The 57,671-nt window shown below is 46.5% G+C and carries 53 protein-coding genes (1 of these 53 running past the window's edge); 5 read left to right on the forward strand and 48 right to left on the reverse strand.

All coding sequences use genetic code 11. The annotated features are described in order from the left end of the window. Nucleotides 1-126, forward strand: a 126-nt coding sequence (locus tag G7Y37_RS09260) for a type II toxin-antitoxin system YafQ family toxin (RefSeq protein WP_206214062.1), incomplete at its 5' end; no start/stop codon positions are given. Between the two features lie 110 nt (nt 127-236). Here the strand turns inward: G7Y37_RS09260 and G7Y37_RS01180 are convergent. The 12 genes from G7Y37_RS01180 to glmS all read right to left on the reverse strand — a co-directional run bounded on the left by G7Y37_RS01180 (nt 237) and on the right by glmS (nt 13,797). Continuing rightward, nucleotides 237-956 (reverse strand): EcsC family protein, encoded by a 720-nt coding sequence (locus G7Y37_RS01180; RefSeq protein ID WP_165060507.1) that lies wholly within the window; start codon nt 954-956, stop codon nt 237-239. A gap of 302 nt (nt 957-1,258) precedes the next feature. Further along, nucleotides 1,259-3,142 carry a 1-deoxy-D-xylulose-5-phosphate synthase gene (gene dxs / locus G7Y37_RS01185; protein WP_165060510.1) on the reverse strand — a complete coding sequence of 628 codons (1,884 nt, stop codon included), beginning with the start codon at nt 3,140-3,142 and terminating at the stop codon, nt 1,259-1,261. Continuing rightward, nucleotides 3,135-3,407 carry an exodeoxyribonuclease VII small subunit gene (locus G7Y37_RS01190; protein WP_165060513.1) on the reverse strand — a complete coding sequence of 91 codons (273 nt, stop codon included), beginning with the start codon at nt 3,405-3,407 and terminating at the stop codon, nt 3,135-3,137. Before G7Y37_RS01190 ends, dxs begins: the two co-directional genes overlap by 8 nt. Next, nucleotides 3,397-3,849 (reverse strand): transcription antitermination factor NusB, encoded by a 453-nt coding sequence (gene nusB, locus G7Y37_RS01195; protein WP_241155952.1) that lies wholly within the window; start codon nt 3,847-3,849, stop codon nt 3,397-3,399. Before nusB ends, G7Y37_RS01190 begins: the two co-directional genes overlap by 11 nt. Before the next feature lie 3 nt (nt 3,850-3,852). After that, nucleotides 3,853-4,206 (reverse strand): Asp23/Gls24 family envelope stress response protein, encoded by a 354-nt coding sequence (locus tag G7Y37_RS01200; protein WP_165060516.1) that lies wholly within the window; start codon nt 4,204-4,206, stop codon nt 3,853-3,855. Further along, entirely contained in the window at nt 4,203-5,555 is a 1,353-nt protein-coding gene (accC, locus tag G7Y37_RS01205; protein WP_165060518.1) for an acetyl-CoA carboxylase biotin carboxylase subunit, read from the reverse strand. The genes G7Y37_RS01200 and accC overlap by 4 nt, the downstream gene beginning before the upstream one ends. Next, entirely contained in the window at nt 5,556-7,442 is a 1,887-nt protein-coding gene (gene accB / locus G7Y37_RS01210; RefSeq protein ID WP_165060521.1) for an acetyl-CoA carboxylase biotin carboxyl carrier protein, read from the reverse strand. 175 nt (nt 7,443-7,617) lie between these two features. Beyond that, nucleotides 7,618-8,181 carry an elongation factor P gene (gene efp / locus G7Y37_RS01215; RefSeq protein ID WP_165060523.1) on the reverse strand — a complete coding sequence of 188 codons (564 nt, stop codon included), beginning with the start codon at nt 8,179-8,181 and terminating at the stop codon, nt 7,618-7,620. Nucleotides 8,182-8,244: 63 nt separating this feature from the next. Next, nucleotides 8,245-10,254, reverse strand: a complete 2,010-nt coding sequence (locus G7Y37_RS01220; protein ID WP_165060526.1) for a hypothetical protein — start codon at nt 10,252-10,254, stop codon at nt 8,245-8,247. A 160-nt stretch (nt 10,255-10,414) separates the two neighbouring features. Then, a complete protein-coding gene (locus G7Y37_RS01225) occupies nt 10,415-11,320 on the reverse strand; it encodes an NAD(P)H-hydrate dehydratase (protein ID WP_165060529.1) in 906 nt (301 codons plus the stop codon). 15 nt (nt 11,321-11,335) lie between these two features. Beyond that, nucleotides 11,336-11,932, reverse strand: coding sequence for a holo-ACP synthase (acpS, locus tag G7Y37_RS01230; protein WP_165060532.1), 597 nt, complete (start codon nt 11,930-11,932; stop codon nt 11,336-11,338). Continuing rightward, entirely contained in the window at nt 11,932-13,797 is a 1,866-nt protein-coding gene (glmS, locus tag G7Y37_RS01235) for a glutamine--fructose-6-phosphate transaminase (isomerizing) (protein WP_165060535.1), read from the reverse strand. The genes acpS and glmS overlap by 1 nt, the downstream gene beginning before the upstream one ends. 219 nt (nt 13,798-14,016) lie before the next feature. Between glmS and G7Y37_RS01240 the strand changes: the two genes are divergently transcribed. Next, on the forward strand, nt 14,017-14,463 hold the full coding sequence (locus tag G7Y37_RS01240; protein WP_165060538.1) for a PadR family transcriptional regulator: 447 nt from the start codon (nt 14,017-14,019) through the stop codon (nt 14,461-14,463). Nucleotides 14,464-14,506: 43 nt separating this feature from the next. Here the strand turns inward: G7Y37_RS01240 and G7Y37_RS01245 are convergent, their stop codons facing one another. The 9 genes from G7Y37_RS01245 to G7Y37_RS01285 all read right to left on the reverse strand — a co-directional run bounded on the left by G7Y37_RS01245 (nt 14,507) and on the right by G7Y37_RS01285 (nt 26,042). Continuing rightward, nucleotides 14,507-14,935 (reverse strand): GNAT family N-acetyltransferase, encoded by a 429-nt coding sequence (locus G7Y37_RS01245; protein ID WP_165060541.1) that lies wholly within the window; start codon nt 14,933-14,935, stop codon nt 14,507-14,509. 9 nt (nt 14,936-14,944) lie between these two features. Continuing rightward, nucleotides 14,945-15,919, reverse strand: a complete 975-nt coding sequence (locus G7Y37_RS01250) for a DUF169 domain-containing protein (RefSeq protein WP_165060544.1) — start codon at nt 15,917-15,919, stop codon at nt 14,945-14,947. Further along, the gene (locus G7Y37_RS01255; protein ID WP_206214056.1) at nt 15,912-17,222 is read right to left on the reverse strand and encodes a radical SAM protein; all 1,311 of its coding nucleotides are present in this window, start codon (nt 17,220-17,222) and stop codon (nt 15,912-15,914) included. The genes G7Y37_RS01250 and G7Y37_RS01255 overlap by 8 nt, the downstream gene beginning before the upstream one ends. Before the next feature lie 53 nt (nt 17,223-17,275). Continuing rightward, on the reverse strand, nt 17,276-18,145 hold the full coding sequence (locus G7Y37_RS01260; protein WP_165060546.1) for a DUF2064 domain-containing protein: 870 nt from the start codon (nt 18,143-18,145) through the stop codon (nt 17,276-17,278). A gap of 9 nt (nt 18,146-18,154) precedes the next feature. Further along, nucleotides 18,155-20,404, reverse strand: a complete 2,250-nt coding sequence (locus G7Y37_RS01265; RefSeq protein WP_165060549.1) for a molybdopterin-dependent oxidoreductase — start codon at nt 20,402-20,404, stop codon at nt 18,155-18,157. 12 nt (nt 20,405-20,416) lie between these two features. Continuing rightward, nucleotides 20,417-21,388 (reverse strand): heterodisulfide reductase-related iron-sulfur binding cluster, encoded by a 972-nt coding sequence (locus tag G7Y37_RS01270; protein ID WP_165060552.1) that lies wholly within the window; start codon nt 21,386-21,388, stop codon nt 20,417-20,419. Between the two features lie 90 nt (nt 21,389-21,478). Continuing rightward, nucleotides 21,479-22,480: an NrfD/PsrC family molybdoenzyme membrane anchor subunit gene (gene nrfD / locus G7Y37_RS01275; protein WP_165060555.1), complete on the reverse strand. Its 1,002-nt coding sequence runs from the start codon at nt 22,478-22,480 to the stop codon at nt 21,479-21,481. Next, nucleotides 22,477-23,058 (reverse strand): 4Fe-4S dicluster domain-containing protein, encoded by a 582-nt coding sequence (locus G7Y37_RS01280; protein ID WP_165060558.1) that lies wholly within the window; start codon nt 23,056-23,058, stop codon nt 22,477-22,479. Before G7Y37_RS01280 ends, nrfD begins: the two co-directional genes overlap by 4 nt. Then, nucleotides 23,058-26,042: a molybdopterin-dependent oxidoreductase gene (locus tag G7Y37_RS01285; RefSeq protein WP_165060561.1), complete on the reverse strand. Its 2,985-nt coding sequence runs from the start codon at nt 26,040-26,042 to the stop codon at nt 23,058-23,060. The genes G7Y37_RS01280 and G7Y37_RS01285 overlap by 1 nt, the downstream gene beginning before the upstream one ends. A gap of 159 nt (nt 26,043-26,201) precedes the next feature. On the opposite strand from G7Y37_RS01285, the gene G7Y37_RS01290 reads away from it, so the two are divergent. Then, nucleotides 26,202-27,014 (forward strand): MBL fold metallo-hydrolase, encoded by an 813-nt coding sequence (locus tag G7Y37_RS01290; RefSeq protein WP_165060564.1) that lies wholly within the window; start codon nt 26,202-26,204, stop codon nt 27,012-27,014. 11 nt (nt 27,015-27,025) lie between these two features. On the opposite strand, the gene pheT is transcribed toward G7Y37_RS01290, so the two are convergent. From pheT to G7Y37_RS01325, 7 genes are all read right to left on the reverse strand, one after another. After that, nucleotides 27,026-29,512, reverse strand: coding sequence for a phenylalanine--tRNA ligase subunit beta (gene pheT / locus G7Y37_RS01295; RefSeq protein WP_165060567.1), 2,487 nt, complete (start codon nt 29,510-29,512; stop codon nt 27,026-27,028). 9 nt (nt 29,513-29,521) lie between these two features. Beyond that, entirely contained in the window at nt 29,522-30,583 is a 1,062-nt protein-coding gene (gene pheS, locus G7Y37_RS01300) for a phenylalanine--tRNA ligase subunit alpha (protein ID WP_165060585.1), read from the reverse strand. Nucleotides 30,584-30,714: 131 nt separating this feature from the next. Next, nucleotides 30,715-31,800 (reverse strand): hypothetical protein, encoded by a 1,086-nt coding sequence (locus G7Y37_RS01305; RefSeq protein WP_165060588.1) that lies wholly within the window; start codon nt 31,798-31,800, stop codon nt 30,715-30,717. A 149-nt stretch (nt 31,801-31,949) separates the two neighbouring features. Then, entirely contained in the window at nt 31,950-32,543 is a 594-nt protein-coding gene (rsmD, locus tag G7Y37_RS01310) for a 16S rRNA (guanine(966)-N(2))-methyltransferase RsmD (protein WP_165060604.1), read from the reverse strand. 22 nt (nt 32,544-32,565) lie between these two features. Further along, nucleotides 32,566-34,767 (reverse strand): ATP-dependent DNA helicase RecG, encoded by a 2,202-nt coding sequence (locus G7Y37_RS01315; protein WP_241155953.1) that lies wholly within the window; start codon nt 34,765-34,767, stop codon nt 32,566-32,568. Then, nucleotides 34,760-36,391, reverse strand: coding sequence for a DAK2 domain-containing protein (locus G7Y37_RS01320; RefSeq protein WP_165060611.1), 1,632 nt, complete (start codon nt 36,389-36,391; stop codon nt 34,760-34,762). Before G7Y37_RS01320 ends, G7Y37_RS01315 begins: the two co-directional genes overlap by 8 nt. Nucleotides 36,392-36,430: 39 nt before the next feature. Continuing rightward, nucleotides 36,431-36,778, reverse strand: coding sequence for an Asp23/Gls24 family envelope stress response protein (locus G7Y37_RS01325; RefSeq protein WP_165060615.1), 348 nt, complete (start codon nt 36,776-36,778; stop codon nt 36,431-36,433). Between the two features lie 159 nt (nt 36,779-36,937). Here G7Y37_RS01325 and rpmB point away from each other — a divergent pair, with 159 nt between their 5' ends. Next, nucleotides 36,938-37,129 carry a 50S ribosomal protein L28 gene (rpmB, locus tag G7Y37_RS01330; RefSeq protein ID WP_165060618.1) on the forward strand — a complete coding sequence of 64 codons (192 nt, stop codon included), beginning with the start codon at nt 36,938-36,940 and terminating at the stop codon, nt 37,127-37,129. 846 nt (nt 37,130-37,975) lie between these two features. Here the strand turns inward: rpmB and G7Y37_RS01335 are convergent. From G7Y37_RS01335 to rpe, 5 genes are all read right to left on the reverse strand, one after another. After that, nucleotides 37,976-38,695 (reverse strand): zinc ribbon domain-containing protein, encoded by a 720-nt coding sequence (locus G7Y37_RS01335; RefSeq protein ID WP_165060621.1) that lies wholly within the window; start codon nt 38,693-38,695, stop codon nt 37,976-37,978. A gap of 72 nt (nt 38,696-38,767) precedes the next feature. Continuing rightward, nucleotides 38,768-39,661: a Nif3-like dinuclear metal center hexameric protein gene (locus tag G7Y37_RS01340; RefSeq protein WP_165060624.1), complete on the reverse strand. Its 894-nt coding sequence runs from the start codon at nt 39,659-39,661 to the stop codon at nt 38,768-38,770. A gap of 34 nt (nt 39,662-39,695) precedes the next feature. Then, entirely contained in the window at nt 39,696-40,511 is an 816-nt protein-coding gene (locus G7Y37_RS01345) for a histidinol-phosphatase HisJ family protein (RefSeq protein WP_165060627.1), read from the reverse strand. A gap of 11 nt (nt 40,512-40,522) precedes the next feature. Beyond that, the gene (locus tag G7Y37_RS01350) at nt 40,523-41,728 is read right to left on the reverse strand and encodes a cysteine desulfurase family protein (protein WP_165060630.1); all 1,206 of its coding nucleotides are present in this window, start codon (nt 41,726-41,728) and stop codon (nt 40,523-40,525) included. Beyond that, complete coding sequence (gene rpe, locus G7Y37_RS01355; protein WP_165060633.1) at nt 41,725-42,420, reverse strand: ribulose-phosphate 3-epimerase; 696 nt, start codon at nt 42,418-42,420, stop codon at nt 41,725-41,727. Before rpe ends, G7Y37_RS01350 begins: the two co-directional genes overlap by 4 nt. Nucleotides 42,421-42,530: 110 nt before the next feature. On the opposite strand from rpe, the gene G7Y37_RS01360 reads away from it, so the two are divergent. Beyond that, nucleotides 42,531-43,007, forward strand: coding sequence for a methylated-DNA--[protein]-cysteine S-methyltransferase (locus tag G7Y37_RS01360; protein WP_165060636.1), 477 nt, complete (start codon nt 42,531-42,533; stop codon nt 43,005-43,007). A gap of 271 nt (nt 43,008-43,278) precedes the next feature. Here G7Y37_RS01360 and G7Y37_RS01365 read toward each other — a convergent pair whose 3' ends face one another. The 15 genes from G7Y37_RS01365 to G7Y37_RS01435 all read right to left on the reverse strand — a co-directional run. Next, entirely contained in the window at nt 43,279-44,283 is a 1,005-nt protein-coding gene (locus tag G7Y37_RS01365) for an NAD(P)H-dependent glycerol-3-phosphate dehydrogenase (protein WP_165060638.1), read from the reverse strand. Next, complete coding sequence (plsY, locus tag G7Y37_RS01370) at nt 44,283-45,134, reverse strand: glycerol-3-phosphate 1-O-acyltransferase PlsY (protein ID WP_241155954.1); 852 nt, start codon at nt 45,132-45,134, stop codon at nt 44,283-44,285. The genes G7Y37_RS01365 and plsY overlap by 1 nt, the downstream gene beginning before the upstream one ends. Nucleotides 45,135-45,137: 3 nt before the next feature. Continuing rightward, entirely contained in the window at nt 45,138-46,457 is a 1,320-nt protein-coding gene (der, locus tag G7Y37_RS01375; protein ID WP_165060641.1) for a ribosome biogenesis GTPase Der, read from the reverse strand. 74 nt (nt 46,458-46,531) lie between these two features. Continuing rightward, nucleotides 46,532-47,368: a 4-hydroxy-3-methylbut-2-enyl diphosphate reductase gene (ispH, locus tag G7Y37_RS01380; RefSeq protein ID WP_165060644.1), complete on the reverse strand. Its 837-nt coding sequence runs from the start codon at nt 47,366-47,368 to the stop codon at nt 46,532-46,534. Beyond that, a complete protein-coding gene (locus tag G7Y37_RS01385) occupies nt 47,365-48,240 on the reverse strand; it encodes a 1-acyl-sn-glycerol-3-phosphate acyltransferase (RefSeq protein ID WP_165060647.1) in 876 nt (291 codons plus the stop codon). Before G7Y37_RS01385 ends, ispH begins: the two co-directional genes overlap by 4 nt. Continuing rightward, complete coding sequence (gene cmk, locus G7Y37_RS01390) at nt 48,241-48,933, reverse strand: (d)CMP kinase (RefSeq protein WP_165060650.1); 693 nt, start codon at nt 48,931-48,933, stop codon at nt 48,241-48,243. It lies immediately after the preceding gene. After that, on the reverse strand, nt 48,933-50,255 hold the full coding sequence (gene aroA, locus G7Y37_RS01395) for a 3-phosphoshikimate 1-carboxyvinyltransferase (protein WP_165060653.1): 1,323 nt from the start codon (nt 50,253-50,255) through the stop codon (nt 48,933-48,935). The genes cmk and aroA overlap by 1 nt, the downstream gene beginning before the upstream one ends. Then, nucleotides 50,245-51,420, reverse strand: coding sequence for a prephenate dehydrogenase/arogenate dehydrogenase family protein (locus G7Y37_RS01400; protein ID WP_241155955.1), 1,176 nt, complete (start codon nt 51,418-51,420; stop codon nt 50,245-50,247). Before G7Y37_RS01400 ends, aroA begins: the two co-directional genes overlap by 11 nt. Before the next feature lie 92 nt (nt 51,421-51,512). Beyond that, nucleotides 51,513-52,229, reverse strand: a complete 717-nt coding sequence (locus tag G7Y37_RS01405; RefSeq protein ID WP_165060659.1) for a pseudouridine synthase — start codon at nt 52,227-52,229, stop codon at nt 51,513-51,515. After that, nucleotides 52,226-52,960: an SMC-Scp complex subunit ScpB gene (gene scpB, locus G7Y37_RS01410; RefSeq protein ID WP_165060662.1), complete on the reverse strand. Its 735-nt coding sequence runs from the start codon at nt 52,958-52,960 to the stop codon at nt 52,226-52,228. The genes G7Y37_RS01405 and scpB overlap by 4 nt, the downstream gene beginning before the upstream one ends. Continuing rightward, nucleotides 52,960-53,751 (reverse strand): ScpA family protein, encoded by a 792-nt coding sequence (locus G7Y37_RS01415; protein ID WP_165060665.1) that lies wholly within the window; start codon nt 53,749-53,751, stop codon nt 52,960-52,962. The genes scpB and G7Y37_RS01415 overlap by 1 nt, the downstream gene beginning before the upstream one ends. 3 nt (nt 53,752-53,754) lie before the next feature. After that, the gene (locus G7Y37_RS01420; protein ID WP_165060668.1) at nt 53,755-54,435 is read right to left on the reverse strand and encodes a site-2 protease family protein; all 681 of its coding nucleotides are present in this window, start codon (nt 54,433-54,435) and stop codon (nt 53,755-53,757) included. 58 nt (nt 54,436-54,493) lie between these two features. Continuing rightward, on the reverse strand, nt 54,494-56,518 hold the full coding sequence (locus tag G7Y37_RS01425) for an ABC-F family ATP-binding cassette domain-containing protein (RefSeq protein ID WP_165060671.1): 2,025 nt from the start codon (nt 56,516-56,518) through the stop codon (nt 54,494-54,496). A 6-nt stretch (nt 56,519-56,524) separates the two neighbouring features. Further along, on the reverse strand, nt 56,525-57,073 hold the full coding sequence (locus tag G7Y37_RS01430; protein ID WP_165060674.1) for a FumA C-terminus/TtdB family hydratase beta subunit: 549 nt from the start codon (nt 57,071-57,073) through the stop codon (nt 56,525-56,527). After that, nucleotides 57,070-57,671, reverse strand: partial view of a fumarate hydratase gene (locus G7Y37_RS01435; RefSeq protein ID WP_165060676.1) — the 3' portion only. The gene runs 289 nt beyond the window's last position; 602 of the gene's 891 nt are visible here — the last part of the coding sequence; its start codon lies beyond the right edge, outside the window — the gene reads right to left on this strand; the stop codon is at nt 57,070-57,072. Before G7Y37_RS01435 ends, G7Y37_RS01430 begins: the two co-directional genes overlap by 4 nt.

Raw genomic sequence — 57,671 nt, forward strand, 5'->3', positions numbered from 1 at the left:
GGCTTATGGAAAGGGCATCGTGAATGTCACGTATGCAATGCCGGCGACTGGCTGCTTATATGGATAGTGGACAATGGCGTTGCATACTTGGAACGAACAGGCACGCATAACGAGTTATTCCGCTGATATACCCAAAACGACGACCTCGTTCGATATCAATTTTGGCAGCAAGGCATGAGGCTGCGATCCTACATCTGTCCTGTAGAATCCTAGTTACGTTAACCAAAAGTCGTTCCTCAAATTAAACCGCTGTCATCTGCTATGTCTATTTCTTCCAACCTAGTAACATCATCTTCACTTGGCAAATCTCCAAGTGGCGTCTCATTGTCAATGAACATCTTTATCGCATTGCGCCCTATAACTATGGTTGTTGCAACATCCATACCGCCGCCTATTACGCCACCAACCAGCGGCACAAGCTTACCAAGGTTGATAATACCCTTTTCACCAAATTTCGTTATGAACCTGAAACCGATCTTTTGGTTAATCTTTACCAACGCTTCGCCGGGAATTTTCTTAATTGCTGCTTCAAGGGTCTTCTCGCCAACTTTAATCCCAGCTTCCTTAACAACATCGGTAATAGCAGCACCAGTCAAACACATATAGATCATTGTCTGTATCTGATCTGAATAGATGTCATATCCGCCTATCTTTGCAATAGCCGCAATCATACGGAGCTGGACATACATAACGCTACTTATGTTCGCCGGTATCGCAACGGGTATCGTAATTAGTCCACCCAAACCAGTAATAAATCCAGATGTACCACACTTCGTCACTTGATTTTTAACAAGCGCTTTTGCTGCTGTTTCCGGTGATACATGCTTGCTAAGATAATCGTCGGCAAGCTCATCAACCGAACGGCTTACCTTCGGAATGCCATCCAAAGCCTTTTGATAAACAGTATTGAGTATTTGCCCCGCTTTTAACTCGGTTAGTTTTTCTTCTTCTGCCATTTTTTTTTGTTCCTAAAAGCTATTGACTACTGTAATACACCTGAAAAGTATTATACCTCGCTGAATCATTGCATCATTAGGTATCATCTGACTACCCACGCCAAGTTAGCTAACCCAGCATAAGAACCTGTCGCAAAACCCTACAACATTTCGCAAAGCTCGCCTGTATAAAGTCACAGCATAAAATAATTTGCTCTGTGTAAAAAGGCTAGATACGAACCTCGCCGCTCTGAAACCGTTAAGGTTATTACCCTATCGGTATTCGCATTGCCTTATATTTGGTTCTGAAAATTCAAGAGCCGCTACAGACGTGCCAGCTTTGCCTTTATAGCAGAAGACACACCTTCAGCATCTAAACCAATTTCTGACAGCAACAATTCTGCATTGCCCTGCATAACGAAACTATCAGGAATGCCCATTACAAGCGCAGGCGCGTACAACTCTAATGCAGAAAGCTCATCTAAAACAGCTTCACCTGCGCCGCCGTTTATAACACCCTCTTCAATTGTTACTATCAGTTTAGTTTTAGCTGCCTTAGCTATTGCGTCTGCATCAAGCGGCTTCGCCCAACGCATATCAACAACTCGCGCAGATATACCCGCCTTCTCAAGTAAATCTGCTGCCGAAATTCCCACTTCCACCATACGTCCAAATGCAAGTATTGCTATATCGCTACCCTCACGACGCACAATAGCTTTGCCTACATCCAACAATTCTGGCTTATCGGGCTTGGTACAAGACGCATCTTTTCCCCGTGGATAACGAATTGCAACAGGTCCACCTATCGCCAGCGCCGTATGCACAGCACTAGCCAATTCATTTGCACCAGACGGAACAAGCACGCGCATATTTGGCACCATGCGCGCATACACAATATCAAAAACCCCATGATGCGTAGGTCCATCGCTTCCGACTACACCCGCGCGATCAAGCGCAAAAACAACATCCAATTCGGGAAGTGCTACATCTACTATCATCTGGTCTATAGCGCGCTGCATAAATGTTGAATAGACTGCAACAACCGGTTTCATTCCCGCAGCAGCCATACCACTTGCCATGCCAATTGCCTGCTCTTCAGCAATGCCTACATCTATAAATCTATCAGGAAATTCGCGGTGAAATTCTTTAAGACCAGTACCGCCTTCCATAGCTGCAGTTATAGCTACCACGCGGTTATCACATTTAGCTTCTTGCACCAAAGCATCGCCAAAAGCCTGAGTATAACTAATACCCGATGCAGTAGAAGCAACACTCTTACCAGTCTTCGGATCGTATGGTCCTACCCCGTGGAATCGTTCTGGATCTGCCATAGCCGGTTCGTAACCTGCGCCTTTCTTGGTTACGACGTGCATCAGTACAGGACCGTCCGTCTCTAATACCAGCTTTAGCATGGCACGCAATTCGTGAATGTTGTGCCCATCTAAAGGCGGTGTGCAAACTATACCTAGCTGTTCATAAATCATAGATTCAGGCAGAAACATATGCTTCATTGAATCTTTTGTGCGCTTACCAAATTCCGCAAACGCATTACTAAACCAACCGCCCGATTCAAGCTTTTCCTGCATAATTTCGCGTGTATTGCGGTATGCATTATTGGCGCGAATATTACCGAAATGCTTCATTAAGGCACCCACGTTGCGCGAAATAGACATTTCATTATCGTTTAGGATGATTACCATAGGCAACTGCTCTGTGCCAATATAATTTAGCGCCTCAAAAGCCATACCGCCCGCAAGCGACGCATCTCCTATTATTGCCACAATTTTTTCATCTGTTTTGCGCATCAGTTTCGCTTTCGCAAAACCCGAAGCTACAGAAAGAGAATCAGACGCATGACCTGATGGATGCGCATCGTAAGGGCTCTCGCTTGGACGCGGGAATCCTGACAAGCCATGATAAGTTCGAAGCGTATCGAACTTATCAAGCCGACCCGTTACAAGTTTATGAGCATACGATTGATGACCTACATCAAAAATAAGCTTATCATTCGGCTCGTCAAGCAAGCTATGGCATGCCAGTATTATTTCTACCGCGCCTAACGACGACGCAACATGACCACCGGTCTTCGATGTGGTATCAATTATCTGCTGACGAATTTCGTCGGCTAAAATACCTAGCTCACTTTCGGTGAGCAAATGAAGATCGGCTGGAGTTTTAATACAATCAAGTATGCGCTGTTCAGCCAAGTTCTACTCCAGTGTAGGGAACATCATCTGTTACAGGCTCACGGACAGGCTCTGGTGAAACTGCATCATTTAGAGCCTCATCAGTGTTCTCCACTTCACTTAAATCAGCTTCGCTTAAATCGCATGCAGCCAATCCAAGTTTCACAGCTTCCTCATACAACGTTAATGCATCATCCAACGAAATGTCTTCACTTGAAATTTCGTCAACTATCTCGTTTAATCGCTCCTTTACAGATGAAAACGAACCAGCATCTTCAGGCATCATGCACCTCCGCATCCGCCTTTTCGTTTTCAGCTTCCATCTGACGAGCAATACGCCCTAACATTCCATTCACAAATCGCGGACTATCGTCTTCGCCGCCAAATTCTTTTGCAAGCTCTACAGCTTCATTTATAGAAACCGATGTAGGCACATCATCAACATACAGCATTTCATACATTGCAAGCCGCAAGATATTCCTATCCATAATAGGCATGCGCTCAACTGACCAGTTTTCTGAAATGCTAGCTAGTCTTCCATCTATCTCTTTTATATGTTCTTCCACGCCTTGTACGAGCATAACCGAATAATCGGATAACGGGCGCTCTAAGCATAGGATATCTCCATCTGCAAGAAGCTGAGATGCCAACTTATCCCTGATTACTCCAGTATAAAGTACCTGAAGCGCACCCTTACGCGAAAGGGTTCTTTCATGTTGTCGCGCCATAATCTATTGCTGATCGAACGAGATGCCGTCCACATATATATCTATGTTAGCTGCCTCGGCACCCACTTGCATCGACAACGCATCGCTAACCGACTGACGCACTTTAGCGGCTAAATCTGGCAACACATAACCATATTTAACATCTAAATGAAGCGTTATATTTAGCTTGCCGTCTTCAAGTATTTGCGTTTCTATGCCCGAATGCATTTGCTTGCCAAACATAGCCGAGCGCAAAGACGAACCGCCATTTTGTCCAAGCGACGCTACCCCATCAACTTCTTCAACAGCAATAGCAATAATAGTGTCAACGACACCCGGTGCTATTGTCATCCCGTTGGAGTTCAGCCTTTCAGTCATAGTAAATCCCCCATTTCGGTAGGTATGAACGACGTAGTCGCGCCACCAGAAATAAATGTGGCATTATCCATAACCCGCTTATGGAATGGAATAGTGGTAGCTATTCCTTCTATCTGGAATTCATCCAAAGCGCGCTTAGCGCGAGCTATAGCTTCAGACCTATCTTGACCATGTACAATCAGCTTCGCGACCATAGAATCATAGTAAGGCGATATTCGCGACCCCTCGCCAACATATGTCTCAACCCGTACACCCGGACCACCGGGTATGGCGAACTTCGTTATAGTTCCCGGGTTCGGACGGAAGCTATGGTCGGGATCTTCTGCATTTATGCGCATCTCTATAGCATGCCCAATAGGCGAAAACGGAGCGCGTTCTGCACAGCTAATAGGCTCACCTGCTGCAATACGAATCTGTTCTTTAATGATGTCAGCACCAGTAATCATTTCAGTAACAGGGTGTTCAACCTGTACGCGCGTATTCATCTCCATGAAATAGAATTCGCCGCGTTCGTCCAGCAAAAACTCTATCGTGCCAGCATTGCGATAATCCACCGCACGCATTGCTTTTACCGCAGCAACACCCATCGCTCTACGTATTTCTTCTGTTAAAGCCGGAGACGGAGCTTCTTCCACAAGCTTTTGATGCCGGCGCTGGATAGAGCAGTCGCGTTCACACAAAGCAATATTGTTGCCATAGTTGTCAGCCAAAACCTGTATTTCTACATGCCTCGGATTCAAAACCAACTTCTCAAGATAAACACCGTCGTTGCCAAACGCCGCGCCCGCCTCAGTACGTGCAGCCTTATACTGCGCTTCTAAATCAGCCGGATCGTGTACTTCCCGCATACCTTTGCCACCACCACCAGCTGTAGCTTTTATAAGCACTGGATAGCCAACGCTATCAGCAAAGCGCTTTGCCTCTTCCACGCTGTCGCAAACACCTTCAGAGCCGGGCACCGTTGGCACACCACACATCATCATGGTTTCTCTGGCTGTAGCCTTATCGCCCATGCGCTCTATACATTCTGCAGATGGTCCAATAAATACCAATTCATTATCAACACATGCCCGTGCAAAATCGGCATTTTCAGCTAGAAAACCATAGCCGGGATGTATTGCCTGCGCCCCAGTGTTTTTAGCTGCAGCAATAATGTTGGAAATGACCAGATAACTCTGATTGGCAGGAGCCGGACCCACGCATACTGCTTCATCAGCATATCTAACTGGAAGCGTGTCAGCATCTTCAGTAGAGTAAACTGCTACAGTCTTCACACCGAGTTCTTTCGCGGCACGCATTACGCGCAAAGCCACTTCACCGCGATTAGCTATAAGAATCTTCTCAAACATTTATGCCTGCTCCGGAACAGCTGTCATAACTTCATGTGGCTCTATATAAAATAGAACAGTGCCAAATTCGACAGGAGTAGCATCATCCAAACAAACTTCGCGTACAGTACCCATCTCTTCGGCAGTAATTTCATTCATTAGCTTCATTGCCTCTACAATACAAAGCGTTTCACCAGCAGCCACTTCATCGCCCACTTTTACAAACGGCGGTTCCCCCGGAGCTGGAGCTTCATAATACGTTCCCACCATAGGAGCACTAACCGCATACCACGTAGAAGGACGCTGCTGTTCTGCTGCTTTTGTCTGTGCAGGTGCCTCGGGCGCAGCAGCAACTGTAGGAGTTGCCAACACAGGAGCCGCCACCGGAACAGACGCGCCACCCTCACCGGGCATACGTACTGCAATACGCACACCTTCTTCTTCAACAACTATTTCGCCAACTCCGCTTTCTTCGGCAACTTTTACCAGTTCGCGAATTTGATTTATGTCCACGTAATCGTCCTCCTTGGTACCGCTAGATTCCTGCTCTAGCAAGAAATCAACTTTCTCAGATGTACGATGCTTGCTTAAATAAGTACGTGCTTCGTTCGGGAAAAGAGCATACATAAGCACATCTTCTTCGCTATGAGCTAAATCCCCTATTTCTTCTGCTACTTGATCATATGTTGTAGTAACCAAACTGCCCGGTGCAACATCTGGATCAAGCATGTCGGCGCTGCCTGCAACCTTTGACACGATACTTTGATCCATACGACCCGGCGCCTTGCCATAGTAACCACAAATGTAGTCTTTCATTTCCTTTGAAACAACCGACCAGCGCTTACCGGTAAGCACGTTAAAAACAGCTTGTGTGCCAACTATTTGAGAAAGCGGCGTTACCAAAGGCGGATAACCCACTTCAGCGCGTACTTTTGGAATCTCAGCCATAACTTCCGGCAGGCGCTCAGTGGCTTTTTGCACCTCTAGCTGGCTCATAAGGTTACTCATCATGCCGCCGGGAACTTGATGGCTATATACCTTCATATGCGTAAGCGAAGAAACACCGCGCTTGTAGTGATTACGTTTGCGAATTTCTTCCCAATACTCAGATATCTCAAAAAGTAGCCCTAGGTCTAGCCCAGTGTCGTAGCGGCTCTCTTGGAAAGCGGCTACAATCATTTCAACCGCAGGGTGACTATTACCAAAAGCAAGTGGAGCATGAGCTGTATCGGCTATAGCCGCACCAGCCTCTGCCGCTTTAATGATATTCGCTGGAGCCATACCGCCTACATAGTGACAATGAATGTGCACCGGCAGTCCGATTTCGGCATTAAATGCTTTCACCATGCGCTCGGTGCGATACGGCGTAAGCATACCAGCCATATCTTTGATGGCAATAGAATCGGCTCCAAGCTCTTTTAGCTGCTGGCCGTATTCCAAAAAGCTATCAAGCGTGTGTACTGGGCTAATTGTATAGCTTATCGCGCCTTCAAAATGCGCACCGCACTCTTTTATAGCTTCAGCATTATCAACCACATTGCGTATATCGTTCAACGCATCAAACACGCGAAATACTTCAACGCCATTTCTGTGAGCGCATTGTATGAAATGAAAAACGATATCACGTGAATAATGCTTATATCCGACCAAATTCTGACCGCGAGAAAGCATTGAAAGCGGAGTATTGGGTGTGTTGGCCTTAATTGAGCGCAGACGCTCCCATGGGTTTTCATCTAAGAAGCGCAAGCATGTATCGAAAGTGGCGCCGCCCCAAGCTTCGATGGCCCAATAGCCCACCTTATCCATCTTGGGAAGAATGGGTAGCATATCACCTAACTGCATGCGCGTAGCCCAGAGGCTCTGCTGGCCGTCGCGGATCGTGGTGTCCATGATCTGTAATCTGGCCAAGTTGCGCACCTCCTTCTACAAAGTCAAAGTTCGAACTTCATATTATAGTGCAAAGACAAGACCCGTAGCCTACATCAGCCAGAAAAACAGAGCGGCGCACCGAATAACGCCTAAATAAACATAAGACCCGAGCAATGTCGGGTCTTATCGATTTTAATACATAACAAATTGGGCATTAAACACGCTTTATGAAACGCCCATCACGTGTATCTATTTGCAGCACATCGCCTATTTCGATGAACGTGGGAACCTGAAGTTCTATACCAGTTTCCAGTGTTGCAGGTTTTGTGGTATTCGTTGCAGTATCGCCCTTAAAACCCGGCTCTGTATGCGTAACTTCAAGTTCAACAAACATAGGAGGCTCAACAGAAATCAGTTCGTCGCCCGCATACAAAAGCGATGCTTCGTCATTTTCTTTCAGCCATTTAGCCGCATCTCCCACATCGGTGGCAGGCATGCTCATTTGCTCATAAGTATCATTATCCATAAAATGATAATCGGTACCATCGTTATAAAGATACTGAAGTTTCTTTGTTTCTAGGCGCACATTTTCCAATTTAACGCCAGCGTTGAACGTATTATCTATGACGCGCCCCGATTTGATATCTTTCAACTTTGTACGAACAAATGCAGAGCCTTTACCGGGCTTTACATGTTGAAATTCTACTATGGTGTACATCTTTCCGTTGAAAATAATGCACATGCCGTTTCTAAAATCGGCTGTAGATATTGTTGCCATCTTCCCTCCGTTAATTACTTTTAAGCATATTTGCAAGATTATACAGCAAGCATAATCAATAGCTTATTTCTTAAGCACGGTAAGATCTTCAACGCTATAGCGCAAAGCATCTTCGTATTCCTCGCGATCGAATTTAAGCGAACTAATATCAATAGTAACTGTAGCATTGGCGCCATTCTGGCTATCAAGGCTATAGGCGCTACCATAATCGCGCTGTAAGTTACTAAGAAAATCGCTGCATGATGCTTCGTCGGGAAAACCAAGTACCATTTTTGTAGTTTGACACTTTCCTTCTGCGTTAAAAGTTACTGTGTCGTTTACCGTGTAAGATATTCCATCAGATGTGGTAGCAGTATATTCATAAATAACTGTACCCGACTGATCGGCATTGCTAGAAGACTTCGACGAACTTAATCCCGATGAAGCCGCTCCATTAGAATTTTGCGAAGATGAAATTTGCGCAGAAGATTGCTGGGATGATGACGCTGTCGGCACAATAGCGTCAAGCTTTAAAGTGCCGCTATAAATTAGGAATGCAACAACAGCAGCTGCCAAAACAAGCACAGCAACAACAGCAATTATGATGCTGCGTCTGCGTTTTCTCTTTTTATCAGCTTTTTTCATGCCATCGGCAATAGACACAGGTGCTTCGTCAAACAAAGACGAGTCTCCAATGGAGTCATCTATGCGCGAGGTATCATAGGTTTGCCCCTTCGCAGGCACCTTGGCATCTACATTGTTAAGAGATTCACGACCTGCATTCAGATTTCCTGTGCTGGCATTGTTATTAGCAGGCGTAGGTGCCATTTTTATACTTACGGTACTTGCCTGCGTATTGATACGAGGATTGTTCGGCATATCACGCGGAACCGCAGCAGCGCTACGTTTCCAAGAACCCATACCCCGAGGAACAGTATATGAATCGGCAGCAGAGGCAGACGGGAATGGTCGGCTTTCTGTTCTAGATGCACCGGATACAGACCCGCCAGATAACGCTGAAGATGGAATACTTATGCTAGGCGATTTTGCTGCAGAAGCTGTCTTAGCTACCTGCGGCTGGGTACTACCAATAGCCTCGCGAGGATTGTTAACAGCCTTCTTTGTTGCAGAAGCAGCAGGCGCTGATGCAACAGAAGAAGCCGATGCCATTGCAGTATGCGCATTGAAAGCCGATTCAGACCAAGGACGCTTTATAAATCCGCTAGATGTATCTGAGTGATTTGTACGCCTTCCTCCGTCAGCCTTACTAACTTTGTTAGCGCTATCAACAGATATAGAAGGCTCAGAAGATACAGGGATAGTATCGCCGCGCCCAGAAACCGGTTGAGATACATATCCATTATCGTAACCATAAGGTTCTTGTCCTACACCATAGGAAGAAGGATATGCGCCATGTGGTGAATAGGCAGATTGCATTTGAGCATTCCATCCACCATTTGGCAACACGACTGAAGCCGGCGCAGATGGCTCAGGCTCGTCTACCCCATACATAAGATTATTAGGTATAGACGGAAACTTCGACGCGAATTGCTCTAATGCACCAACATTGTGACTGTAGCTTTTATTCCAAGTACGCTCTTGGCGATTCACGCGATCGTAGGCAATGCGTTGCTCTGGGCGATTTTCGCGAAGATCTTGCGTATCCCTATAATCGCGAGTCAGCTGAGGTCTACGAGTTTGATCCCGCGTGTCGCGACCGTGAGCAGCTGCACGCACTGGCTGCTGATCGTAGTCTTGATTGTAATCCTGCTCATAATCGTAATCATCAAAGAAATCGTCTTCGGAAACCTCAGGGATTGCTTTTTCAATTATGACGTGCAACGAAGGTTCGGCAGGCTTCTGTCGCACTTCTTGCGGCTTGTGTTTTTTTGTTTTCTTCTGACGCTCAATTTCCGCACGGCGTTCAGCTTCATGCTGACGCTTGCGCTGTTCTTTTTCGGCAGCAGAAGGAGATCCTGTTAGCATGTCTAAAGATAAGTGCACATAAGGGTTGGAGTTCATTGGCTCCAACTCGCGCAGCGTAATGCTATCCGGATCGCCGTTAATATTTGGGTTGTCTTGATAATTAGCCATTTGTGCTTATTATACACGCGACTAAACCATTAGACACCTAATCAAATAAAGGAAAAGCCTACGTTACACAACGTTTACAAATATCGAGTGTTTAGCAAAAGCGTTCATTAAGAGAATTACGCTACATTAGTCGAAACAAAACTACTTGCAGAAAATAGAATTAGCTGCAGCAAAGTATAGCGTCAGGTATATTAAACGCCACATCTTCTGCACATACCGAAATGTCTCCCAATTTTGCCTGAGCTGCCCTGCCGGCTTCCGCGTGAAGCGTAGCACCCAAAACGCAAGCATCTATGTCTTCTAAACCTTGCGCTAGAAGCGATCCTACCATGCCAGCCAATACATCACCGCTGCCCGCTTTCGCAAGAGATGATATACCTTGCTTCATACAAAACACCAAAGGTGTACAGCTTGGCGTGCTAGGTGAGCCTATGAAAGAAACAGGGCCTTTCAGCAGAACAACAGCATTAAAAGCATCGGATAACTTGGCACTAAACGAAGCGTATTTATCCATGCCAGAATCGGTGTCTGGCACACAAATGCCTGCAGCATCTGCCATATAGGTTGCCTCGCCTAAATGCGGAGTTATCACAAGAGGAACGCTGTGTATGTTTCGCTGACTCACAAGCTTAATACCCGCAACAGTGGATAGAGCAGATATCGCCCCTCCATCTACAATAAGCGGCACTTGCGCCTTTTCAACAATGGAAAGCACAGTTGACAATTGCCACACATCGCCTGCATCTATTCCGGGTCCCACTAAGCAAGCGCCAAAATGATGCGACGCGCTCAATTTTGACACATCAAAAGTTTCCCAATCCCTAGCTACAACTGAGGGTCGCCAAGATTGAACGATTGGCACCGATTCCGAAGAACAAAATACCTCAACATATCCCGCTCCCATAAGCTGCGCCGCCACTGACGACAAACATACAGCACCGGGATACACACTAGCGCCGCCCACTATTGTTAATTTGCCGCGTGAATACTTATTAGCATCAACTTTAGGATGAGGAAGAAGCGAACTAAGCTTTTCAGCTGTGTATTGTTCTATACGCACGTTCATTCATAATTCCTAATACTATAAGTTAGCAAATTTAGCATCCGGAATAGCCACTGACGAATTTACACATTCAGACTTTTGTGCAGGAATTTCATCTAGCATGCCCCGCGCTTCCTTAAACTGACGCGAAAGTTCTTCTGTCATATCAACTCGCTTCTCGCCGGCACGTATGGAAGCCTCGGTTATTGCTATAGCGCAAGCAATAGCATCGGTTGCTGTATGCGACAAAGATATCGGAATTTCCCTAACACCCATATCAACTGCTTTTCGCTTGGCGTTTCCTGTAAGCACCGCAAATGGTCTTCCGTTTTTGGATCTTCTAACCTCAATATCGCGAACTCCAATACCTTCAGCAAAACCCGTGCCAAGAGCTTTCACTACAGCTTCCTTAGCAGCAAATCGAGTAGCGTAGTGTAGCGCCGGATCGGCTGTAGCATTACAGTAGTTTTGCTCTTCTTGCGAAAAAGCTCTTCGCGAAAACGCCGGAGAGCGCTTCAATATTTCGCGAATGCGGGAAACCTCCACTATATCGACGCCTAATCCAACCTGACCTTCTACAACATGCATCGACATTGCATCGTCTATAGCAGCTTGTACTTTTTTCGATCTAGCCATTATTCCACCGTCACAGATTTAGCAAGATTGCGCGGCTGGTCTACATCGCATCCGCGCGATAAAGCAATAGAACGCGCGAAAAGCTGCAGCGGAACACTTGCAAGAATGGGACTTAATGCATCACGAACATGCGGAATATATATTACGTAGTCGGCATGAGATTTTATATCCTCGTCACCTTCCGTAGCGATTGCCACCACCATGGCACCACGCGCACGGCTCTCCTGCAAATTCGACAAAACTTTATCGTATGTAGGAGAATTCGTTGCTATGGCTATTACAGGAAAACCCTCGTCAATAAGCGCAATAGGTCCGTGCTTCATTTCACCTGCCGCATACGATTCAGCATGTAAATAGCTTATTTCTTTCAGCTTCAAAGCACCCTCATGAGCTACAGCAGCACCCATTCCGCGCCCTATGAATAGTGCGCTTGTCGCATCTTTACAAGCTTGTGCAGCCTTATCTATATCAGTCGTGTCAGAAAGAATGCGCTCTACCATTTCAGCAGTATCGGCTAACTCGCTATAAAGCTGACGAATATGAGCGCTTGTTAGTTTTCCTCTTGTTTGCGCTAACAGCATAGCCAAAAGCGTCAACGACACCACTTGTCCAAGAAAACTTTTTGTAGACGCAACAGCTATCTCTTTGTTCGCCTTTGTGTAAATAACGCCATCAGACTCGCGCGCCACAGGGCTGCCCACAACATTCGTTATGCCAAAAACACGAGCACCTTTCACTCGTGCATCGCGAATAGCAGCCAATGTATCAGCTGTTTCACCTGATTGCGAAACCGCAACAACAAGTGTAGTAGGCGTGATTATTGGATTTCTGTAGCGAAATTCGCTAGCAACTTCAACTTCGCATGGAATGCGCGCCCAACCCTCTATCAAGTTTTTTGCTATAAGACCAGCATGGTAACTGGTGCCACACGCTATAACGTATACGCGATCTATCAGATTTAACTCTTCAGGACTCAAGGTAAGTTCATCTATAGAAACGCTATTGCCTACCAATCTGCCTGCCAGAGTATCGCGTATTACTCTAGGCTGCTCATAAATTTCTTTCAGCATAAAATCGGGATATCCGGTTTTTTCCGCCAAATCAATATCCCAATCTATATAAGTAATTGGCACATCAATTTCATTCAAGCCCGCGCTACCCTGTTCAAAACACGTTATAGAACTAGGGGTAAGCAGAGCTAGTTGATAATCTGAAAGTACTTGAATATTGCGCGTGGAATCAAGCATGGCTATAACATCGGATGCAACATATGCCCCCGTTTCACCCATGCCTACTACAAGCGGAGAATCTCTCCTAGTAGCCACAATAGCAGAAGGAAAATCATCATTCATAACAGCAAGCGCATAAGAACCGACCAAGTGCGATGTAGCCTCTGAAACAGCATCAACAAAAGCAAGTAACTTGTTGCCATACTCTCTTTGCAGCGATTTCTTGTATGCGTCTTCAATAAGATGCGCTACCACCTCAGAATCTGTATCGCTTCTAAAGTGATGCCCCGCACCTTCAAGACTCTCGCGTAATTCCCCAAAATTTTCAATTATGCCATTATGAACAATAGATATGCGACCATCGCATGAAGTATGCGGGTGCGCATTAGCCTCTGATGGTCTACCATGCGTCGCCCATCTGGTGTGTCCAATGCCACAAAACCCCTGTATATCTAAAGAATTAAGCGAAGCCTGAAGTTCTGACACTCTGCCTCGCCTGCAGACCACATTAGTAGAATCTTCATCTTGAACAGCCACACCAGCTGAATCGTATCCGCGATATTCTAGACGGCTAAGCCCCTCAAGAAGTATGTTACACGCAGGTTTATTTCCTGTATAACCGACTATCCCACACATATTCCACCGACTTTCAAATAGGTATGCAAGCATTGTAATAGAATCACTTAGTACCGCACAATCAATGTCAAAAGTGTTAATAGTACATATTTTCATAATGTGCATTTTTGAAATATCGCACTATTCAAACCCTTCAGAAATAAAATATTGGCTCTCTGATAATATTTATGATTTAATTTATATGTTACTGACCAAATCACTTTAGAAGAGGCATCCATTATGTGGGGCAACTGTCATCCAAGATCCGACGAAGATCTTAAAGAATGCGCCGAATTAGGTAAGTCGCTCAATAGATTGTCGCAACCGACCATACTTATAATAATGGCACAGTATCAAAAGCCTATGCATGGCTATATTATTGTGCAAAAAGCTGCCGGCTCTCCAATGTTTGGCGGCAAGAAGCCAGATGCAACAGGAATTTATCGTGCCCTTAAACGTATGGAAGAATCTGGACTTGTTACATCGGAATGGGAAATGCCGGCAGAAGGTTCAGCAAAACGCATGTTTTCCCTTACAGATAAAGGCTATAAGTGCCTGCGGCGCTGGATAGATGCATTGGCTTGCTATACGTTAACGCTTCAAGAATTGCGTGCTCAAGCAGCTACCGCACTGGGAATAGATCTTCCACCTACACCTGAATGTTCGCACCCAATGTATGAAGAGTAAAAAAGCCCGCATACGGGCTTTTTTATTATCGAGAAATTCAGTTTTACAACATACGCCTCATCGGCTGTGGTCTGCATTCTTCGCGCCAGCTACAATTATCGCAGTCCTCAGAAACCCCATGCACAATTAAACTCCAATCGCAGCACTGAAAGCCCATCTTGTCGTAAAACGGCTTCGAAGCACCGCGAGAAACCAAACGAAGCTCACCGTATTGTGCCAAAGCCGCATCGGTTAAAGAACTTCCTACGCCATACCCGCGCCAAGTCGGAAAAACTACTACAGGGTTTACATATGCTTTGCCGTTTTCCCCTATTGCAATGCGAATGAAGCCTACCACTTCATCGGTTTCATTAACTGCAACCGTAACACCTTCTAAGCTATCAAATGTATCCATACCTTCCATGCCAAGCATCAGTTCAAGCGCTTGACGATCGGGTTCAGCTGCAGGACGTAAAGTAAATAGTGCAGTCATAGGACACCACTACATAATAGGCGGGACATATATCTTGTTTCGCGAATCCGGAATGGCTTTCTTAGCCAATTCAGTTAATCCGCGAACGACTGTAGGCATAGCAGATGTAGGCACACCCATAAACATCATATCTTCACCTATATCACTTGCCGCGCGACACCCATAACAACCAAATGTAATGTTAGGCTGGTCTTCCATCATGGGGTACAAAACCGCCTCTACGCACATAGAGTTATAACCACTTGCATGAAAATCAAAACGATGCCCAGTGTAGTAGCTCATAGACATACATAGCCACATCATCTGTTCAGGGGTACCCGTAAACACAACCACTTCGGGCTTGCGCAGCGTTTTTGCAAGCGGCGCAACATATGTAGCTCGGCGACTATGCGGTGGCAGAGTAGGTCGCTCGGCTACCATTTGGGCTGCAGCTTCAGCGTTTACAAGCTTGTGAAAAAGCACATATATCTCGCCTGTTGCCAGCTTTTCAGGCACACCGGTCATCCCAAAAATGGATGTGCCATCCGGACAAGAATGACGGAAAGGTGGCATCAAAATACTAGCACCCCTCCTAGCTGCCATCATCGCTTGGCAGAAGCGCAAATTCTCGGTAGGCATAGGCACGTCTGGCAGTAATTCATCTTTTTCTATAAGACTAACCGCAACAGGTTGCCAACGTAAACCAAGTTTTTCCATTGATATATCTTGCCATTGTTCGTAAAGCTGCTGCGTCTCTAAAGATATCGGTTTAGCGCGCGGCTCGTCCTTGAATGGGTCGAATAAAGAATCTCCTGTAGCCTCTACGGACAAAGCACGCTTAGGGCAATTCCCCGAACAAGTCATACATCCGACGCATTCATCTATATTTAAAACTGTAGGATACCCGTCGCTTCCTATACCCAACATCTCGCATGGGCAAAATGCCACACACAGCCCACACTTCACACAAACGTCAGGATTATGCTTAATACGATAATCAGCCATTTATATCCTCCTTGCACCACGGCGGATATATTCGCCGACCCGCCGTATCGGTAAGATGATACGAACAGAACGGAATAGCGCGCCCATCGGGCATCGACACCATCATTGAACATTCACGAAGACGCTGCGTATCCATACTAAATGCGTCCATATAGTTCATTATGATAATTGATATACCATCTTCTACTTGAACACCCTTTTTATAAAGTATGTCTAAAAATACCGATCCTTGCGGCGAATCTGGGCTGTAGCCTTGCTCATACTCGGTCTGAGTCATTCTGCGCGTAGCGGGATAAAAGCCGCTTTCATGTTCGGCATCTTCGCTTTTCACCAAGAATACGCCTGTGTCGCAAAGCGGATTAGAACAACCTAGCGGCCATATATCGTGAACATCTAAGAGTCCATCAGACTGCTCCGCCAAAGCAAAAATTACATCACCCGAACTCATAGGCATAACGCGATGCGCATCAAAACGTCCAGATGTAAACGCAGGCTGCAACGCAATGCCAGCTACTACATCAGAGTTTTCCATAGCGAAGCGAAGAATGTCGCCCAATTGACCATCGTTCAAACCGGCAACTACGGCAACTGACAGCACAACTTGAATACCCACTTCGCGGCATCGCTTAATAGCGCGCAACTTTACATCTAGTATGTCGCGCCCACATGTAGCCTCATAAACATTACCCGTAAGCCCGTCGAATGATAAATAAACCCCAGTAAGACCGGCAGCCACTAAGTCTTCCAAATACCCAGATCGCTGCGCTATAACAAGTCCGTTTGTGTTTACTTCTATACCCCAAAATCCTTTACTGCGACCCATGAATATAATCTCGTGTAAGTCTTTACGAGTAGTGGGCTCACCACCGGTTAACTGCACAGCTCCGTCCAGACCGACCGCGCTTTCTATCGCATCATACATCGCGCTTATTTCTTCTAAAGTAGGATCGTATTCCCCACTTTCCGAACTGGCGAAACATACCGGACAATGCAAATTACAGTTGCGGGTAACTTCTATTTCAAGCAGCGTGCCGCGCCGTTGGTGACGTGCGCATGTACCGCACCCAAACGGACACGCATCAACTATAGGCTCGGGGTTTGCAGGACGAACTTTTGGAAATGCATGCGTTCGCAGCCATTCATAGTGTTGTGCGTCGGGCCACATCCTAGTTTCTAAGTAACCATGCTCAGGGCATGTGCGACCCATCCATACAACGCCGTCATCATCGGCAAACACTTCAGCTGGATATTCCTTCAAACACGTCGGACAAAGAGCCCCTGTTTTGTGAAGTTCTCTTCTCAAGTTTCCCCTACTTCAATAGCTAATTTGTAATGTTAAAGTTTCTAGGTAAATTCCTAATTTTCAGAGTCGATATACTGACGCGGATCATGCTCTTCATTAGGCGGCGTGCTTACAGTAATTCCCATAAAGTCAACCCAGCGAAGCACGCGACTTGGAATAAACAGCTCATGTTGATATTGCGCAGCTTGCTCTATTGCTCTCATGCAAGATATGGCGTGTGCTAAATCTACCTTTTCATCAATGTCGGCAATTGGCGAAAAATAAGAAACAGGGATGTTCATTTTTGCCGTTTTCGCCATATAGGCATCTAAGGCAGCTACGCCATTTTTGTTGTAATAAACTCCTTGATGATTTATCGGAGTATCGCTCGAAAAGCCTACAAGAGAGGTGCCGCACTCTTGACACGGCGCGCACACAAAACCGGGTGTTCCTTGTGCATGATAGTAATCAAGCCACTGAAATGCCTGAGTAACGTGCGATTTTGGCATAGTGGGAATATCGCCACCAACAGATACTATATGCTCATATCCCATTTCAAATATTTGGTGAAATGCATCATCAAAATGGTCATCGAACGTTGCACCAGAATCTGTTATGTAGTGTATCTCCATCGGCCAAGGACCTATAGCATCAAACGTATCACGCATTATAGGTAAGTTAGATTCAGGTGTTGTAGATATAAAGAAATCGTAGGTTATACGATCAGCTGTTGGATCAGATTCAACTAGCGCATCATTTTCAGCTTGCAGTTCCATCAAAGCCTGCATGCTTGCTTCGCACACATCGTATAAGCATAATTTGAAAAATTGCGCAGCTTGTTCATCGGTTAAAAATCCGCCGTTTTTTTTAGTCATGCGAGTTTTAACCATTCCGGGAATTGGAGGTTTGCTAAAAACCAGAAGCGCCTGCTTTCTATCCGCCACGTTATCTCCTTACATATCGGTACTTGGCTCATCCCAGCTAAGTACTTTATCTACTTTCTTTGCCATACAATCCAGCGCATTGTACGACCATGTACCAATAAGAGCCTCCGATTGATCAAGCGAACACGATGTCAAGCAGTTTATATTGCTCTCCCACATTCCACCCAATCGACCATCATCTCCCCATTCGGGGTGCCACCAACCGTAATCGGCATGAATTAAATCGTCTGCCATAGAAGTAATTACTACTTTGAAAGCGGCTTGCCCATTGTCAGTTGCCAATATTACACTATCACCAAGTTTAACCCCAAGCCTATTCGCCGTAACTTCATTCATTTCTACTTCAGGATAAGGACGCATCTTTCTAAAAGATGGAATATTCATATACATAGAAGCGTTATAGGGTTGTTTTCTGCCACCCGTAATTAGATATAGATGCAACCAGCTATCGCATTCCTTTTCAGCAATGAACTCCGATGAACAAAGTTGTCTGGCATGCCCGGGCTCAGGCAATCTCTGTCCACCCAATTTTGGTAATAGTTCGCTTGCAAGCTCTATTTTGCCAGTAGTAGTAGCAAAACCAAATGGACGCATTTCATCATCGGTCATTAAATGCTTCATATAACCCGGTGGTCTAAAATACAACCCCTGTTCGCAGTATTCTTCCCACGACATTCCAGCAGGAGCCAAAGTTTGACTGCACGCTTGCTCAAATGTAGCGCTACGCCAATTTTCCTTTTGACCTAATCTAATACCCAAGGCACGGAATATGTCGTAGTCAGTTTTTCTTTCATAGTAAGGCTTTACAGCTGCCGCCCCACCATAAGCAATATTTCCCACTCCTCCATGTGCCTGAAATGTAGGACGCTCAATAGCAGCAGCTGAAGGAAGCACGTAGTCAGCAATTTGAGCGGTAGGAGTCATGTAATAATCGAGCACCACAATTAAGTCGAGTCCCATAAGGGCATTGTATACACGATGCGTATCAGCATATGTGAGTAGTGGATTTGTAGCCTCTACTATCAAAGCACGAACCGCATACGGCTCAGATGTTTCCATAGCGCGCAAAACCAAATCGGGATGGGCTGATGTAAGATATCGAACCGGCAGCTTTCGTCCTGCTTTCTCAGTCAGCGCTTCCACCTGCTTATAGCCCTCATAACATTGCAGAGGCGTATACTTTGTATTCAGGCACAACTTGGATAACTCATCCATGTGTTGAAGCGTTAGCTCAAGATCGGCTTCGCTTACAAAATCGCTCCCCTCGGCTATAACGCAAGAACCCGGAACATCTATATTGCCAGTTATAGCCCGTAAACAACAAATTGCTCTGTGTGTTGGCGCTACAGATTGACCCACCTGATCTATACCTCTGCCAGATATTAAAGCGCTAGGAGCAAGGCTTGCGAACCAAGATGCCGCCTTGCATATATCTTCAGCCGCGATGCCGCAGATATTTTCAGCGTATTCTGGCGTATAAGGCTTAACATGCTCAACCAGCTCATCGAAACCATGACACCATTCATCAACAAACTGCTTATCGTATAGTTCGTGCTCTATTATCACGTTCAGCATCGATAGAGCCAGTGTGCAGTCGGTTCCCGGTTTAGGCGACAACCATAAGTCAGCAGCTTTCGCAGTACGTGTAAAACGAGGATCGATTACCACCAGCTTCGTGTCCGCCGATTTCCCAACTTTTAAAAGGGTGCGCCAAAATACTGAATTGTCAGATTCGGCAGGATTCGTTCCCCAAATAAACACACACCCGGTTTCTGGGCGTATGTCAGCTTCCACCGTCCATCCAAATGTTATTACATCCATCCAGATACGAGGATTCCAACAAATTTGCCCTATCCCCATATTGTTCGGCGAACCAAACAAAGTCATGAATCTATGCAGTGGCCAAAACGATGTATGCGGTCCTCCTATCATAGAAGCTAAAACGCCTGCACCATATTCTTGCTTCAAAGCACTAAGACGATTTGCGATATCATCTAGCGCTTCATCCCAAGATACGCGCATCCACTGACCAGATCCTCGCTCCCCTGTTCGCTTCAAGGGATAATTCACCCGATCAGCACCATCTAAAATGTCCAGATTCTTTTTCCAGCGATGACAACCAGCCAAAATGCGTTCGTCATAAGGATAGCGACTTGGATCGGGCTCAAGATTAATTACTCGACCGTCCTTAACAGTTGCCAACAATCCGCAAAGGTATCCACAGAAATGACAATTTGTCTTCAGTATATTCTCAGACATTCGCCGCTCTATCTAATCGATTCTACACTCATCACAATCGTCCTCAACATTATCGAGAACAGACGAACTCATGCCCTCAAACAAGCGCTGAGTATTAGAGCTATCTATGACTCCTAATGTATCATTAAACAAAAAGCGTAGTTTCATCATGTCGCCTACTTGCGACCAATTTATGCGCCAATCATATAGCATTTCCAAATAGTGAACACATTGAATATAAGGCTGTGCCATATTTAGTTGGAAATTACAGCTCATACATGCCGTAATAATTGCGTCAGAGCCTACTTCTAGCGCTTCGCGACCATTAATGTCGGCACACTTATCAGCCTGCTTAAATTTTCCTGCAGCGCGCGGCAATGACCCACAACAAACAGATCGTCTCCAAGCATGTTTAGGATCGGTCCACATACCATCTGGTATAAGAGCCCGCAATCCACGTGCAAAATCACCGGACTCTCTATCTGGGCAAGAATCGTGCGGACAGAATAGCACCTCCGCATTTTCATCCCCTTTAATCAGTCGAGCACATGTTTTGGGATTTAGCTTATAGCCGATATCAGCAAGTGTCTGCGGTAAAACATCTATTGCGATATCTTTCGTGCGAATATCTTTAGAAAATGCATCGCGAAGTGCCTTCACGCAATTTGGACAAGCACAAACAAACCGCTTTATGCTTGTTGCGGCAACAACATTGCGCAGTTCATCCTCAAAACTTGCACGCAACACATCGCCATTAGGTTCATAACTTAGTATTTTGCCGCAGCACAAAACCGATAATCCATCAACTTCCCCAGCATCTAGCAAGGTGTTATAAATTGCCGGAACTAACGGCATAGCATAATTCAAAAGCGAACAACCGGGGAAAAATATAGATTTACAATTTGGCACATTGCCATCTACTTTTGCGAGAGCAGCTTGCCCTTGCGTGTAAATAAGACCAACTTTATCGCCGGTCAATGCATCAATGAATTCAAAATCTACCACAGAAGCCCCCCATAAACGAGGAAAGGACCTTTTGGTCCCCTCCTCGTTACAACTCAACCTATTAAGGCTGCAACATACGAAATGTTTATCTTAGTAGATATTTTCTCCGTAAGTCCATTTTGTAACAAACTCAGCATCGCGCTTAGCAACCTTGTTGAAGTATTCATTCTCACCCGGAAGCGGTGCACGCTCGTCGCTGTTGACCACCATAAAGCGAAGCAGGCAGCCGCCAAAAAGCACAAACACAGGAGCAATAACACTTGATGCAATGGTGCCATCAAGGAATATGTACATTAGCTCAGGCAAAACCAAGCCAACCGCTATCATGCCGCCCCAGAAAGCAAGCGCATAAGAACCGTGTACCCACTTGTGAGCAACCTTATTTGCAGTCTTGTTGCCAGCACCCAAGAAAGAAAGCACCATAACAAGTAATACCACTATTTCACAAACAACCAAAACAACATCTACAGTATGCAGAATGTGCTTGCACTCTTGAGATGCAAGAATGTTCATTACTCCAGACTCTGTAAATATAGAAGTGGTTGCGGGCCACCATCCAATAGACAGTGCTATGGCTGCGCATGCGGTAGAAAGAGCAGAGATGGTGAACAACACTGGCAATGCCGGAGTAGCCCAAAATGCATGAGATTTCAAGGTAGACAGGAAAATGCCAGTGTATAGCATGATACAAGTGCCTGCGATACCAGCAATAGCAAGGTTCAATCCGCGGAAGAAGACGAACAGGTCAGCGACTGGTCTAAACCAATCCCAAGGCACATAGCTTACAAACCAAAGCAGACCAAAAATCATGCATACAGTCAGCAATCTAGCACCCCAAGCAAGAACACTTGTACTCTTCACGAACGCGCGATAAAAAACCATTGGTTGCCCAAGGTCGGCTACCAACATCAAGCAGCCAAAGCCAAGGCAGCAGATACCGATGAAGCACGGCCATGCCAAAGCCGTAGGAACCGCCTCAATTCCCGGGAACAAGATGAGAGATAGAACAGCTGAGAGGCAGAAGATGCCGCCGCCCAAGCCTCCGAGGAACAGATAAACGGGTATCGGCCATTTCCAAAAGTGATGTCTCATTTTGCCGTACCTCCAAGGTCAGGAATGTAGTAAATTTGCGGACCAGTACCCATATCTTCAAGAAGACGGAATGTCTCTACAGAGCCGATAAGTTTCGATACTTCTGATTCGGGATCATCCAAGTCACCAAAGATACGAGCCTTCTGATGGCAAGTCTGTACACAATACGGATCGCGACCGGGTTCATTCTGGCGACGATCGCGGCAGAAAGTGCACTTGCGCACAAAGCGATGCAATGCAGGTTGCAGCTTCGACTGATCACGCATGCCGTAAGGACACGCATTAACACATGCAAGACAAGCCATGCATTTGTCGTAATCAATCCAGACAGTGCCGTCGTCGTCTTGCTGGCTAGCTCCAGTAGGACAACAAGGAACACAAGCTGGCTTCTCGCAATGCATGCACAGCGTAGGAATCCAGTTACGATGAACGTTAGGCCATTCGCCTTTAACGCCTTCAGTTAGAACCGGATTATAGATGATATCGAGCGGAAGCTCGTTCCATGTGCGGCAAGCAACGGTGCAGGATTGGCACCCAATGCAGCGCCGCTGATCTATGACCATGACGTATCTTGTCATTATTCCTCCTCCTGCGCCGCAGCTATTTCATCAGATGCCTCAGCCGCAGCTTGCGCATCCGCATAATCGCCCGCGTCTGCCATTGCAGCTGCCGCAGCATCAGCCTCAACATGAGCTTCAGCCACACCTGCATTAATTGGCTCATAAGACATGGTGTAGCGTGCACCGGTTTCCATATCTACAAGATTGTTCTCATTAGGATCGTATGCATAACCCATATGCTGGTCATAATAGACATTGTCTTCTATTCCCATAACCCACTGAGTATCGGGGTTAAAAATCTTGCCTTCGCCCTTAGCACCAGCAAACGTTGCGTAGCCCTTTTCGGCATCCCAAATAAGAGCTTGGCTAGTAATCTCAAACGGAGCCTCAGCTGTGCCGGGATACAGACGCACTCCAGCCAATTCTTGAATCTCTTGACGATCCATCGTGTATTTCTTACCGGTTGACGTATCAACTAGGCACTGTTGGTTAGCATCGTAGTGCCATCCGGTGTATGCATCTACATAAGACTTATCTTTCGGGTCGATTAGCCAACCAGATTCATCCAGTTTGAAACCGGTACCCTTCTGATAAAGCTGATCATCTTGCCAAGTCCAAACATAGCCCTCGGGCACTTCTTTAGTAGGCGCAGGCTTCTCAAACGGAATAGGCTCACGGCAAGTCTTCATCTCCGAATAAGTCATATGAATGCCGGGTTCTTTAGCCGAGCCCGGAATGGAGAACTGTGCGTCTTCTGAACGGAATACATTATCCAGATCGCCGCACTTGTACACCTTGCACATCAAACCACGGTTGTTCCAAGAACCGCCCATAGGATCGCAATCCCAATCGTCAACAGACGTTAAAGTGTTTACGTTCGACTCTAGGCAACCAAACGGATTGTCGGGATCAGCCGCACCATCGCGCTCGGGGAACCACCAACCACGCGGGCACATAACGACACGCGGGTCAACAATAGGCTCTACACCAGCACGCATCTTAATACGACCGCGGCGTGTTTCGATCCAACACCAATCGCCCTGCTTGATATCTAGCTTATCTGCAAGGTCGGGGTTGATGCAGAAATACGGATCGGGATAGAGATAACGAATCCCCTGCATCTGGAAGTGCTCGGAATGGTGATATGGCATAAAACCACCACCGGTGGTTAGAACAATAGGATATTCTTCAGCAACTTCAGGTGTTGTCAGTTCGCTTTCAGCCATACCTGTGTAAATTGGCATACCGGAATATCCTAGTTCGCGCAGGATAGAAGAGTTGCACTCTACCTTGCCAGAAGGAGTCCAGAAACCACCATTTTGAACGTACTTTGTCTGATGCAGCGGCGGGAAGTACATACGTACATTGTCAACAAACTCGTTGTAATTATTGATTGGAAGTCCCATAGGCTCGATAACAGCCCAATACGCTTCTTCTTCAGTCTCCCATGGCCAATTTGCTGGATCTTGACCGCAGGCAAGACCAAGTTTGCGCCAGAACACCATATCGGTATGGCGATCATACTTAGGCTGTATGGCACGACGACCACCCATCAAAGAGTCGGTTGCACCATAGTGTGTAATGATAGTAGGACGCTCAAGCGCACCAGCAGCCGGAAATATATAGTCGGCTTGCAGAGCAGTAGGAGTCATCCAATAATCAACAACTACCAAAAACTCTACTTTCTTCAAAGCAGCCAGCGTCATCTTCGCATCGCCGTAAGAGTTAATGGGGTTTGTAGCGTTACAAATTAGAGCGCGCACCTGATACGGATCGCCCGTAAGTATCGCCTTAAAGATGCTTGGACCATGAGCCTCGCAGAACCACTCGGTTGGAAGCGTCTTGCCCCATTTACGCACCGCATTGTCAGATATCATCTGATATCCGGGCCAGCTAGTCAGCTTAAACTTGTCAGAACCAATCTGCTTGCTCTTCACTTCCTCGGGAAGCAGTTCATTAAGCTCTAGCTCTTCGTCAGTTAGGAAATTAAGCGCAGGACCGGGCATACCGTCGCCGCCGGGAATATCTAAGTTACCGCAAATTGCGCGGATAAGCGCAAGAGCATGGCTTGCAGTAGTGGAAGTGGAACCGTTTTGATCCCACGTGCAACCCCATTGAATGCAGCCCGGACGATTCATTGCATACATGCGCGCAGCTTCACGGATTTTCTCCGCCGGCAGCCATGTGATAGGCTCAGCCCATTCAGGCGAGTAATCGATCATGTGATCTTGCAGCTCGTCAAAACCTTCGCACCATTCGGTAACAAAGTTGATGTCATACATTCCCTCAAAAATGATGGTATGTAGCATAGCTAAAGCAAGTGCAGCGTCAGAACCGGGACGCAGCGGCAGCCACAAATCGGCTTTAGATGCAGTCTCAGAATAACGCGGATCAACCACGATCATCTTCATGCCGTTTAGCTTCAGATCTGTATATCCGTGCATGCCGCCCAAAGTGGAAGCAGCCGGATTCATGCCCCATAAAATGAGAGAACGCGCAGCACCCAAATCAGTCTCAAACGGCGACCAACCAGCAACGCAAGTTTCAGCCATGAAGGTTGGAATCCAGCACAGCAGCGCGTTATGGAAGCCATTAGGTGTACCGAACTGGTTAAGGAAGCGCCTACGCGCCCAGTCGTCGGTACGCGTGGTGCCACCCGCAGATGCCACAGCTTCGGCTCCAGATTCAGCTTTGATCTGATTTAGCTTATCGGCAACCTCTTGAATCGCCTGATCGTAGGGTATCTGCTCCCATTTCCCCTCACCTTTCTCGCCCACACGCTTTAATGCATGGTTTATACGGGCAGGATGGTTTACATGAAGCAGAGCACTTGTTCCGCGGCAGCACAGACCGCCTTGGCTTGAGTAATTAGGATCACCCTCGATCTTAATTACATCGCCATCTTTGACGTAAGCGAGCACGCCGCAGTTCGCATGGCAGAAATAGCAAAGCGACTTTATGCATTGCACGTCTTCGTCGAAAATGCTTGGATTCTCGGCCATCTACCTTCCTCTTCTCCTCGTTTCTTATGGCACGACAACAAACGCACGTGTTGTGTGCATGCTTCGATTATTATAGCGACCACAGTGACCTATGTACTAGATTAGCACCAATTCTTTTCCTATATGCGGCTATAATCGGGCATAAAAGGAGGGTCTTTTATGACAGATTACACTTTTACATTTATGGGAACCGCTGCAGGATGCGGAGTACCGTCTTTTTTCTGTGATTGTCCGGCATGCGAAGAAGCAAGAAACAATCCAAAGCTTGCGCGCGGAGACTGCGGGGCTATGGTGCGCAAAATAAGCAACAACGGTGTGCAATCCAGCCTAGCCATCGACACTCCACCCGATGCCCGCCACCAACTTCTGCGAGAAGGCATAAAGCAAGTTGACGAAATCTTATTTACTCATTGCCATTTCGACCATATAGGCGGACTTGGTGAATATGAATATCTCGTACAGCTGAAACGTGCAGGCGAAAAATTGCCAATTTATGCATCACCTGAAGCACTACAAGGCATAGTTGGCGAATTCCACTACATGGATTATTGCTTAGATTTTCACTCTTTAGAACCGTTTGATTCGCACATATTCGATGGCGTGAAATATACAGCGCTTCCGGTAACGCATGCCCCGGGCACATACGGATACCTTATAGAAACAAACAATACCCGCCTGTTTTACGCATCGGACACAGGACCTCTTCCGCCTGAAACCGCTGAGCGTATTCACGGCGTAGATATATTGGCTATGGATGCCACGTTTTGGAAACGAAATTGGAACCCGAACGATCACCACTCCATACAAGAATGCATAGCTGAGGGCTTCAGTCTTGACGCAAAAAAGATATATCTAACCCATATGTGCATGCACTACGACGAGCCAATAACCTATGCGCAACTAATCGAATATCTAAAACAATACGATGGTCGCGTAGAGCCAGCAATGGACGGGCTAACAATATCTATATAGAAAGATGTGCGCTATCCTCTTACTTCACCGCCAGTTGCGCCGACAACCTTATTCACTAGACGCTCGTGTGCGCGCTCTACTTCTTCACTTGTTAGCGTTCGATCGGCGGCGCGATACGTAAGCGTATAAGCCATCGATTTCTTCCCAACACCAACACGCTCATCATCGCGATACACATCAAACAGGCGCACATCTTCTAGCAGCTTACCGCCAGCAGAATTCATAACCTGTACAAGTTTCTCGTGTGTAACATCTTCGCCTACTACAAAATTCTGGTCTACCTCAATAGGCGGAAATGCTGGCACATCCACATATGGACGCGCCGATTGTGTAGATTTTTCCAGCGCATTCATGTCTAGTTCAAATGCAACCACAACAGTATCTATATCAAATTCTTTGCAGACAAGAGGATGAATTTCTCCAACCCACCCGACAACATTGCCCCCCGATAGCATCTCGGCAGCACGCCCGGGCTGCAAATACGGCGCACTTTCGCAATCAAGCGCACGGAAACGCACTTTTGGCAATGCTAATTCATACGCAATACTTTCAAGCACGCCTTTTCCATCAAAGAAATTGAAAGAAGCGTATTCCATATTCCATGATTTATTTCCCATGGCACCCGCCATAACGCCTACTACTTTTGTGCGTTCCTTTGGCTTTTTGCGTCCTTCAGACGTAGAAAAAACAGTACCAATTTCATATAACTGCACATTATGAACGCCTCGGCTTAAGTTATACGATAGAGAGCGCATCAGACCCGGCAAAATAGTCTGGCGCATTATCGACTGATCGGAATTCAGTGGATTAAGCAGCTGAACTGCCATGCCAAGCGCATCTTCAGGTAAACGCAGACGCGCCATATCGCCAGGTTCAGCAAACGAATACGTCATAGTTTCATTCATGCCGCTAGCGCGCAGCACTTCATTCACTTTTGCACTTATCTCCTGAGATTTGGTACGCATACCAACACGCTTAGCACTAGCAGGCAAAGTAGGAGTCACTCGATCCATTCCCCAAAGACGCAAAACCTCTTCGTAAAGATCGATCTCGCGTTCGAGATCGGGGCGGAAAGTAGGTGAAACCACATCCAAAACATCATCGGTTGAATTTTCCACAGCACAGCCTAAACGACGAAGAGCGTCTACAGCAAAGTCTTGCGAAATATCGGCACCAACAAACTCTTTGAAGCGCTGCATGCGGAATTTCAAATTCTTTGGCTGACTGACCTGCGGCCATTCATCAATATATCCGCATCCGTCTTTACCTAGCGGCACAACACTACCGCCTGCAACTTCAACCATTAGTGCAGCGGCGGCGGCAGAGCGCTCAATCATTTCGTGATCGTCTACGCCGCGCTCATAGCGCATCGAGCTTTCAGATATTAGCCCTAGATTGCGACTTGTACGGCTTGTACGCCCAGCCTCAAATGTAGCTGCTTCTAGGAATATATCCACCGTATCGTCGGTAACTTCACTACTAAGACCACCCATTACACCCGCCAAAGCAACGGCACCGGCGCTAGGTGTTGCTATTACAGTCATATCGCTTGTAAGCGTGCGCTCCTGCCCATCAAGCGTCGTTAATTTTTCGCCTTCCTTAGCTGCGCGCACAACCACATTTACGTCTCCGTTTACATCAGCTAACTTGGCACAGTCGAATGCGTGTAGCGGCTGACCATACAAAAACAAGATATAGTTCGTTACGTCCACTATATTGTTGATAGAGCGCTGCCCTATGGCAGCCAGACGCTCAACCATCCAATCGGGTGACGGACCTATTTTGACACCCTTTATCAAGCGTGCAGTATAACGAGGGCAACGCTTTGCATCTTCAATAGATACAGTTACAGCATTTGCAGGTGCTTCGCCTTCTATAACAATCTTTGATGCCGCATCCGGCAGCGGATTTTTCCAATCAGTAGAATACATTGCGCCAACCTCGCGCGCCATACCGCATATAGACAGACAATCCGGACGATTTGGCGTTATCTCAAGGTCTAAGACAGTATCGCTTTTACCCATATATTCTGCGAAGGGAACACCTACAGGGGCATCTTGAGGAAGAATCATTATTCCATCATGATTATTGCCAAGACCAAGTTCGCGCTCGGAGCAATTCATTCCCATAGAAACAACACCGCGAAGTTTGCTCTTTTTTATCTTGATGTCACCGGGAAGCTCAGCGCCTACCAACGCGCATACAATGTGATCGCCCTCGTTGAAATTTTGAGCCCCACACACAATTTGCAGCGGTTGCGGATTGCCAGAATCGTCTGTGTTATTTTGACCTACATCTACAAGACATACCCACATATGGTCTGAATCGGGGTGCTTTTGCTTGCTAACAATACGCGCAGTAACGATATTTGCAAAAGCATCGCCTACATGTTCAACACCCTCAACGCCCGTACCCGTAAGATCGAGCCTATCGCAAAAAGCTTGCAAATCTTGTGGTACGTTAACGTATTCGCTAAGCCATTTTAATGATACAAGCATATTTAACCCCTAAAACTGACGCAGGAAACGCATATCGCCTTCTAGCAGCATGCGCAAATCAGGTACGTTGTATTTCAAGCAGGCAATGCGCTCAACCCCTACGCCAAACGCAAAGCCCGAATATATTTCAGGATCTATACCGCTCATTTGTAATACATTGGGATCTACCATGCCGCATCCCAATATTTCAAGCCAACCGGTGCCCTTGCACATGCGGCACCCTTCGCCTCCGCATACACCACAGCTTACATCCACCTCGGCAGATGGCTCGGTAAACGGAAAATAATGCGCCCGAAAGCGTGTTTTACGATTGCTACCAAATATTTGTTTGCACATGTGGTCAAGCGTACCTTTTAAGTCGCCGAAAGTAATACCTTTATCGACCACCAAACCTTCTATCTGGTGGAATTGAGGTAAATGACTAGGGTCAGCTACATCTCGACGATATACCTTACCGGGCGCAATCATATATATAGGAAGGGGCTTATCTTCCATTGCATGCACCTGCGCTCCAGAAGTTTGCGTGCGCAACAACACATCGCTTTCTCCGCGTACTGCCGCCGAATCTCCAGACATATCGCGCACGTAAAACGTGTCTTGCATACTGCGACTTGGATGATCGGCCGGAGCGTTCAGCGCGGTAAAGTTGTAATAATCGGTTTCTACTTCTGGTCCAACACCTACGGTATATCCAAGACCTAAGAATATGTCTGACACCTCATCGATAATGCGATTTATAAGATGGCGCGAACCTATTTGCTGAGAGCGTCCGGGAAGCGTTATATCAACAGCACCCGCTTCTATACGTGCATCCATCTCTGCGGCTTCTAAAACAGCCCTACGCGCATCTATTGCCTCTTCAACAGCCTGACGCGCAGCATTAACCGCTTTACCAACCTCGGCTCTTTCCTCTTTAGCAACATTACCCATGTTGCGAAGATAACCGGTCAAAGAACCCGATTTGCCCAGCACCGCAACGCGCACAGTTTCTAAATCTTGTAAGGTTGATGCATTTTCAACACTGGAAAGAGTGTCCTGTTCAAGTTTGCGCAGTTCATCTTTTAACGCCATGTAACAACCCAGCCTTCCGCAATATATGACAAACGAACCCAATGGCGCAAAGACGCGCAGGTCCGAAATGTTTATGGATTCCTGTTTGGATAACTATAACGCAAGTGTGCGCCTGTAGCAGAATTTATCCGCTAAAGAATACGATACTTAACTTTTCTGTGCCCCCACTGAGCACATGTTGTGCAGTTAGGATCAAGCGCTTTCCATACTCCGGGTTGCAGATCTATCTCGCAACCATATTTATCCATATTGCCGCAATCGTTCACTGTGGCATACACAACGCGCCCGTTCCATACTATCTCGGCAGTACGACCATAATACTTCCCGCGATTGCTCCAAGACATAGGAATAGCTATACCCATAGAATTATCGTCGCAAATAGAACCATTAGCTGTAGTGCCGGGGTTTGGCGTATTTTTATCAGACCACCCGCCATATGCAGACGATACAACGGTGCGGTAATTTGCAACATCGCTAGGAGCAGTCTGTGTATTAGCATTATTATTATTATTGTTGTTGTTCGGTTGGGTTTCGGTTTTTTCTTCATTTGAAAGAGTGTTTTGCTCGGGCACATCTGCTTGTGGTGCCTTATTGTCTTCCTGCACGCCACCCCATATAAACTGATCTGCCTGTTTGCGCATTTGTTCAATGCGCGCATTGTTCTCTTCCACGCGCGCGCTAGCTTCCTCAACCACCTTAGTAGCTTCTTCGCGTTTTGTAGCCAACTCTTCTAGTTTCAAATTTTGTTCGTCTTTTTGCACGGTAAGTTCGTTGGAAATTTTTGTGAAACGCTCTTTCAGGTCTTTTTGAACCTCTATTTCTTCAGCCTGATGATCCATAATCTGGCTAATATAATTCATATTGCGCGTAAGCTCTGAAATGTCGGATGAGCCCATTAATACGTTTAACAAAGCAGATACAGAGCCACCGCGATATTCGTAAAGCACTGTTGTGCCTAGCGCTTTGCGACCCTCAATCATTTCCTGTTGAGCAGCAAGCACCTGATCGGCTAATTCGTCAATTTGCGACTGCAAAGCATTAACTTCAGAACTTAATTCATTGTATTCATTAGATATTTCATCGAGTTTAGCCTGTGCTGCATCAAGCACAGCATTAGGATCCTCGTCGGCAAATGCTATCGGAGCAGGAGCGACACTCGCAGAAAACGCAAAGGCAACTGCGATTAGAATGCACATGCTTTTTTTAGCGAATGTCAAAGACAACCCTCTTCGCGTTCCCTTCCACTAGGTTGCATTTACATTGTGCACAAGTACAATACAGATAGTTGTCCATATTATCGTATTACGCAATATATTGTATCGAAAAAACACGGTTTAACTTTGATGAAGGCATTTCTGCTGTTCATTTATACGTATTCCAAGATATCTACTGCTATTTTTCCAAACTTTTTTCGCTTTATAGAAACTAGCGGAATGTTTAGCATCTGCAAAACGGTTTCTAAATTCACAGATGCATCGTGTTCGTAAGTTATCAGAGCATCCTTAGCAATAATACCCCGATTAACAAGAGTAACTATAGGCTCTAACACATCGTGTGCATTGTAGGCATATGGCGGATCTAGAAACACCACATCAAATAAACCGAGTCCTGATAATTTCGACTCTAAATTGGCAGCGTTTAGAGAATTTGCTTGTACAGTACATACATCAGAAGCGCCATATCCCAACGATTCGGCGTTTCCCTGTACTATTTTTATGGCTTTAAAGTCTTGCTCCACAAAACAGGCAAAAGCCGCGCCGCGCGACATTGCCTCTAAACCTAGCGCGCCCGACCCTGCATAAGCATCTAGCACACGCACCCCATCTAAACCATCGCGTAAACTGACAATGCTGCTAAAAAGCGATTCGCGAACACGATCGGTTGTTGGACGAGCAACCGAATCGGGTGCCTTTATACGGCGAGAGCCATGGATTCCCGCTATGATACGTATATCACCCATTTTGCACCTTCTCTGAGATAAACTAGCCACCTATTACTGCGTATTCGTATTGTTCTCCAGTGAAAATAGATCGCATTTCGCGCGCTAGAGCCGCATTTTCGCTATCCTGCAAATACGGATCAGCTTGCAAAATAGCCGCAGCACTATTATGCGCTTCTTCTATCATAGCCGCATCGCGTATTACATTCACAAGTTTAAGCGCAGATGCACCAGATTGTCTGTTGCCTAAAATATCACCTTCGCGGCGCATAGCTAAATCTTCTTCAGCAAGTTCAAAACCATCATCGGTGCGCTGCAAAGCCGATAAACGCGCAATTGCCCCTTCCTTCTTAGAGGCGGAAACCAAAAACACCTGACCGGGCTTATCGCCACGACCAACACGCCCACGCAATTGATGAAGCTGCGACAACCCGAATCTATCGGCATCCTCAATTATCATAACCGTTGCATTGGGAACATCTATACCCACCTCTACTACCGTAGTGGTAACTAAAACATTGACCTCGCCATTCGCAAAGCGCTGCATAACTGCACGCTTTTCATCTGAGGGCATACCACCATACATTAACTCTACACGGTAATCAGGAAATACGTTTCTGCTAAGAAAAGATGCTTCCTCAACAGCCGCTGTAAGAGACGCATCTGGATCACCGTGTGCGCCTTCGATAGTAACTTGTGGGTAAAAATCGCAATCGTCTTCATCGTAGGAATGCCGCTGCGCCGCCTCGTTGCGCTCTTGTGCGTTCAATCCGACCAGTGGACACACCACATACACCTGCTGACCTTGTGCTAGCGCCTCTTTAGCCGCATCGTATGCTTTACCCCTGTCGCTTCGAGAAAGCACGTAAGTCTGCCTACCTGAACCTGTTTTTGGTCTATCTTTTATATAAGATAAAGTCATATTGCCGAAAAGCGCAAGCGCCATAGTACGCGGAATAGGTGTAGCTGTAAGATAAAGAGCATCGGGCGCTGCACCTTTCGACAATAAACTAGCACGCTGATCTACACCAAAGCGCTGCTGCTCATCAATAACCACCAATGTACAATTTGCAGGCACTACATCATCTTCCATAAGTGCATGCGTTCCTATAAGCACATCTAAATTTCCCGACGATAAGTCGTTCAAAATACGCATGCGATCATTTGATGAAGTAGAGCCAGTTAGCAAACCTACACGTATACCCACACATGCAAACAGATCTCCCAAAGTGCGCGCATGCTGCTCTGCCAAAACCTCGGTAGGAGCCAACATAAGCACCTGACCACCAGAATCTACCGCGGCAGCCATACCAAATGCAGCCACTACCGTTTTGCCTGTTCCAACATCGCCTAAAATCATGTGGTTTGCCAAGCTAGGCTTCGACATAACATGCAGCAAATCGCGCTTTGCCTTCTCCTGTCCTGCACTCAGCTCAAACGGCAACGCATCCGAAAGCTGCAACACGCGCTTACCATTAATTGTGTGCGAACACGGCACTAGCCCCTCTACCCTCTTCGCGCTTTCAGTCATCATTAATAATTGCACATACAGCAACTCTTCAAACGCTAATCTACGCCGCGCCTGCGCAGCTTCTTGCATTGTATGGGGAAAATGTACACAGCGAAGCGCCGTTTGTCGCGACATAAGACGATACTTCTGGCGAAGTTCGAGCGGAAGCGGGTCTAGCGCACCTGAGGTAATTTGCAAAGCTGAACGTATTAAAGAGCGCATTTGTTTTTGACTTATACCGCCACCAGTAGGATGAACAGAAAGTATAAGCCCACTAACTTCTCCTTGCACATGCTCAATTATTGGATTTGTCATACGCTTGAAACCGTAATCAAATTCCACTTTCCCCGATAAAGCCACACGCTCTCCTGCATGCAGCTTATCTTTCAACCAAGGCTGATTGAATGCAGTAACGATTATTACACCGGTTTCATCAATGACAGAAATTTCAACTAACTTCAACCGAGGCTTCGGCTTTTTTAGCTTTACTTCATGCACAACACCCGCAATGGTAGCCATGCGCCCAATAGGTGCTTCAGCCACTTTACAGACACAGCTCATATCTATGTAGCGCCGTGGAAAATTCTGCAACAAATCGCGCACGCGCCGCATACCCATACGCTGTAATTCACAAGCACGTTTAGAACTAACCCCCGCTACCGAAGTTATCGACTCATCGAAAGCAAGCGTTGCTCTAAGACGGATATCGGACGGTCTTGCAGAGGTGTTACTCAAGCGAAAGAACCATCGGGTAAAGCGGTTGATCGCCGCGCTGAGCATCTACTTCTAATTCGCAGTAAGCATCTTCTATGCGCTTAGCTATGCTGTGTAATTCGTTATCGGTCATAGCATCGCCCGCAAGCAATGTGCACGTATCGTAATCATCGGCATTCATTTTTGCCAAAAGATCCATTATGACATTTGCTACATCGCTACCAACGGCACAAATAGAGCCATCGGATATGCCGATAACATCACCTGTTTTTATGGGGTTGCCATCGGCATCTTTTGAATCTTTCACAGCGGTAGTTACCTCACCGGTTAGCACATCTGCCGCGGCTTCGCTCATAGCTTCTATGTTTTCCTCTAGCCCAACTTCAGAATCTAGCGCAAACATAGCACCAAACGCTTGCGGAACACTCTTAGTGGGAACAACGCCGCAAGACTTATCGGACAGCTCGCAGGCACTATGAGCTGCCATTATTATGTTTGAATTGTTAGGCAGAAAAACAACAGCATTCGCATTTACTGAATTTGCAGCATCCAGCAAATCTTTTGTAGATGGATTCATGGTCTGTCCGCCGGACACCACTTTATCCACACCTAAGCTTTTAAGTATTTCTACATTACCGCTGCCGTTCGCAACAGCCACAACACCAATAGGTTTGCGCTCTGTCACCTCTTCATTAGCAATCTTTTTCGCGCGATCCGCCGACTGCAATTCCATATTGTGAATATGCACTTCAGATATCTGACCGCAATTTAAGAAATACTCAAGAACTTTATTCGGCTCGTTAGAATGCACATGAACCTTGAATTTCGGCGTAGAGCCTACGCACAATTCACAATCGCCCATAGTTGCCAAGAAATCTAAAGCATCAGAGATATCTAGCGTATCAGAATCGACCAAAAATTCGTTGCAATAGCGGAAGTTGGCATCTTCCCAATCGTTAATTTGCTCTATCTCAACTTTAGGAGCTGCATCTGACTGAATACCAAACGCAATACCTACAGGCTCACCCTTTCCAAGCAAAGATGCCGTAAAAGCGTCAAACAGAATTGCAAGCCCAAACCCACCGGCATCCACTACACCATTCTCTTTCAAAACTGGAAGAAAATCGGGTGTGCGCTGCACAGATGCATACGCTTCAGCCACTATAGCCTCTAGCGCATCATCTATTGTAAGGCGGTCTTCATGTGCCTTTGCAGCAGCTGCGGCACTATCGCGAAGAACTGTAAGGATAGTACCCTCAACTGGTTTACGGACAGCTTGAAAGGCAACCTCTTCAGCCTTCGCAAAAGCATTGTGCAAAACTTCAGTAGAAAGCTTAGTGTGACCCACAGTGCCTTCGCAAAAGCCGCGCAATATTTGCGACGTTATAACGCCAGAATTACCGCGCGCACCCATAAGAGCACCAGTTGTTATAGCCTTCAATACTTCAAGATTATTAGCATCGGCGGAAAGTGACTGTATATTATCAACTACGCTTTTTATGGTAAGCGACATGTTTGTGCCCGTATCTCCATCGGGCACAGGAAACACATTTAGCCTATTAACTTCTTCTTTGCGTTCCTCTAGCACGCGACTAGCGAAAGCAATAGCGGAAAGCATCTGCTGCGGTGAATATGTGGTGGGCATCTGTATGAAGCTCCTTTTTATTGTATTACAGTAGACGGATTAACCTCGCACTTTAACATCTTGTACGTGCACTTCTACATCTTTCATGGGCACGCGAGCATATTCCTTCAATGCAAAAGCTACCTGATCGCGTAGGTTTTGAGAAACCGTCTGGATGTTGGTGCCGTATTCAATAACAACGTAAAGATCTACTTTCACGCCATCATCTTCTGGTGTTACTACAACCCCACGGCGTAAACGCGATTTTGGAAGTATCTTAGCAATGCCGTCTACAGCATTAGGTGCCGTCATACCAACAACACCATAGCATTCCATAGCAGCGTTTCCAACTATATCTGCCAACACGTCGTTCGCAACGTGCAGATTCCCTTGAATAACCTCAGCCATTAGGCTCCTTCCTATAGGATGCGCAACAATATGGCGCTGGCATGTCGCTTTTCAGATAAGTATAGCGGAAAATCTTACACTGTTGGGCGTTATGCTGTGCTATAGTTGTACAGCTATCGACAAGACGGCTTAAATGCCATGCGCTTATAGGAGAAGAACATGTCACAGGTTTGCGAAGTTTGCGGTAAGCACCCAGTTGCAGGTCGCAGCATTAGCCACTCGCATAGGGTAAGCAATCGCGTTTTCCGTCCGAATGTACAAAAAATTACTATTCGTGATGCTAAAGGCAAAGTGCGCAAAGCACATGTCTGCACCAGCTGCATGAAGGCAGGAAAAGTAGAGCGCGCATAGCTCCCGCGTAAATACAGCATTAAAAAAGGACCCGCAGGTCCTTTTTTATTTGCAAATAGTAATCAGCAGGCATATAGACAGAAAAGTGTGTAAAAATTCATGCTGTTTTCCCCGTTCAGATACCAAATAGATGCCTCTGAAGTCGATGCCACTCGACTTTCATATAGGCAAAAAAGCGTGTAGGATTCTCACTTGACATCCCTATTCAGGCAAGCTTTTTCTAAGAAAAAGTCAGTTATGAACAGGGATGAGCAGTGTTTACTAGAAAATGTGCAATCTGTGGCGGCAAGATGAAGAAAAATGGATTCACTAAAGCTGGAAGGCAGAGGTGGAGATGCACCTTGTGCGGAGGCTCTAGTGTTAGGAAAAACGACACCACCGCAAGATGGCTTAAAGTGTTTGTTGGATGGCTTTTGGGTAAACTCTCAACACCTTGACGCTAGATTACGATTCAACTCATCCGCATACTAGTTCAAAAAAGTTAGAAAAATGGTCAAAACTTCCAGCTTTCCATGGTCATAGCGCCACATAGCTAACTTGAATTGTGGAGAACACTGGGCAAACAGGGTTCTTCAATTCTATTTTGATTCGTAATTGACGCAATTTGGCATTGTAGACTGTGGAAAGTCGGAAGTTTTGACCATTTTTCGCCTAAAAAGTGACGAAGGCAACACACGGTCTGGTTTGATCAGAGTTCCACAACAGCACTTCTTGCCCCTTTGCGATGGACTGAGCCTTACACACTTTTCTGCCCATATGCCAATCCGCAAAACCAGAAAGGCGAAGTGAGAACTGCACAGCTTCTAAACGTAGCCTCTTTCAATTTTGATACATTAGATGCATGTTCTAGCGAATAATAAGCAAGCGACTACACGATGGGCAAACTCCAAGCGGCGCTTGATTTCGCAAATCAATCAAACGACCACCCTCTATCGCAGAGCGGCACACGCCACAACGATTCTCTTGCAATTCGCCTATTGCAATACCCTTGAGCCTCTCGGCAATTTTGCGATATTTCTCCACTAGAGAACCATCTATGCTTGTAAAAAGCAAATCGCGCTGCCGCTCTAAGTCTATTGCTTTTTGCTGAATAGCCCCACCTTCACGTCTATATTCCTCAACAGTTTGAGCCTCTATACGCTCTACGCTTTGAATAGCATTTGAAACCTGCGCTTCTAAAGCAGATATTTTTGCCAGTTCAGCTTCAATTTCTGCCCTGTTCTCAGACAGAGTATTTCTGCGCTTTGCTATACCGGCAAGTTCTTTTGAGCGAGCTTCAATGTTGCGGTAGTCTCCACCTGCAGCATCTATGGCAGCCTGAACACCTCGCTCTTTTTTTATAAGCGATTCATCCTCATCGCGCACGCGAAGCAATCGCTTAGTAGCATCTTTTTTCAGAGCGCCAATTTGGTCTGCCTTCTTTTGCAATTCAGTACGCTTAGTCCGCGCGTTTGCAATAACCTTAGGCTGGGGTAATTCTGTAAGCTGCTTTTTCAGATTGTATAGCTCAAGATCGTACTTCTGAACTTCTAACAGGCGATCGAGGTCATCTATTTTTGCTTCCATAAACGAATCCTTATCGAACGGTTTAGTGCTAACTATACGGCAATTCCAAGTGATATTTCGAAACGAATTTACCTATAAACGAATAGCCTCGGGATAAGCCCAGTTACTAGACTGATCTACTATAAGGATAGAATCGCGACTGATACCAGCATGAGCCACAGAATCAGCCAACACAGCCACTAACGGAAGCTCGCTTAAATCGTGTCCTAGCTCTATAACGGCAACACCTGCCTGCGACAAAGCAAGAGCATCATGGTACTTCAATTCACCACAAATAAGACACTGAACATTGGCTTTAACGCATGCCTCTACTATATTGCTAGCACTACCACAAGCTGTAACAACAGTTTCTACTCCGGTATTAAAATCGCCCCAGATGCGCGGCGCACGCCCAAATACAGATGTGCAACGAGCACCCAGCTGACCAAGTGTTACAGCCTTTCCATCTTGCTTCAAAACAGTGCAAATCTGCCCATATCCTTTACGCTTACTAGTAGCTATAGGCTGTAGAACTTTGCCTTTGTAATCGAGATTTAGCATAGCGGGTAGTGCTTTTTGCGCTTTATTGCTTACATCTAAGGCGGTATGAAAACACATAAGCGCCACCCCGTTTCTAGCGGCGGCATACACCGCAGCTCCGGGTGATATAGCACACGACACTTCAGGTGCAAATGTAGCAGGCGCTTCAATATAGGCAGGATGATGCGTAACTAGCACCTGAGCTGAGCATGATGCAGCTTGAAGTATTGCAGGAACCGTAGGATCTAGCGCTACAGCCACCTTAGTGACAGGAATAGCGCCTTCCCCTACATAGATGCCTGTAGTGTCCCAAGATTCAGCATCAACGTCGGGAAATTCTTTCAAAAGCGCTGCTTCAAGCGAAGCTACAGTAACCCGTTTTGCTTGCTTAGCTGGAAGCGGTGTTTTGCGTTTCTGAATAGCCTCAGTAGTTGTACTTTTTGCCATTTGAATCGCTCCTTCTTGCGCGTAGATATATTAGTTATTCTATAGGGATAATACGCCTATCGCCGCCTTGTGTAACAACGGTGACGTAACGGTAACCAGCATCATACATAAGTCTATAAGCTTTCTCTATGTCGCGCGCTACATACTTAGGATCGTGCGCATCGCTGCCTACGGTGCACGGAACACCAGCACGACAAAATTGTTGCAGCAACGCAGGAGCTGGAAAAATTTCCGCACAAGCATAGTAAGCACCTGAAGTGTTAACTTCCACCATACGATCGCCCGCACAAGCCGCCTCAGCCATTCGCTCGTACATAGGCTGTAAATTAAATGAAGGATAGTATGCAAACTTCTTTGCTAAATCGGGATGCGACATTACATCGAAACGCAAAGATGTATCAGCCGCAGCTTCGCACCACAAATCGACGTAGCGCTGCCATATTCGATCAGCCTGCCCTTCTTCTTCCCAAACGCTGCGCTGATCTGGATCGTCAAATGCCCAGCGATCTACAAAATGCACCGAGCCTAACACAATATCGAATCGGCTAAGATCGGCTGTTGTTATATCTCTGTCTTCATCGGCACCCAAATAATCTAGTTCCACGCCAAGCAATATGTCCAAATCTGGATTCTCCCTGCGCGCATCTAATACGGCTTGCTCATAAAGTGGCATATCCTGCGGCAGAACCGATAAATATTCTTTCGGATCAAATGCTGGAGTTAATGGATAGTGGTCAGTGAAAGCTAACGTAGTAAGACCAGAGCGTTTTGCCGCCTCAACATATTCGCTAATTTCCCCCGCTCCATGCCCGCAGTATTTTGAATGACAATGAGTATTTACAAGTTGCATAGCAAAACCACCTAAGATCGCATCCAATGTATAACTTTTGGAAGAGCTTGCAAAAACGCCTCCACATCGTTTTCAGTAGTAGTGCGCCCCATAGATACACGTAGCGCACAACGGGCATCGTCGCTAGATATTCCCATAGCGCGTAGAACATGGCTTGGCTCTAGCGACTGCGAAGAGCAGGCACTACCGCCAGAAACTGCTATGCCAAGCGAATCGAAGCGCAGAACAAGAGTTTCACTTTCTATGCCGGGTATTATCATATTAACGATATTTGGTAAATAGTCTAAAGAAGCCGGCTTTATTTGAACCGTAGGAATAACTGTATCCATAGACGCTATAGCACTATAAACCTTATCGCGCAGATGCATAAGACGCACCGACTCTGCAGCCTGCATACTAATAGCAGCTTTGCACGCAGCGGCAAAAGCTGTGGCACCGCAAACATTTTGCGTACCGCTGCGCCGCTTGTTTTCCTGACCTCCCCCAAGCGCCTGAGGTGCAAATGGTGTTCGCGCCTTTAAATACAGAGCACCCACACCCTTCATTGCCCCTATTTTATGCGCCGAAAAAGAAGCTGCATCCACACCCCACTCGTGGAGATTTATCATTTGCTTGCCTAGCGCCTGCGTAGCATCGGTATGAAAAAACGCGCCTACGGAATGCGCAATAGCAGCCAGTTCACGCACGGGCTGAATAGCACCAACTTCCGAATTAGCCACCTGAACAGAAACGAGAATGGTATTTTCACGAATTGTGCGCTGTAGGGCATGCACATCTATAAAGCCATTGCGTGTTGGCTTCAAATATTCAACTTGAAAACCTAGCTTAGACAGCTTGTCAGCTGCCTGTAGTACGGCATCGTGTTCAATAGCAGAAACAATGATATGCCCCGAAAAAACACCTGCTTGCGCATGATTGCGGCGTTCAGCTTCAGCATGAGCAATTCCTATTAGCGCAGCATTATCGGCCTCGGTGGCTCCAGATGTGAAAATAATCTCATCTGGTCTTGCTCCTAAGTCTTTAGCAATTTGTCTGCGAGCATCTTCTAGCGCACGATATGCCACACGTCCTGCTGTGTATAGCGTATTGGCATTTGCGTTAAGAGGCATGCCGCCCATACCCGAGCGCAAATATGGCTGCATAGCAGATAGCGCTTCTTCGCAAAGCGGAGATGTAGCAGCATAATCTAGGTAAATGAAATCTGCTGTATCGCTCATAAATTGAGCGCCTCCAAGCGAGCCGCTTCGCCAACTTTCTGTATTGCTTTTAAGGAAGCCGCCGGATCGGGCTGCGCAAACACAGCATTGCCGCACACCAGCAAGTCGGCTCCTTCAGCGCACACTAAAGGAGCAGTAGTCTTTCCTATTCCGCCATCTACCTGAATAAGAGGGCTACAACCCGCAGCATTAGACATACGTACAACTTCAGCCACTTTTGCATCGGTACCTTCGATGTAGCTTTGACCCGAAAAACCCGGCTCTACGCTCATTACCAACACCATATCTAGCTCTTTTATAACAGGTTTTAACACGCTTGTCGGTGTAGCTGTCTTAATAGCTACAGCCGCCAAAACGCCACCTTCATGCATAATCTGCACCGCGCGACACAACCCATCTAAGTCAAGCGTTTCAGCATGGACAGATATCATGTCGCACCCGGCATCTAAAAACCATGGCAGCTGTTCAAGGGGATTATCTATCATAAGGTGTATATCTAAAGGCACATTTCCGCGCTGCCGCAGTTGCTTTACCACAGGCACACCCATCGTCAAATTCGGAACAAAATGCCCATCCATAACATCAATATGTATGAATCCGGCACCAGCGTTTACAACCGTATCAACCTCTTGACCTAAACGTGTAAAGTCGGCTGAAAGTATTGACGGACATATCTTTACAGACTGAAACACAGTGCACCCCTTTATCGCCTGTCGCTTTTTCCATTCTAGCTTATGTATCACAAACAAAGAGTGAACATATTGCTATGAGATATAATCATCAGGAAGTTAGGAGAATGTGTATGAATCGCGCTCCACAGCGAAACTTCTTCATCTACCGAACCGAATACGGACCGGTATCTATTGGTGCGTATAAAGATAATATATGTCGCATGGTATTAGGTAATCAATTGCTAGAAGGCGAAAAGCGACCTAGTGCCGTAACAAACAAATGCGCAAATCAATTGATGGAATATTTTTCAGGAAAGCGCACCGTATTCGATGTGCCAATCTTGCTAGAAGGTAGCGATTTTCAACTAAAAGTTTGGAATCGCATTTTGCAAATTCCATATGCCCAAACATGCACAGCAACAGATGTAGCGCAATTAATAGGACACCCGAAAGCAAGCAGCGCAGTTGGTAGCGCAATACGACAAAATCCACTTGTGATACTAGTGCCAGCTCATCGAGTAGTCACCACAAGCGGTCGCATTGAAGCGAACGATAAAAATGCTCAACTTCGCCGTGCTTTCCTAGAATTAGAGCGCCGATACGCTTAGTTCTGCAATGTTTTCAGCATCGTAACAAGGTTTAATCTTAAAGTTAACCAAGTGAATATATGCGCCAATTTTTACAGCGACCAAGCTAATATTAACTTGCCAAAACAAGAGCGCAAAAACAGAAAGTATTGCTGGAGGACTGCCTACTGATTTACCCGTGAATCCTCTTCTCCTCCAAACCTTGTTTGGCAGTCCAAAGCAGGTGCGCTAGGCGCACAAAGCGGGCTCGTTGGTTTTTCTCCCCTTATCGCCAACGGGCCCGCATATATTTCTAAAGCCCATAAATTTCGTCTTTTAAAGGTCTATCTATAAGAATGCGCGCTTCAGATTCTGGTATAGCGCCATTCCAAATAATATTGCGCACAGCATCAGTTAGAGGCAAATCTACCGCATGGCGCGTTTGAAATGCTTGTAGAGTTTTACAAGCCTGCGCACCCTCTACAACCATATGTGTATCAGTCTCAAAATCGGAAAGACTACGACCGCAAGCTAAGTAATACTGCCCAAATTTGCGATTTCTCGAATGATTAGAAGTGCAAGTAACAACCATATCGCCTGCACCAGCAAGCCCCATACATGTAAGCGCTTCTCCCCCACATGCTACAACCATGCGACTCATCTCCGCCAGCCCGCGCGTCATTATCATAGCTGCCGTATTATCGCCATAACCTAGTCCATAAGATATTCCTACAGCTATGGCTATCACATTCTTGAAAGCGCCACAAAGTTCCACGCCTATAACATCGTCTGTTGTATAAGTACGAAACGCATCCGTAGCAAAAAGATCGCGGAAAAAACCGGCGGTGGTTTCATTTATAGACGCGCATACCGCCCCGCTAGGCACACCGCGAACAACTTCTTCAGCATGTGTCGGACCGGAAAGAACCGCTAAACGACTAGGATTTCCCAATACGTCACCCAGCATGTCTGTTGCTAGAATTCCTTTGTCCCCCTCAACTCCCTTAGAACAAATAACCACGGGAAGTTGCTCGGAAATGTAAGGGCATATTTTCTCTGCAGCGTTGCGTAAATATCGTGAAGGCGTGACCATTACAGCCGCTATTGCATCTTGTAGAGCAGCTTGCAAATTTGTAGTAGCCACCACATTAGGCAAAAGCGACACATTGCCCAAATAAAGTGAATTTACGTGCTTGGTGTTAATTTCCCCAGCCTGCTCTTGTCTGCGGCAACACAGAGCAACTTCATACCCCTTACTAGCCAAAAGCTGCGCTAGTGCCGTTCCCCACGACCCAGCGCCAATAACAGCAACGCGCATTATTGCTGCTCCTTTCGCTTATCGGTGTTTCCCGATTTTTCAGCAGCTTGCGCCCTTTTCTTTGCGCGGCGTTCTTCCTCTCTGCGTTGACTACGCGGCTTTAGTGCCTCAATCTGATCTTCCATCCGTTTTGCGTTATTGCTAGATTTTCCAAAACGCGGTTCATCGCCATTTAGTAAGCGCTTTATATTGCCACGATGCGCCCATATAACCAATAATGCAGCAATGGAAATAAATACAGCCGCAAACCAACAATTCCAGCATATCCATACAGCGATAAACGGACATACTACAGCCGCAGCAATAGAGCCCACCGAAACCTTTCGAGAAATTGCAACACCAACAATAAATACAGCTAAATCGATTAGCGCCCCTATTGGAGTTAATGCAAAAAACTCGCAGCCAAACGCCACCGATATGCCTTTACCGCCGTGAAATTTCAACCAAGGACTAAATATATGCCCAACAACGCAACCTAAAAACGCTACCGATGCGCATAGCAAGTTCACCTGATCGGAATATACCGCAGCATTTGCAGTAACAACATTTCCTGACATAATCGCAAATATTCGAATTGCATCACTTGTAAAATTGTTTGCAATTATTTCGCCAAAGACAAACCACGCTAAAGCACCAGCGGCTATTCCTTTTCCCATGTCTAATACAAAAACCGCAATTCCACCTTTAGCGCCCATTGCACGCACGGCATTTGTGGCTCCTATATTGCCTGAACCTTGCTTTCTAATGTCAGTCTTAAAAAATACCTTGGAAATGATAAGACCCCAAGGAATAGACCCCAAAAGATAGCTAATTACGAATAGTAATAAAAGCAACAATAAAACTGACATCATAGATTAATCTTTCTTCTTGAATCTGAAACGTATGGGAGTACCAACCAATGAAAACTCGCGCCGCAAACGATTTTCGAGAAACCGAATATAGTTGTCAGTAACCACGTCTGGACGATTGCAGAAAAATGCAAAATCGGGCGGACAAGCAGATGTTTGAGTAACGTATTTAATGCGTAAAACGGTTTTGCCTTTAGTGACGGTATGACCACTTTCGCGAATTTCGGCAAGCCATGTGTTTAATTTACTCGTGGAAATAGTGGCAGAATAATTAGCATACGCTTCATCTATAGCATCCCAAAGGCGCAAAGCGTTCTTACCGGTTAAAGCGGAAAGCGCCACCACAGGAGCATAATCTATATACTTCAACTCATCTTGCACGTCTTCGCGAACTTTTAGCTTTGCCTCTGCGCCCACCACGATATCCCACTTGTTCAACACAACCACCATGGCACATCCGCGCTCAGCTGCATAATTTGCAACCCGCTGGTCTTCATTGGTGACACCCAATGTAGAATCCATTACTAAAAGAGCCACATCAGCCCTGTCAATTGCCCTCATAGCACGCACAAAGCCGTAATATTCCACCGAATCGTCTATTTTGCTTTTTCGGCGAAGACCAGCTGTGTCAACTATGCGGTACTTTTGTTCATTATGAACAATTAGCGTATCGACAGCATCGCGAGTAGTGCCAGCTACAGGGCTTACAATAGAACGATCGTTGTTGGTTAGACGATTCACAAGTGAAGATTTACCAGCGTTTGGGCGACCTATAACAGCAATGTTGATTATTTCTTCCTCGACATCCTCATCTTCAGTAGAAGCCAAATGAGAAATAGCTGCCACTACCTCATCTAGTAAGTCTCCTGTACCATGACCATGCAAGGCTGAAATAGCCCAAGGTTGACCCATTCCTAGCTGCCAATATTCCCATACATCGTCAACACCTCCGGGAGTGTCCATTTTATTGACAGCCAAAAAAGCAGGTGCCTTAGAGCGCAGTAAAATGCGCGCCACTTCCTCATCGTCAGCTTGTATACCGGTGCGACCATCCACCAAAAAGATTATTGCATCTGCCTCATCAGCAGCGCGAAAAGCCTGCGCACGTATAGATGCCTGAAAATCATCATCGGTGGCAAGTTCTATACCGCCAGTATCTACAAGCGTAAAATCGACACCGTTCCAATCGGCGCTGTGATAAGAGCGATCGCGAGTAACGCCTCGCATTTCATGCACGATAGCATCATTTACTTGCGCTATACGATTCACCAGCGTAGATTTACCCACGTTTGGGCGTCCAACTATGGCGACAATCGGTTGCGGCATTTCACACTCCTTTTCACTAAAACTAATAGTCTAGCGGATTGAAAGCAACTATGCAGTTGTCCGTTTTGAAACAGCTACAACGCATCCAACATCTGCACTACTTGAGATATTTGGTAGCTAGGAGTAGACGCTCCAGCCGTAACCCCTACACTCTTACAGCCGCTAAACATTTCAGGACTGAGTTCTTCGTCAGACTCTATATGAAAGGTACGCGGACATATTGTGCGGCAAATTTCTGCCAAGCGCGTGGTGTTGGAAGAGTTCTTCCCACCTATAACCACCATAGCATCCATATCCTCTGCAAGGCGCGCAGCCGCAAGCTGTCTTTCGGATGTTGCCGAGCATATGGTATTGCGAACTATCGGCTCGATGTTGCGCTTCTGCAGCGCCGATACAATCTCATCAAGCACCTCACGACGCTGCGTAGTCTGTATTACCACCCCAACCGGAGCATATAAGTTATCCGGTATATCGTCGGGCGACAGCACTACATCAACTTTTGCGCCAGCTATGCGTGCGCATTCGCGTATGGCGCTAACCTCTGGATGCCCCGGCTCGCCAACAATAAGCAAACGGCACCCGTCATGCGCAAGTTGCTCGGCAGCTTTTTGAGCACGCAACACATGCGGACAAGTAGCGTCAACCACACGCACATTTATATCTTCTAGCTGGCTGCGAACCTGCGGCGTAACGCCATGGCTGCGTATAATAACCGTATCAGCCGATACATCATCAACACTTTCAGCTACCCGAAGCCCATGCTTTTCAAGATTTGCAACCACTTGCGGGTTATGGATAAGAGGTCCAAGCGTATTGGACGCACCATCTGTGCGCAATACGTCTCCTGCCATATCTAGCGCCCGCTGTACACCATAGCAAGCCCCAGCGTGTTCCGCCAAAACTACCTTCACGCTTGCGCCTCGGCAACTTCTGCGATTTGCACCCGAGGGCTCATCTGAGCTTTATACAAAGCTACAACTTCCTCTGACGTATGCTTGGGTATGGGATGTTCTGCAAATGTATTTGCATAGTCTTTCGAATCGGGAAATAATTCCACCATGTCTACCTCGGCTGCGGGAATGCGCCTAGATAAAGCAAAGCATTCACGCATGGCGTACCAAGAGCACGCATCTAAGCGTTCATCTTTAGGCAAAAAATCAAAGTCGGAAAGCAAAATGGGCGTACTGTATTCCACTGTTATTTTTGGAAAATGAACTCGACTACCCTTCTGTTTTACGTATTCTGCATCGCGCACCGTCATAGGCAGTATAGGCGCTTTGCCCATACGCGCTATAAATGCTGCACCCGAATGCAGCTTTGGCTCAAGATTGCCTTTTCCGCGGCGCGTACCCTCTGGCAGTATTCCTACAATTTCGCGGTTTTTCAGCATGCGCGCAGCCCGTTTTATAGCAACACGATCGGCTGAATCGCGCTTTATGGGAAAGGCACCTACACGCGAAAGAATTTGACCCAGCAAGCCGTTAGCATTCCCAAAAAGCGTATCGCGCCCAATTATGCGCACCCACTGTTTTGTACGCGCGGCAAGATATATAAACGCCACATCTAAAAACGATGTATGGTTGCATACAACCAATACACCGCACTCATTGTGAAATGCCCGCAAATTCTGCCGTCCATCTACACGATAGCGAAACAACAACTTGCACAAACCACCAACAACAACGTAAACGGCATTTCCGAACCAATGCGGTACCTGCTTTTCGTCAGACATACCACCAAGCGGCATGTCCCACATATCTTTATATGGGATAAATAGGCTCACCTATACCTCTTCAGCCGTTTTTTGAATGCATGCGTGCGCCATACTGCATATCTTAGCGATAATGTCTTCAATATAATCTTCAGTCGAATCAATAATGTGCGCATCTGTAGCCGGACGCAAAGGCGACTCCGCGCGATTGGAATCGTATTCATCGCGCCGCATAATGTCGCGCAATACTTCCTCGTAATCTATAGATCCAACGCCTCTATCGGCATTTTGACGAACACGCCTATGGGCACGCTCTTCCGGAGATGCTGTCAGGAAAATTTTCAGCTGAGCATCGGGAAACACAACAGTACCTATATCGCGCCCCTCTACTACGAAATTGCCTGAAAGACCAACTTTGCGCTGCAGGTGCACCATAGCTTCGCGCACCGAAGGCGCAGCCGAAACCGGGCTTACAGCTTTATCTATCTGCGATGTACGTATGGCACTCGTAACGTCGTTGTCATCCACAAATACAGTCTTTGGAATAGGGTCGCCATCGCTATGCCCAAAACGTATATCGCATGCACGCGCTAATTCACCCAATGCAGCATCGTCATCTAGCGGTATATCTTTTTGCAATGCCAACCACGCAATGCAGCGATACATTGCCCCGGTATCTAAACATGAGAAACCTAGAGTTTTTGCGCAAGCCTTCGCTACGCTAGACTTACCTGCCCCCGATGGTCCATCAATAGCAATTATCATTAGCTCACCAGTTTCTGTATGTCCTCAATAAAATTAGGATAACTTACTGCAATGCAATCAAAATCGCTAACTTGCACGGGGGCGTTTCCGCATAGCCCCGCTAATGCCCATGTCATAGCTATACGATGATCGCCGTAAGAATTGAAAACCAGTCCACATGGCAGCTGCAAATTCGGATTGCCCTCAACCAGCAAATTTTCGGCTTCTTCCCACGCATCTATCCCCATGAGTTCTAAGCCATCAATAATTGCCTTTACGCGATCTGTTTCTTTATTGTGCAGCTCGCTTACACCGCGAAATACCGTAACGCCACGGGCATGTGCAGCCACAAATGCTAACACAGGTACTTCGTCTAATATGGAAGCAAAATGTTGTGAAGGTATCTCGCAACCACGCAAAGCATCGGTAAATTTCACATGAATAGTGCCATAAGGTTCTTTGCCCTCGTAGCCTTCAATATGTTCAGAAATATTGGCGCCCATGCGCTCTAACGTGCGAACAAAACCGATGCGTGCAGAATTCAGTGAAACATCGCGAACAACAATATCGCTTCCGCGTTTCAACAGAGCTGCCGCACACAAAAAAGCTGCAGACGACGGATCGCCCGGCACTTTAAGATCGCTTGCATGCATAACGGTTGGACCCTCAACCTTTGCAACCCGCGTACCAGCAGTTGTAGGCACACCATATTCAGGCAGCATAAGCTCGGTATGGTTGCGCGAAGGTGCAGGCTCGTTTAGAGTCGTTGTGCCATCTGCGTATACACCCGCCAGCAAAACCGCTGTTTTTAGCTGTGCCGATGCCATTGGCGCATCGTATGTTATAGCGCGAATATCGCTACATCCAGTTTCTGTTATAGGCAATCTATCGGCTTCAGCAGGCTTAAATTGCACACCCATTTTCATCAAAGGCGCAGTATTGCGGCGCATTGGGCGCTGACGAAGCGAATCGTCTCCGGTTAGCGTAACTTCTATAGGCCAAGGCGCAAGCACACCCATCAACAAACGCGCGGTAGTGCCTGAATTGCCGCAGTCTATGGGCGATTCAGGTTGCACAGGACCGGCTTGCCCCCATCCGGTTACGGTTCCCTCTAAAGAGCCATCGGCGCATTTCTTTAAGTCTACCTTTGCACCAAGTTGCGTAACAGCCGAAATGGATGAACGCACATCTTCGGAGTCGAGTACACCGCTTAGGTGCGACGTGCCCTCTGCCATTGCAGATAAAAGCACCGCTCTGTGCGATATAGATTTATCTCCCGGTACTTTAATTTCACCGGTCAGTGCCCCAGATAGCGGCTCAATCATTTTCGCGTCATTCGACATGGCTGTGCTCCTTCGGAGAAAGCGGACTGAACGAAACGGAATATCCCGCACTTACAAGTTTATACGACATTTGACCTATATCACCCTCGTCTGTAAGAACCAAACTAAGCACGGCATTACCTTCCGACACATGATCTATCTCGATAGATTGTATATTGCATCCAACCGAACTGGCAATGGTTGTTACCTCTGCAACAACACCTGTGCGATTAACCATTGGAATTCTAACCTCAACCAAGCGGTCGCTTCCGGGAACCCAAGCAGCGGGAAGTTCCCGGCGCGCATCGGAGGCACAAGCTAGCATTCGCGTGAATTCCACCTTATCGCCATCAACTAGAGCACTTCGCAGATTTGCCAGTATATCAGTCATTTCAGCTAGTCCATTAGCCAATGCGTCGGCATTGTCAAAAGCGATACCACACCATAAAGCAGGAGAACCAGCCGCAACCCGAGTAGTGTCTTTAAATCCACCAGCCGCAAGACGCATCAGCGAACGACTCTCATCTACATGAGCAAGTGCTAATTGCATTAGCGCTGAAGCTACCATATGCGGCACATGGCTAACTATAGCCACTGCGTTGTCGTGATCTTCGCGCGGCAGCGAAACAACACGAGCATTCATACCGCATATAAGCTCATGCAGCTGCTGAAAAGCATCGGGGTCGGTGTTTTCATCTGGGCAAAGTATCCAATTTATGCCCTCGTATAAATCGGATCTAGCAGCGTCAACTCCCGCCTTCTCAGAGCCTGCCATAGGATGCCCCGGAATATATATTGATGGGTTTGGAAGAATACTATTTGCAGCCTCAATCATGTGTGATTTTGTACTAACTGTATCGGTTAGTACGCCCTCATAGTTAGCCTCCGCCAACATGTGCATATAATCATCCACTGCAGCTACAGGAGTAGCCAATACAACTAAATCGGCTTTATTAGCTAGAAATTCTGTAAAGAGCGCATCGTCTGGACGGCACGCCTCGTTCACCCAGCCTCTTTCTTTTGCCAGCACGCACGCCCTACCATCAACGTCTACCCCAAGCAAATACATCTGATGCCACGCTTTGCGAAGCGCCGCCGCAAGAGATGCGCCTATTAGACCTAAACCAACTATAACCACAGCATTAAACGGTGCGCTTTTCTCGCTTTCATATGCGTTGTCTTGCAAACCCTTACCATCCTTTCGTTGCATAACCCATTGTAACAACATGTAACTGGGCACGTACAAATTCTAGGAAATTTGGTAAAGCAGAAAATGGGTTAACGCGCATTATTTAAAAGCGTATGCACTTCGGCATCTGTCAATTCGCGCCAACAACCTTCTTGTAAATCATCCAAACATAATGACCCGAAAGAGAGCCGATGTAGTTCCTCGACATGACAACCAATCGCGCTAAACATTCTGCGCACTTGGCGCTTGCGCCCTTCATGTATAGAAATAGATACAAGTGGATTTTTCCCAGCCTGTAAAACTTCAACCTTAGCTGGCGCTGTCATACCATCGTCTAGCAACACGCCTTCGCGCAAAAGGCTAACGCCTGCATCAGACAGATTTCCGGATATACGGGCAATGTATGTCTTCTCAACATTGCGGCTTGGGTGAAGCAAAGCATTTCCCATATCGCCATCTGTTGTAAATAGAAGCAAACCCGTTGTGTTGAAATCTAGCCTACCTACCGGAAATAGCGCCGGATGAGCACTTATAGGCACAAGTTCTGCCACCGTAGGACGACCTTGCGGATCGTGCATTGTGGTTACATAGCCTGCCGGCTTGTTCAACATTATCGTAAAAGCACTGTTATCTATAAAGATTTGCTTGCCATCTAAAGATACACAATCACTGTCTTCGTCAACTTTTGTGCCAAGTTCGCGCACCACTTGCCCATTCACGGAAACGCGACCATCTAAGATTAGACGTTCACTTCCGCGCCGCGATGAGGCACCCGCGCGAGCCAAATATCTAGAAAGGCGCATCATTCTTCGTCTAAATCGAATTCCAAAGAATCGAAGTCTATTTTATCTACTACACCAAGTGTAGATGCTATGGCATCTGTTAGTTGCTCTGACAAATTGCTATCTGCCATATGCTGAGCCATGAATGCAGCCGCCTCATCCGAGACTTCTGGCTGCTGGCGAGTAGCGCTAAGTCGTTCACTTATTAGCAGTTTTGTTTCTTCGTCGGGAGCAAATTCATTCAAATCGGGAAGATCGTCAACCGAACGCAAGCCAAATTTTTCCAGAAACGCACGAGTGGTAGCGTACAACGTAGGATTACCGGGAGTATCAGCCGAGCCAGCCTCGCGCACAAGCCCCTTTTCAATAAGTGAACTTATCGTACTATCGGAATTTACACCGCGCACCGATGCCACACCTTGGCGCGTAACAGGCTGTGTATACGCAATTATGGCAAGTGTTTCCATAGCTGCCGCTGAAAGTTTTCGAGTATCCCACGACAGCACGTATTTCTCTACTAGTTCATCGTATGCCGGATGCGTAAACAAGCGCCACCCACCTGCCACTTCACGCAGCTGAATTCCGCGGTTGTCCTCTTTAAGACGCAATGCCAAATTATCAAGGGCGGTTTGCACCTGTATTGCATCGCATTCCAGCTGATCTGCCAGTGTTAGTACTCCTACCGGCTCGTCAGTAACAAATAGCATTGCCTCTATTGCGCCTTCAAGATTTTGGGTGTCTGGTCCCTTAAACATCAATCTTCTCCTACTGATGTAAGCACATCTTCGCCAGATAAGTTTAATTCCCCGGATCCTTCAATGTAATCAATAGCTATATCGCCAAATTGCTCGTCTTGCGACAAGCGCACCATCTGTCGTTTATATAATTCCAATATTGCCAAAAACGTAACTACAACTAGTTGTGGACGCGCATCGTCTAGTAACAATTCGCTGAAATTAAGATGCTTTTTTGATTGTATACGCGCATGTATTGCCCGCACATGAACTTCTACCGGAATAGGTTTAGCCGCAATATGCTCCGACTCAAGTAAGAATTTTTCACGTCTTGCAAGCGCATTAGAGGCAAGCAATCCAAGTGAATCTAAGGTAACGCCTTCCAAAAAGTCGGGCATAAGCCCCAAAAAGCGCGCATCCGGTCCAAACGGACGCGAGTGCATTCTGCTCTCAGATTGCAAACGAGCATCTAGCTGCGCTGCAGCATTCTTAAACTGCTTGTATTCAATAAGGCGCTGCACTAATATTTCGCGCGCATCACCCGGATCTAGCTGAGCAATATCTTCTTCCACTTCATCATATTGTTTTGGAAGCAGCGCCTGAGCCTTCAATTCCAGAAGCGTAGCAGCCACAAGTAGAAAATCGCTGGCAACATCTAAGTCAAGCTTTTCCATGTGGGCAACTTCGGCTAAATACTGATCGGCAATTTCAGTTATAGAAATAGAGCCGATGTCTACCTTTTTACGGCTGACCAAATAGAGCAGCAAATCAAAAGGTCCCTCGAAGCTCTCTATAGATACGCGATATGCCATGTGCTATGAAATCCTGAACGGGAAAATCAGATTAGCCAAATTACCAGCAGTAACATCTAAGTACCACGAAAATGGATTGAAGTGGAATAGATATGGCATAGCTATGACACACAGCATGAATATCGGGAAAGCATAATGCTGTATGGAATACCATTTTGGAAGCCACTTCACCGGTATAAAAAGCGCAATGATGGAAGATCCATCGAGTGGAGGTATGGGTATTAAATTGAAAAACATCAGATATAAATTTATAAGGCAAAACATGGGTAGGAACATGTAGTAAAAGTAATACCCAATGGCGCTTTGCGCGAGAATGGGCCACATATCATAAAGCGCCCACGCTATAGCCGCCGCAATAAGTGCCATGCACAGATTTGATAGAGGACCGGCAATACCCGTTATAAAGTCGCCTTTGCGCGGGTCTTTGAAATAGCTGGGATTGTACGGCACGGGTTTCGCATAACCAAAAATTGGCCAATTCATTATCATAAGAATTAGAGGCAGAATGACAGTACCAAATGGATCGATATGCTTGAGCGGATTTAGCGATAAGCGCCCCGCGCGCTTCGCCGTAGGATCGCCCAGCTTGTACGCTGCAAAACCATGCGACACTTCATGTACAACAAGTGCCGGAACAAAACATAAAATTGCACATATGTAATAGGCTATTATTTCGGTATTCATAGTTTCATAGTTTAACCGACTACCACACAAATTGAAGACCAAAACGCAGAGCTCATAGTTATCCTACACGTTTTTCCTGTTTTGCTAATTCGGCTTCCAATTGTTCATTTAGTTCAAACCAATCCGCTTCAGCGGACTCTATTTTGCGCTTCAAGTCTGCATGTTCTGCTATAGCATCTGCTGCACCTTGTTCTTTCATATAAAAATCTGGGTCTGCCATTAACTCTAGCAACTCTGCCATACGCGCACTATATTGCGCAAGCCTAGAATCTAGCGCAGCTATTTTCTTTCTAATCTCTTTAGTTGCAGCATGAGCCCTATTTCTAGCCTCGGCTTCCATGCGCTTTTGTTCCTTAGTTTTTGGCGCACTACCTTTTTGTGTGGAAGTACTTTCTTTCGAAGCGGTTGCTTTTGACTTTTCTGGCGGCAATTCATCTGCAAATAATTCATCTACTATGGAATTTCCGCTAATATCGCTTCCGTCTAATTGTCCAGATTTGTAAAGATAGTAATCGTAATCGCCGGCATAATCGCTAAGTTTGCCATCTTTTACCTCTACTATCCGGTTGGCAACGCTGCGTATCAAATGCCTATCGTGCGTTATGAAAAGCAAAGTACCCTCAAACGCTTGAAGCGCCTGTTCTAACACATCTACACTAGATATATCTAAATGATTAGTAGGCTCGTCTAAACAAAGCAGCGGACTTGGCGAAACCAACATCTTAGCCAAAGCGAGGCGGCTTTTTTCTCCGCCCGAAAGCACCGATACCTTCTTATCCACATCATCTCCGCGGAATAAAAATGCACCCAAAAGCGATCTTACCTGCGAAATACTCCACGCACCCGCAGCGCGATCGAGTTCTTCAAACACAGTATTTCCCGCATGTAATTCTTCTAATTGATGCTGCGCATAATACGTCAGGCTAACATTTACACCATACTCTATAGTGCCAGCATCTGGCGATATTGCGCCTGCTACCATCTTCAATAAAGTAGATTTCCCGGCTCCATTCGGTCCAACAAGCGCCACCTTGTCACCACGCCACAAGTTGAAATCTATGCCATCGTATACCGCGCAAGTGTCGTAGCGCTTCACAAGTCCTTCTGCACGCACCACTTCCTCGCCCGTGCGGGGTGGCTGCTTAAAATTGAAATGCACGTGCTTCTGCTCATCTGGCAAAACTATACGATTTTCCTTTATGCGCTCTAATTTGCGAAGCCTGTCTTGTGCCTGCTTGGCTTTCGTTGCTTTATAGCGAAAACGCTCTACAAACGCCTCTAGTTTCTCTATTTCTTCATCTTGCTTTTGTTTTTCTATTCGAAGCCGCTCTAGCGCCTCTTCGCGCGCCTTCATATAGGCTGAATAGTTGCCCTTATAAAGCGCAACGCAGCCATTAGCTATTTCAGCCACGCGATCAACCATGTTATCCATGAAAGCTCTATCGTGACTAACAACAATAACGGTTCCGTCATATGAGCGCAAAAAGCCCTCTAGCCATTTCACCGACTCTAAATCTAAATGATTTGTAGGCTCGTCTAAAAGTAGAACTTCGGGGTTGCGCACTAACAATTTTGCCAGCGCTATTCGCATTTGCCAGCCGCCAGAAAATTCACTAACACTGCGAGTCATATCTGCCTCACCAAAGCCCAAACCGAATAATACCGCGCGCACCTTAGCTTCCAGCGTATAGCCGCCCATCATTTCAAATGCATCACGCGCACGCCCAGCAGCAGCTAATTGCGCTTCGCTTGGACTATCGCCTAGCGCTTCCTCTAATTCGCGAAGGCGCTTCTCGGCTTCCATAACTTCGGACTGAGCCGACATGACCTCATCAAAAACGGCATCATTGCCCATCTCTATAGCTTCTTGCTCTAAATAGCCTACACGCGCCCCTCGTGCAAATATAACTCGACCTTCATCTGCATCAATTTGCCCAGTTATAATTCGCAAAAGCGTAGTTTTACCAGCCCCATTAGGACCAACAAGCGCAAGGCGATCGCCCTGTTCGAGCCGAAATGTAACATCGCTAAATAAAGTACGGCTAGGATAGGTTTTTGATATATGCTCAACCTGCATTATCACCGGTAATCAAGACTCCGATTCTATATTGCGATACAAATCGTTGCCTTTTGTATCTATTTCAACATAAACGGGAAAATTTACCACTTCCAGCTTTCGCAGAGCTTCGGTACCAAGATCTTCCCAAGCAATTAGTTCAGAGGTCTGCACGCATTCAGCCAAAAGCGCTGCAATGCCGCCAATCGCAGCAAAATAGACCGCCCCCGTCTCTTTACATGCATACGCCACCTCTTCGCTTCTCTTGCCTTTGCCTATGGTGGCAACTATTCCCGCGCGCATTAGTGCAGGAGTGGCAAAATCCATTCTGGAAGCCGTTGTGGGTCCGACAGCTCCTATAGGTCTACCGGCAGCAGGCGGAGTAGGACCTGCATAAAACAGGGTTTGCCCCGCTAGGTTAAACGGCAACTTGCCGTGCTCTTCCAAATATTCCATACACCTTTTATGCCCGGCATCGCGCATGGTGTAGATATTGCCACTTAGCAATACCTCATCACCAGCACTAAGGTGCGCCAGCTCTTCATGCGCCAGCGGCAGTTGCAGTTTTATAGGAGAGGTCATATTATGTCGGCTTTCATTAAGTCTATTGTGGCTGAACGCATAGCGCAGCACCCCATATTTACAGCTACCGGAAGTGCAGCAATATGGCATGGAGCTGTTTCAAGATGCACCGCTAGCGCCGTGGGTGTGCCCCCCAAAGCAGCAGGACCTATGCCACACGCATTTATTGTGCCAAGAAGTTCGCTTTCGAATGCAGCAGCTTCGTCGCTTTGTGCAGGCGACCCTATAGGACGAAGCAGCGCATGTTTTGACATGCCTGCCACCTTGTCAAACGTTGCGCCAACACCAACACCCACCACAAGCGGCGGGCACGCATTAGCCGCTTTTTCGCGCACGCAATTTATAACCACTTGCGCGACACCGCTAGCGCCAGCGTCGGGCGACAACATACATACACGCGACGCATTGTCGGAACCGCCGCCTTTTAGCAACACATGAAGAAGCGCACCCGAGCCGGGCACTATACGCAGCTCGCAAAATGCCGGCGTATTGTTGTTCGTATTTGAGCGATCAAACAAGGCATCGCGCACAACACTCATGCGCAACTTTCCATCCTCGTAGGCGCGCGCCACCGCATCGTTAACTTCGCGAAACACGC

Origin of the sequence: Adlercreutzia sp. ZJ154, assembly GCF_011039055.1 — a bacterium.
Taxonomy (GTDB): Bacteria; Actinomycetota; Coriobacteriia; order Coriobacteriales; family Eggerthellaceae; genus Adlercreutzia_A.

What these genes read in the sequence shown, in the direction of transcription:
- G7Y37_RS01180 (WP_165060507.1), bottom strand. Translation starts at nt 956, where the DNA reads ATGGCAGAAGAAGAAAAACTAACCGAGTTAAAAGCGGGGCAAATACTC.
- G7Y37_RS01190 (WP_165060513.1), bottom strand. Translation starts at nt 3,407, where the DNA reads ATGATGCCTGAAGATGCTGGTTCGTTTTCATCTGTAAAGGAGCGATTA.
- nusB (WP_241155952.1), bottom strand. Translation starts at nt 3,849, where the DNA reads ATGGCGCGACAACATGAAAGAACCCTTTCGCGTAAGGGTGCGCTTCAG.
- G7Y37_RS01200 (WP_165060516.1), bottom strand. Translation starts at nt 4,206, where the DNA reads ATGACTGAAAGGCTGAACTCCAACGGGATGACAATAGCACCGGGTGTC.
- accC (WP_165060518.1), bottom strand. Translation starts at nt 5,555, where the DNA reads ATGTTTGAGAAGATTCTTATAGCTAATCGCGGTGAAGTGGCTTTGCGC.
- efp (WP_165060523.1), bottom strand. Translation starts at nt 8,181, where the DNA reads ATGGCAACAATATCTACAGCCGATTTTAGAAACGGCATGTGCATTATT.
- G7Y37_RS01220 (WP_165060526.1), bottom strand. Translation starts at nt 10,254, where the DNA reads ATGGCTAATTATCAAGACAACCCAAATATTAACGGCGATCCGGATAGC.
- G7Y37_RS01225 (WP_165060529.1), bottom strand. Translation starts at nt 11,320, where the DNA reads ATGAACGTGCGTATAGAACAATACACAGCTGAAAAGCTTAGTTCGCTT.
- acpS (WP_165060532.1), bottom strand. Translation starts at nt 11,932, where the DNA reads ATGGCTAGATCGAAAAAAGTACAAGCTGCTATAGACGATGCAATGTCG.
- glmS (WP_165060535.1), bottom strand. Translation starts at nt 13,797, where the DNA reads ATGTGTGGGATAGTCGGTTATACAGGAAATAAACCTGCGTGTAACATA.
- G7Y37_RS01240 (WP_165060538.1), top strand. Translation starts at nt 14,017, where the DNA reads ATGTGGGGCAACTGTCATCCAAGATCCGACGAAGATCTTAAAGAATGC.
- G7Y37_RS01245 (WP_165060541.1), bottom strand. Translation starts at nt 14,935, where the DNA reads ATGACTGCACTATTTACTTTACGTCCTGCAGCTGAACCCGATCGTCAA.
- G7Y37_RS01250 (WP_165060544.1), bottom strand. Translation starts at nt 15,919, where the DNA reads ATGGCTGATTATCGTATTAAGCATAATCCTGACGTTTGTGTGAAGTGT.
- G7Y37_RS01265 (WP_165060549.1), bottom strand. Translation starts at nt 20,404, where the DNA reads ATGTCTGAGAATATACTGAAGACAAATTGTCATTTCTGTGGATACCTT.
- nrfD (WP_165060555.1), bottom strand. Translation starts at nt 22,480, where the DNA reads ATGAGACATCACTTTTGGAAATGGCCGATACCCGTTTATCTGTTCCTC.
- G7Y37_RS01280 (WP_165060558.1), bottom strand. Translation starts at nt 23,058, where the DNA reads ATGACAAGATACGTCATGGTCATAGATCAGCGGCGCTGCATTGGGTGC.
- G7Y37_RS01285 (WP_165060561.1), bottom strand. Translation starts at nt 26,042, where the DNA reads ATGGCCGAGAATCCAAGCATTTTCGACGAAGACGTGCAATGCATAAAG.
- G7Y37_RS01290 (WP_165060564.1), top strand. Translation starts at nt 26,202, where the DNA reads ATGACAGATTACACTTTTACATTTATGGGAACCGCTGCAGGATGCGGA.
- pheT (WP_165060567.1), bottom strand. Translation starts at nt 29,512, where the DNA reads ATGCTTGTATCATTAAAATGGCTTAGCGAATACGTTAACGTACCACAA.
- pheS (WP_165060585.1), bottom strand. Translation starts at nt 30,583, where the DNA reads ATGGCGTTAAAAGATGAACTGCGCAAACTTGAACAGGACACTCTTTCC.
- rsmD (WP_165060604.1), bottom strand. Translation starts at nt 32,543, where the DNA reads ATGGGTGATATACGTATCATAGCGGGAATCCATGGCTCTCGCCGTATA.
- G7Y37_RS01320 (WP_165060611.1), bottom strand. Translation starts at nt 36,391, where the DNA reads ATGCCCACCACATATTCACCGCAGCAGATGCTTTCCGCTATTGCTTTC.
- G7Y37_RS01325 (WP_165060615.1), bottom strand. Translation starts at nt 36,778, where the DNA reads ATGGCTGAGGTTATTCAAGGGAATCTGCACGTTGCGAACGACGTGTTG.
- rpmB (WP_165060618.1), top strand. Translation starts at nt 36,938, where the DNA reads ATGTCACAGGTTTGCGAAGTTTGCGGTAAGCACCCAGTTGCAGGTCGC.
- G7Y37_RS01335 (WP_165060621.1), bottom strand. Translation starts at nt 38,695, where the DNA reads ATGGAAGCAAAAATAGATGACCTCGATCGCCTGTTAGAAGTTCAGAAG.
- G7Y37_RS01340 (WP_165060624.1), bottom strand. Translation starts at nt 39,661, where the DNA reads ATGGCAAAAAGTACAACTACTGAGGCTATTCAGAAACGCAAAACACCG.
- G7Y37_RS01345 (WP_165060627.1), bottom strand. Translation starts at nt 40,511, where the DNA reads ATGCAACTTGTAAATACTCATTGTCATTCAAAATACTGCGGGCATGGA.
- G7Y37_RS01350 (WP_165060630.1), bottom strand. Translation starts at nt 41,728, where the DNA reads ATGAGCGATACAGCAGATTTCATTTACCTAGATTATGCTGCTACATCT.
- G7Y37_RS01360 (WP_165060636.1), top strand. Translation starts at nt 42,531, where the DNA reads ATGAATCGCGCTCCACAGCGAAACTTCTTCATCTACCGAACCGAATAC.
- G7Y37_RS01365 (WP_165060638.1), bottom strand. Translation starts at nt 44,283, where the DNA reads ATGCGCGTTGCTGTTATTGGCGCTGGGTCGTGGGGAACGGCACTAGCG.
- plsY (WP_241155954.1), bottom strand. Translation starts at nt 45,134, where the DNA reads ATGATGTCAGTTTTATTGTTGCTTTTATTACTATTCGTAATTAGCTAT.
- der (WP_165060641.1), bottom strand. Translation starts at nt 46,457, where the DNA reads ATGCCGCAACCGATTGTCGCCATAGTTGGACGCCCAAACGTGGGTAAA.
- cmk (WP_165060650.1), bottom strand. Translation starts at nt 48,933, where the DNA reads ATGATAATTGCTATTGATGGACCATCGGGGGCAGGTAAGTCTAGCGTA.
- aroA (WP_165060653.1), bottom strand. Translation starts at nt 50,255, where the DNA reads ATGTCGAATGACGCGAAAATGATTGAGCCGCTATCTGGGGCACTGACC.
- G7Y37_RS01405 (WP_165060659.1), bottom strand. Translation starts at nt 52,229, where the DNA reads ATGATGCGCCTTTCTAGATATTTGGCTCGCGCGGGTGCCTCATCGCGG.
- scpB (WP_165060662.1), bottom strand. Translation starts at nt 52,960, where the DNA reads ATGTTTAAGGGACCAGACACCCAAAATCTTGAAGGCGCAATAGAGGCA.
- G7Y37_RS01415 (WP_165060665.1), bottom strand. Translation starts at nt 53,751, where the DNA reads ATGGCATATCGCGTATCTATAGAGAGCTTCGAGGGACCTTTTGATTTG.
- G7Y37_RS01420 (WP_165060668.1), bottom strand. Translation starts at nt 54,435, where the DNA reads ATGAATACCGAAATAATAGCCTATTACATATGTGCAATTTTATGTTTT.
- G7Y37_RS01430 (WP_165060674.1), bottom strand. Translation starts at nt 57,073, where the DNA reads ATGACCTCTCCTATAAAACTGCAACTGCCGCTGGCGCATGAAGAGCTG.